Raw genomic sequence first — 57671 nt, forward strand, 5'->3', positions numbered from 1 at the left:
ACCATTTTCAACATAGCCAGCATCGCCTGTTTTATAGGCGCGCTCACCGTCAATCATAGTAAATGCTTTTTCTGTTAATTCAGGGCTTCCTAAATATCCAACGCTTACGCTAGGACCAACAATTACGATTTCACCTTTTTCACCATCAGGTGCAATCGTGCCATCTTCTTTCATAATAAGAAGGCGACAATCTGATTTACAGTAGCCAACTGGAAGTGATTTGTATTGATCAAGCACTTCTTCTGTAACGTGAATACCTGTTACAGCGACAGTAGCTTCTGTTGGACCATACGTATTCATAATTGTTGCTTTCGGGAAACGCTCAATTAATTTTCTAGCTACTTCATTTGGTAATACTTCACCGCAGAATAAGAATGTTTTCATGTTTGGTAGCATACTCTCAGAGAAAGATGCTTCCATTAAACACATCTCTGCGAAAGATGGTGTGGAAGTCCATACTTGTATATCCGATTGCTCTAAAGAAGCAAACAAGTCTTTTGGACGTGCAATCATATCTTTATCGATTGCCCAAAGTGTACCACCTGTTACTAATGATGGGTAAATATCCATGACAGATAAATCAAATGAGAAAGGTGCTTGGTTTAAGAATACTTGCCCTGTTTGTAAGTTGAAGTCTTCTACAGCCCATTGTGTAAAGCTTACAAGGCAGTTATAAGTAATCTGAACCCCTTTCGGATTACCTGTGCTTCCTGATGTGTAAATAATGTAGAAGTTCTCATCACCTTTTACCGCATGTTCAGGATTTGGAGTGTTCCCTTTATGAGTAAAGAAAATATCTTTTAAGTTGTCTTCACTTACAATGCGAACTGGTAAATCAGTTACAGTTACTGCTGCTGCTGATAAAAGTAATTTCGCACCAGAATTTTCAGCGATACGTTGTACACGATCAGCTGGGATAGATAAATCTACAGGAATATAAGCGTGTCCAGCTTTTACACATCCTAAAAAGTTAATAATCATTTCAGGTTGCATATGGCCATACACCATAATTGGTGAACGATCATCTGGATACTCAGAAGAAATCCAATGTGCTAACGCATCAGAATCTTCCTTTAATTGTTTGTACGTAATTTTCGCATCTCGCCAAACAAAAGCAGTTTGATCAGGCGTTTCAATAGCCCACTTTTCAATTTGTTCTAATAACTTCATAACATTCCCACCCTAGAATTCATTATAAATAAACGGATTTGTATTTGTATCATGAAACCCATATAACCAAAGTAATGCAAATAAAATTGCAAGATAATAAACCGTTTTTACTATCCATTGCGTCAGTGAGTGATTCCATAACTCCTTCAACTTTTTCATAACGTCTCCCTTTGTAAAAATGTTTTTTAGACTATAATCACTAATCAAACACATGGATAGATTAGTTTATAAACGATTGTCATGCCAAAAATTTAAAGGCATATGCTCTTTTTCACTATATGTTTTAAATGTATATCCCTTCTCCTTTAACTGTTTAATAACTTCCGGTAAAGCCTTGACCGATTGAGGATGTATATCATGCATTAATATAATTTCTTTATCTCTCTTTGCCTGTGACACAATATTTTCAACTATTTTAGGTACAGACTGTTCTAATGGAACTTTGTTATACTTCCAATCTAAAGAATCAATTGTCCAATCCCAAACTTTCAGCCCAGCTTCAGCAACTTGATTGCGTAAATCTTGTGTTAATCCTGGTTTAGATCCATATGGTGGTCTACAAAGTATTGGATTCTCATGTATAATTCGTTGAAGAATTTGTTGAACTTGTTTCATTTCAGATAAAAAATTTCCTTGAGTGTATAATTTTTTATAATCATGAGTCATACTATGCAGACCCACATAGTGTCCATATTGTTTTTCACTTTTTATTAAGCTTGGAAATTGTTCCGCGTGTGAGCCAATTACAAAAAATGTCGCTTTTATATTCTCTTGCTTTAAAATGTTTAATACTTCTTGCGTATACTTACTTGGCCCATCATCAAAAGTTAAATATATAACTTTTTTCTCTTGTGTCTCTTCTTCAACTTTCTTATTATTCTTCTCCTGTTTAATTTCTTTTTGCGATTCTTTTTCTTTTCTTAATTGAGCTACCTCATGTTTATTACTGGATTCATGTTTTGCTCTTACACCAGAATTAAAAAAATAGAAAAATGCCAATACACCAATTAAAAGTAATGTTAGAACCATCATGCTTTTTTTAATCATTCAAAATACCTCCATCCTCTCCACATACAGACTGATACCCTATCAATATATGAAAATCGTATTCATTATTATTTTCATTTCAAAAACCACAGATACAAGCTTAACTCTCTCCAACTATCACTTCCTTGAATGTAAGAATATACATTACATATCTGGTCAAATGATTACTAAAAAATTATATTTCAATAGACCTAAATTTTAAAATGAACACAATTGATTACACTCATCACTTTTTATGATGGCTATAATATACATGCTTCAATTCAAATTACAATTACCGATTTTATATAGCGCTTTGTCCAATTTTAAACAAATACATAAGTTTAATTCGATTAAATAAATCCATTTTCGCAGAAGAAAAGTCTCTATTTAGAGATTGGATACACGATATCGTTAAAAAATAACTTTATATACAAATTATAAAATTTTTGATTTTCTTTAAATTCCTAATTCGAAATTAAAAAATCCTATTACTTATATAATATGTAAGCAGTTCTTAATTAAATGCAAAACCTTAAAATTGTCTGTTTTATGGACAGTTTTAACATTGTTGAAATGGATGTCATTTAATTATGATAATTACATAATTAAATTACCCTTACCTATGTAGAATGCAAAAATATTTCACACACACTGGGACTTGCCATAAAGTTCACTTTATGGGGTTAGAATGCCTTCAAACTTTTATACTAATCTAAAATTAAATTGAACAGGAGGTCAAGAAATTTATTGGTTTTAACAATTTAGTTAATGAACCAATAAATATAACCCAACATGCTAATTAAACGTCAACACAACATTCTACAACACTTAGTACATGAAGATAGATGGTTTTCTATGAATGAACTTGCCAACAAGCTCAACTGTTCTGTAAAAACAATTCAAAGAGATATAGTATACTTACAAAAAAATTTACCAGAGAAATGGTTTATTAAAAACAATAAAAATAATGGTGTACGATTATACAAACCTTTTAATTCATCTATTGACAACATAAATTATTTGTATCTTCGTCACACCTTGCTCTTTAAAACACTAGAAATATTAATGGGTACTAACGTAGGATCTAATTCAGTACTAGCAGAAAAATTATATATTCAAAACAAGAAGGTAAAAAAAGTTTTTAAAGACCTAGAATTATATCTAAACAAATACCAATTATCTTTAAAAAGACGTCCTCTACGTATAGCAGGAAATAATATGAAAATTCTTCTCATGTATCACGAACTATATCTAAATGCATATAGTGATGAAGAATGGCCCTTTGAAGATATTAATCGTGAACTTTGCATAGAGTTTTTAAACGAAGTAGAAAAGTTGAAGGGAATAAAATTTTATAAAGAAGCAATAAAAGAAATTTCATTTTTTATTGCCCTATATTTAAAGAGAAAATATAGAGGTTATTCCGTAGCAATAAAACATTGGCAGATAAAAAAAATTAACAAATTAAATGAGTATACACAATTTAAAACTTTGATGGAAAATATTTTTAAAAAATATAATTTCCAACCATCAACAGTAGACATTGCTATTATACTTACAATAATTAATCGCTCAGAATACACTTATAAAAGACCAGATTATATCAAGTCCATGCATTCTGTTACAAAACCTTTGTGTCCATTTGTCCAAAAATTCATTCGAAATTTAGAAAAAAATCTAAAAGTTGAATTGTTAAATGATATAAAGTTTATACAGGCTCTAAATAAAACACTTACTTATTCTGTAAAAACAAATAATTATGTATTTAACAATTATACTAAAAATCATACTTTTATAACTCACATAAAAGAAAATCACTCTTCTATTTTTCAAACTATTAGCAAGGAATTAATAGACTTAAAAATTACATATGATAAACTTAATATTCCTCTTAATATTTCAATACATAATACTATTTTATTGACTATGTATATTGCAACAAAAAAAATGGAACTGAAAAGAAAAAATCCGCAGGTAATTTTACACACCAAGGAAGGAGAATATTGGAAACTCTATTTACAAGCCTTTTTTTCACTTACATTTAAAAAGGCTATTGATTTCTTAGATATAGAACTTGAAAATTTAACGAAATCTCATGCCGAATATTCAAATGTTTCTTGTATAATAACAGATACATTTATTGAATGTAAACATATACCTGTTATCTTTATTTCTTCAATCCCTACTCAACGTAATTTAGAAGAAATAAAGCAGTTCTTATAATATCTTTTTCTCGTTACATAACTATTTGAATCACCTAATATATAAATAGAATTTCCAAATAAGAAAACTACCTAGTTAAATAATATTTTAAATAGGTAATTTTCTTATTTGGATTTTTTAATTACTCTTTTTTATTTTACAAGAGTTACCTAAGTCATTTGAAGTTGTAGTTAACTAATAATTGCGTTATAATCCGCTTGTATATATATAAGCCTTATCCTCTTTTTAAATAATATAAAATAGATTTAAGTACTAGAAATACTTTATTAATTCGAATTACCCTTTAAAAGAGCATAGACTCTTAATAAATATATGGATACCAAACTAACAACTTAAAAAAATTATAATATAAACAAATAAAAATATTATTAACTTAATTCTAATAAATAGAAATTATCAATTATTAGGGGTGCATTTTCAATGACAATGTCTATCAAACAAGTTGCAGAAAAATTAGATATAGCTATACACACTATTCGTTATTATGACAAAATGGGCTTATTCCCATTTATAGAACGTGATAGCAATGGATATCGTTGTTTTACCGAGGATGATTTGTTTTGGATTGAATTAATTACGTGTATGAGGTCTGTAGGGATGCCTATTAAAACATTACAGTACATTGTGGACCTTCACATGGAAGGACCTGAAACACTTCCAAAAAGAAAGGAGATTTTCCTTAATCAAAAAAAGAAATTATTAGCAGATAAAGAAAAAATAGTTCAGGCAATTCATAAAGTAGATGAAAAAATGATCAAGTTAGATTCCTTAAATTAAAAATACATATTAATACTCATAAATCAATTTTATTTCTCTACAAATGTTTTACTCAACCAAAATATAGCCCCCTTTGTTGGGAGCTATATTTTTTATTTACTACTACAAAAGTTTGCAAAAGTATTAATACACATATCCAATAACTAGAACATCACTCATAAGATTTTTCCCTATCTAGAATATATGTGATAATAAATATAAATAATCGCTCGGGATTATTTAAACATAACTATATAATAATGTTCATCACTAAATATTTTTTCCCTTCTTATTATCGAAAGTAAATAACAATATAATAGCTAAAAGTCCTACTAATTAGAAGAGAATAATAACTTTAGTATGTATATAAGTCCATGCATTTAACAAACTTACCAAAAGAAAAATTATAAGAAGCATTAACTTCTTCCATACAAAATAATTCAATATTTTTTACAAATGCTTTCCCTATTTTAAAATCCCATTCTCAGAGAAACTACCCCAAATAATAGTAAACATACTTCCCTCTTAGTATCTGAACAGATTTGTTTGAAGCTGAAAATCCTTTTAGACAAAAGTTTTAGTTTAGAACCTTCCTGTAACTCACACAGTTGGAATATGAACGAATTCCCCTCACACTAAAACTTTTTACAAAAAAACAACAGTAAAAAATTTATTACAAATAAAAATCATTAAAATTGATTGAACTAATCATTTTTTGTGATTTTTATTCATCCTCAAATTTTTATATAATACATCTACAAATTAGATACTCTATATTTGTTCTTATAACATAATCCAGGAGGTGAGAATGATGCCACAACAAATTTATAATGAATGTATTGATTTGCATATTAGAAGAAAAGAAGAAATCTTAGAAATCATATCTCAAGAAGATAGATGGTATCATTTAACGGAATTAAAAAACACTCTAAATTGGTCCAGTAATACCTTAAGAAAAGATATACACATTTTACAAGATCATTTGCCTAATAGCTGGAAAATTAAGACTAAACGAGGCTATGGTATTCGATTAGAAAAACCAACAAATTCTTCAATCGAAGATATAATATATAACATTAGAAATCAATCAAGCTTCTATAAAATATTTTGTCACATACTACATCATAAGAACGTAACACTTACATCATTATCGAGTAAATTCAATTATTCTTACTATACAATTAAATATACATTAAATAAAATTGAAACATTTGTAAAACGGTACAATTTACACTTAACAAAACGTCCTCTACAAATCCAGGGCGAAGAATGGTTAATTAGAAAATGTCTTATTGATTTATATATAAATATATATGGGCAAAATTGGCCGTTCTATTATTATGAAAAAAATCGAATTCATTACTTTATCGAAATATTTGAAAAAACATGGAATATTACTTTTTTTCAAAATGATAAACATCTGTTAGCGTGTATCTTAGCAATAACCATCTCTAGAATCAAAACTAACAATCCGGTTCACATTGATTCTAAAGATTACGATATATTAAGAAATACTTCATACTATAAAACTTGTAAAAAAATCATATCTCCTCTGGAAAAGGAAACAAATATTTCATTTTCTAATGATGAAATATTATATTTTACTATACATTTAATAGGCGCGAAATATTGGGGGGAGAATCACAGCATTTCTAAAAATATTTCACACAGTCAAACCCAAAAAGAAGCGATATGTTTAGACGAAAAAATAATTCGGTTTTTATCTAATCTGGAAAACGACTTACAAATTCCATTATTGAAAAATGCAGAACTAGTTAATCATGTTACAAAGTGTATTCAAAGAGTGTTCTACCTAAGTAACATATACTCATTTAACAAATTTTCATCTTCTTTACAAAATAATTTATACGAAACAAATACTTACTATATCAAAAATAATTTTCCTAATACCTTTTCAAAAGTACAAGATCAATATACATTGTTATTTTCTCAATATAATTTTAAGATTCCAGAAGAGGAAGTAGCAATCATTAGTTTATTAATAGAGTCCGTGAGAGGATATACGGAACAACAACCACTCAAACTATTATTGTATGTTTCTACTGATTCAGGAATACTATTTTACTTAAAATCTTGGTTAAAAAAATACTTTCCTTTTCAATTTGAAATCATAATATTTACAAAATCAATCTCATCTCTAAAGGAATTTTTAAATACCAATCAAATTGCATTAATTATTACAAATACAAACCTTCCTATTCAAAAATCAATACCAGTTATAAAGATCTTTAATTTACCTACCCAGCGCGATTATAGATGTATAACAAACTTTATTGAAAACAACACATTAAGTAGTACATAAAGCTACGCTAAAAAGGTTGTATATCTTTATAGTAAAAATACAACCTTTTTGAAAATTTTTATTTATTAGGTATCACGATGATTTATTACCCTGGTAATGCTCCTTTATCTTCTTATTAAGCTGCCTCTTTTAATATTTATTTAAATCCTGTAGTTCATTATAAAAATTCTAAATAGATACTTTCTTAAAACCCACTCTTAACAGATTCTATAATTAATCATATTAATACAAAAAACAAACTCTTTTTATAAAGAGTTTGTCTTAAAAGTAGTGCAATCTTAACAATGGTTATATATTCTAGATAGTTAAGATTATGGTTTTATAATGCTCTTATAAGGGAATAAGCTTAAATCAAAAAAATCAAATTACCAATACATTCATAAATCAATTTGATTAAAATTTTTTTACTTTGGGGTACCTTTAGTTTCTAAAATAGTAATATTAATCTATTTATTAACCACTGCTCTCTAGATATGTTAGAAAATTGTTAAATGCACTACTTCTAATTTTATTTCTCATCAACCAAGTATAAAACGGTAAATTTGTCTTAAAGGCTGACAAATTTTACATTTCTTTAATATTTCATTGGAAACAACAACCCTCACAAAAATCCTTATTTTTAAGTTTCATACCTTACCTCATCGCTATTTAACAATCTATAATACTATCATTAAACTACCTACAAATTAGTAACACCTACAATCTTACTTGAGGTGGAAGTAGTACAAATTAAGGCAATAACGATAACTAAACAACAATCATTTAATCCTCTTCCCAGTATAATTGTTGGGTCTTTCGATAAATATTATCCCAATTCTCTTTAATCACTTTCATATCTGCATTGATAAAATTCATATTTATATCAGAAGTATCTTTTATATTTTGAATGAGGTTTTTCAGCTTTGCCTCTAAAACCATCCAATTTGTATTCATTGCTTCTAAATGGCTCAATACCCCCTCTGATCCCCCATTAACTCCATTAATATAATTAACACTATCTACAATACGATTTAATAAAAGATTCTCTCCTATAACAGGATAGCCTAGTTTTTCCTCTTCCATATCTATTATAACTTGTATTGAATTGCGATCATTTTGAAGTTGCCTAGAAATAGCACTAACATCATTTCTAAATATTTTAGCAATTGTTAGAAATGATGTAACTCCTTGTTTTTGTATATCAATATCAGATTGAATACTTTCTAATATTTTAAGAATTTTTTCTTTATTTTTATTCTGAATTTGCTGTTGCATGTCATTAAACTTTTGTTGAAAAGTGGCATTATAAGAAAGAATTTGCTTTCTCTTATTTTTCATCTGAGGCGCTATTTCAATATACCATTTTTTCCCTAACCCCCCCATCTCATCTACGTGTTTTGTAACTGAGGTTAAAGTATTTACAGAAATAAGTCTATGTTCTAGGCGTTCATATTGTGCTAACGTATTATAAAATCCGGAACTTAAATCTAGCAATCTGCCAACTTCTAAATTTAATATAGCACCTGGACTCTTTGTTTGTGCTAATACAGACAGTGGTGTGAAAAATAAAAGGGTTATACCAACACACAAACCTAAACGTGAAATAAGATTTTTAAAAAATAACACGCACATCACCGCTTTCTTACCTCAATAATTATCCCCCTGTACACTCTATTATGCACAAGGGGATAGACCAATTTTAATTGCTAAATATTATTTTTGAATTGTAATTTTAGAATATAATGTATCTGCATAGGATTTAATATTTACCCAACTATCTTTCGCTGTTTTCAAGTCTTCCTTAATAAACGCAAGAGAACTTGGTGAAATTTCATCAATATTATCTATTAATGACTTATATTTTGATCCCATTGTTGTCCACTGATCTTTTAATGCTTCTGCTGAATCAATCGCCACATTAATTGTATCTGCAAATGTTTTAGTTTGACCACTCGCAACTTTCAAAGCTGCCACTTGTAAGTCAGTATCTTTTAATTGCATAGTCAATTTTGCGATTTGAGCATTTGCTTCTTTTAATTTATTATTTCCTGTTACGATGAGAGTCACTCCCCCACCAATAGCTCCTGCCGCAACTGTACCTGTAATAGCTGCAAATGGTAATCCAACCCCACTTAAAGTTAATACTACTGTAAGTACTCCAAATCCTGTCCCCATAAGTGTTAAAACGCCACCAGAGGCAATCATTGCAATTGATGCACTAACTTGGGAATTATAGGCATCAATTTGTTGTTTTAGGGATGGCAATATAGCATTTTTTCCTTCTAGGTTTGTAACTATTTGATTTGTCTTACTTTGGAATTCATTCGTGTCTTTAATTAACTTATTACGAAAGTCCTTCAAATTTTCTACTAATTGATCTACTTTCTTTTTATTCTCTTGTACACTATTATATAAACGTTCAACCCCTTGTTTTGTAGTTTCTTTATCTTTTGCATCTACGGCGTCCACAATAGTTTGATAGTAATTATCAAATTTTGCTCCATAATTAACAATACCTTGGTTTACATTAATTAATTCTGGCTTTAAAACATCTACCCAATGTGTCGCATTACCCTGCGCTATTTTTTGAGTATTTATAACGGCATCTACTAGATCTTTATCTTTCTGTTCTTTAAATAAAGTTTTATCTAGTTTAATTTGAGGGGACTTTAATAAAGTTAGGGCATAAGCATCTAACACTATTACATGTGAACCTGTTTCTTCCAATGCCTTTTTTAGCCCCTCTGGTCCCAGGTATTTGTCGGGTAGATTCGGTTGTTTTTCCGTTTTCATCGTAACTTCTTTTGTTTCAGCCGCAAACGCGTAGGATGGCATAATACTTGCTGTAGATAAAGTTGCTATCAGTGCAGCACATGTCATTAATTTAACAGGTATTTTCTTCATAAATATCCCCCTTTTTAATAGTTAAATAATGTTAATAATGATTCGAAACATTCTCTATTGATAAGCAATATCCGTAATTACTTTCTCTTGTTGCTTAGCTTGAACAGCCAAACCATCTACCCTCTTTTTAATCTGCACTAAATTACTTTTTAAAACAGAACTATCTGGGTTAATTTTATTTACATTCTGTTGCAGTTCGGTAAAATTATTTTTTAATTCATACCAATTATCGTCAAATCCCTCTAGACTTTCCTTACCTTTTGTTACAGTATCTTTAAATGTATTTACTTGTCCTACTAAAAGAGTTAAAGCCGCTGCATCCGCTTTGGCATTCTCTAATTTCTGCGTAATTTCTTGTAACTCTTTACGTTTCTCCTCTAATTTTTTAGCTGCAAATCCGACTGTAACACCACCACCTATAAGTCCACCTGTTCCCCCAACAATTCCACCTAATGCAGGCGCTATACTACCTAGCGTTGGCACAACAACTGCAGCACCAACACCACCTGTTGCTACAGTTGTTGTGAATAAAACAATAGTTCCAAAAACAATAGCTCCAATTCCCGCTACCATACCAATAGTTCCGCCTACAATTACTCCGATTTGAGATGTGATATCACTATTTAATGTCTCAATTTGCTTGACTAATTGTTCTACTTCCCCATTTTTATTTGCCAAAGATGTTTTTGCTGTTTCAGCTAAACTTATAAAATTTTGTGCATCAACATTAAAGTTTTGTTGAAACTTCTGTAAACCAGATGACATTTTTTGAATTTCATTTTGATGATTATTCAAACACTCTTGTAATTTTGTAATACCAATAATAAATTCTTGCTTAGCTTGATTATCTGTTTCTACTTTGTAAGATAATTCAATTAACTTATTATAATAATTTTGAAATTTTTGCTGGAATGAAACAAATTGCTGGTTTGCAGCAATAAAACTAGGTTGAACTGTATCCAACCAATAGCGGGCATGTTGCTTCGCCTTTTCTTGATACAACCCCAAGTTTGGCATAGCCTCAATTGCTACTGTAGGTTGTTTTAATAAAGTTAATGCATATGTCTTTAATAAAACACTCTGTGTTCCTAAGTTTTGTAGTGTTGATGAAACCACAACATTACCTGTATTTACGCCTTGGTTATCCACTTGTTTTTTTTCAGCTGCACTTGCTGGTAATGGTAATACTTGACTAGCCATAATAGTTGTAATAATACAACCTGTAACTATTGGTAATCTTTTCATTCATACCTCCCCTTCCAATTCTCTAATAACTAAATTGTCACTAAGTAAGAAAAAATCATAATGGATCTCTACCTTACCTATAAATTGCCCTCGATAAAATGCTTCAAAGTAAACTATTAAAAGGCAAATTCACATTAATAAATGTACAATAAATAATGCATTTCAATTATCGATTTAATAGCTTGACAAATCCTTTTTTTGAATTTTTGCACTCCTTATACAACAGATCCGCTATTGGCAATTCGCATTAAACTATCGGCCTTATAAAAGAAAAAATCATTTAAAAAATAGGTAAAGCTTAAAACCTCGAGCTTCTTTTTACAAAACATTTCAATTTATAGGGGTAAAAAGTAAAGGGAATGAATAAAATAAACAAGAATACAAATTGTACATAGTGTACATAATGTACACTATGTACAATTTTGGGTTTTAAGTTTATACTGGAGGTGAAAGGGGAGATGATTATGCAAGCTGTTCTTAACGCTACCGATGTTCGTAAAAACTGGAGCGAATTTATTGATGGTGTAGTTCAACAAAATAAGCCTCAATTTGTTTCTAGAAACAATAAAGAACCATTTTTAAGTCTCAATATTCACCAGGCCAAAATGGTCTTTTCTACTTACACTTTCACTTTGAAATATGTATTGGAAGATGATGATTCAATCACAGCAGAATTAAAAGATTTCGATTTATTCGTTAACTCAGAATCAAAAGAAGCGGCTATTCGTGATTTAGCTATTGAATTAATTGAATATGCACAAGATTACTCTGATAACATCCAACTATACTACAATGCCCCAAACCGTCGTGAACACTTTCCGTTTATTATGAACGTTTTATTACAAGATGATTTAGACGGAGTTATACGCTTAATACATGCCGACATTTAAAGAACTAAAACGGTTTTGTGAAAAAGATGGATGGGAATGCTATAAAGACACTGATCACTATTTCTATAGAAAGATTATGCCAGACGGGACAATTAAACGTACAAAAGTTAGTAAAGGCACTGGGGAGATTAAACATCATTTATGGAGAAAAATTTTAAAACAACAACTACAAGTTTCTTTGGAATATTTCAATGACCATATTTAAAAGGAGTGTTGGAACCCCTTTATGCTATTCAACGCTCTAATATTTTATTAAAAGAAAATAATAAAATATAATAGAAATTAGAATAATAGCCCTTCACTTGATTCTTTTTGGTCAAGCGAAGGGCTATTGCTCTTTATTTTCACAAAATACTATGAGATATTCCTGCATTTGAACATAATTCAACTCTTGAGATTGAGCTTATCAATAGTCATGTTGTTCTTCCGCATCCACAAACTTCACTTTATAATTGAGCATCTTACTTTATATAATTTTACACCAATACTTGTTAATTTGTTTTTTCTTACAATAAAAAATCTTGTTAAATATACTTTTTAAAACCCAGCGAAAAATTTCACTTCTATAATTACAATTATGTGTTTTATTAATATAATTACAGAGGTGTCGAAAATGTCCGAAAAAACAAAAATGTTAAATGGAGAATTTTATACAGATGATTATGAACTTATCAGTAATCGCAATAAAGCTCGTGAGCTAACTACGAAATATAATACATCCACTCCTACAGAACTAACTTTGCGAAATAATATCCTTGAAAAATTGTTTAAGAGTTTAGGAAAAAATGCTTATATTGAACCTCCATTTATTTGTGACTATGGATCACAAATAGAATGGGGAGAAAATTCTTATGCAAATTTTAATTGTGTAATTTTGGATAGTGCATCTGTCAAGATTGGAAATAATGTTATGTTAGGACCTAACGTAAATATTTATACAGCTACCCACTCTATTTATCCTTCTTTACGAAATGATATTCAAAAAGAGGGGCTCGAATCATTAATAACTTATGCAAAACCAGTGGTAATAGAAGATGGAGTCTGGATAGGTGGAAGTAGCATAATACTACCAGGAATAAAAATAGGAGCAAATAGTGTAATTGGAGCAGGTAGTGTAGTTACAAAAGATATCCCTGCAAATGTTGTTGCAGTTGGAAATCCATGTAAAGTCATAAAATCTATAAACGAAAAACACGTGGTTATTAAATGAAAAGAGGGGCTTGGTTCGGTTTATTAGGAGGAATCACTTGGGCAATAGATACCATATTAATTGGTATTGTTTTATCATCACAACTAATGATTGAAAATACAAGCATCATATTCCTAGCTCCACTAATTAGTACATTTTTACATGATTTTTTGTCAAGTATTTGGATAATGTTATTTTTAACAGTCAAAGGAAACCTGATACTTACTTTCTCTAAAATAAAAACTAGCAGTGGTCTATTTGTTATGTTGGGAGCTATTTTGGGCGGACCTATTGGAATGACTTTTTATGTATTAGGGGTCCAATATTTAGGAGCTTCATACACAGCAGCTATTTCAGCAATTTGTCCTGCAACAGGTGCATTTTTTGCATTTGTTTTTTTGAAAGAACGTTTGAGATTTCTAAATTGGATAGGTTTAACTATCAGTATTATTTTCATTATAGTCTTAGGACTATCTAACAATAATGGAGATTCAAAAGGTAGTTTAATGGGCTTTCTTTTTGTTTGCATTTGTGTAATTTCATGGAGTTTAGAAGGGGTCATTTACGCATATGGAGTAAAAAATAATGAACTGACAGCAGAAGAAGCTCTTCTAGGGGTACGGCAACGATTTCTTCTTTTTGGAGCCACTTACAAAACTAAAATAAGAATCTGTACCAAAAAGATTTTTTTGGTACAGATTCTTATGTTGAAATATTAGTTTTTATTATTAATATAAAATGAACATACAAAAATCAATATAAAAGCACCTAAAGACATTTGAGGGATAGTTAAAAATCCCATATATACGGTCTGAATCGATGAGCAATCATTACTTGTAAAACTACAAAAAGTACTTTTTATAGCGAAATACTGTATGATACATTGATACAAAGCAATTATCATACCACAGAACGATAAAACACGAATATAATACTTGATATTATCATCCTTTTTTATCATTGCAATAATAATTAAAAATATTAATGGATACATGAATATTCTTTGATACCAACATAGGTTACAAGGAGTAAAACCCAAAATTTCACTGAAATAAAGACTTCCACAAGTAGCAATAAGAGAAATAAACAAACATAATCTAAGTATTTGAATAACCTCCCTTATATTTTTTTGTTGATATGAGTAGTTATTGTTTTGACTGTACGTAAAAATTTATTTCTAGCCTCTGTTGATTGAAGTTCATCAAATAACGTAAATGCGCCTTCCCAATCATCTATAGAACAATATAACTCTATTAACAATGCCTTAATGTGATCTTTTGATGAATCAATAAAACTATATTTGTTATTTTCGAGTTCACTCAATTTTAGCGCATCTAACAATTTTCCCGTTTTTAATCGAATATCATAAAATAAAATAAGTGACCTATAGTAATTCACATCAGAACAAAGCGGCTGTAGTTCTTCTAATAAATCAAGATATTCATTTAACTTTCGGATTTGTCTCTTTTGAAATAAAATATTACATAATAATAATATTGCTTCAGCTTGATATCTCTTATATGTACTTTGCTTATATAAATCAATTGCTTTTATTAAATTTGTTTCAATTATATGCATGTCTTCATTCGCATAGTGTAATTCTTTAGCATAAAAATATAACCATTTTGGATTAGTGGGTTCATCTTCCATCATTTGTCTTGTTAGTTTTATATTTCTATCATTTTTTTCGGACAGATTAATCACTTCAGGATCATACCCATCATGGCGAATCATGATATCCACTGTAATATTTTGTGGAATACTACCATCAGCATTTATAGGCTCTTCATGAACTTTTCCTTTGAATTGAATCCCTTTTTTTACAGAAAACATTTTTCTATTGTCAGTATATACATGGCCAATATGTTCTTTTATCATCGGACTAATTATACAATCTATAGAAAGAAATTGAATCAATTTGGCTACTCTTTTAAATTTATTCGTACTATCGACGCAATAGTTATCAGCATCTATATAATAAATCCACTCTGAACTTGTTAAACTTATAAGTTTATTTCTGTGAAAGGAAAAATCATCAATCCAAGGCTCATATACAACTTTAACCATTGGAAAATATCGGTTAATGATCTTTGTAGTATTATCTGTTGAATGAGAATCCAATACAAGAATTTCATCAAATTGATTTCCAAGGCTATCTAAACATCTTTTAATACATCTCTCTTCATTATAAGTAAGTATTCCACAAGTAATTGAAGGATACGGTGCCTTTTCATATTGAAAAACTAGTTCATTTAAATTTTGACTGTTGCTTAAACCTACCCAATTAATATAGTTATATTGTTCATTTCCTTGTATTAAACTTAAATCTTTTAATAAAGAAGAATGTGGGTGCGAATGTTCTAATCTAGTTACTAAGTCGTTTAATGTTTCCACTATATAACCCCTTTTAAATTATTTCATATATTTTTGTACAAATGTATTCAGTTCCTCTGTGGAATGGAAGCCCTCCAAGCGATCTAGCTCTTTTCCATCTTTGTAGTATAATAAGGTAGGTGATTTATTAAGTTTATTCTGTTCAAAAAAATCTCCATCCAAATTACTTGGTTCTTCAGCATTCAAAGCAAAAATCTCTGCCTTTTCCTGTTTGATTACTTTATTCATTGATGGCTTCATTTCTTGACATACACCACAAGAAGTTTTATAAACATACATAAAATAAGAGTTTTGAGAACTTATTTTTTGTTTATATTCTTTTAAACTTACATTTTTATAGTCTGGTTTTTCTAAAGTATTTGAATTGATAACGATAAATACAACGGCAGCTGTTAAAACAAGTGTAACTAAAGTGAAAATCCATTTTTTCATCCTTCATCCTCCTTAAAATACTAATTCCTATTAATTTTTATGCATCATTACTGGACATACAATAATGTCTCACTAACAGTCCCCCCTTTATAATTCCAACTTTTAAGGGGAGACTGTAAATAAAAACTTACAGTTATCATATTAAATGAAAATGTGATTTTATTAATGATCACATTTTTACTGGATACTTTATTCAACCACCATAGCACCTTTAAGATTGCTTACTTCTGTTATTTTATTATTATCTAATTTGAATTTCCTATCATACGATATAACATTTTCGGGATTGTGTGTTATGAAGATAAGCATGCAATTTATACTCATTAAATTAGACTGAATTTGCTTAAAGTTATCTATATCTACATTACTTAAAGATTCATCTAAAATAAGTATATTGGGTCTATGTAAAATGGCCCTAGCCATTGCTAACCTTTGTTTCTGGCCTGTAGATAGGTTAGCAGCATTCTCATTCAAATGAAAATCCAATTGATTTGGTAATGAATAAATAAACTCATGAACATTAGCCACTTTACAAGCTTGCATAATTTCTACATCACTAAAATCTTCTCCCATACATAAATTTTCTCTGATTGAATCTTTAAATAAAAATGGGTGTTCATTTAAATAGACAATGTTTTTTCTAATAGTATCTTCACTGATATTATTGATATCTACTCCATTAAGAAAAATTGTATTATTTTCTACTTTGTAAAGTTTAGTTAATGTTTTTGCGAATGTGCTTTTCCCTGTACCACTTTCGCCAATAATCAATATTTTTTCATTTTCATTTAATATAAGGTTCGCTCCCTCAATAATATTTCGGAAAGTGTCAAAACTAAAATTCAGATTTTGTATTTCAATATGTTTGATTTTTGATTCCTGTTCTTGTTGTTTTTCAGGATGAACAGGATATTGTAAAATATCCAAAAAACGATTTCCTGCTACAAAAGCTTTTTGCAATTGTGATTGTAATCCAATAAGTCCTTCTAAGGAACCCATTAAAAACATTAATAAGGAATTAATGAAAAGTAATTCTCCTAAAGTCATAGCATCAGACATAATTTGTTGTGCACCAACCCACAATATTAATACGGTAGAAGAACTTTGGATCATTTTTTTTAGTGCCCCATTGTTATTGGCTGCATACTGCTCTTTTAGAATTGCTTTTAATTGACTTTTAAATACGGTATTAAAGCTATTTAAAAAGTATAGTTTTTTATTTAGTGCATATATTGTAGGCATATTTTTTATAAATTGAACTAGAAATGAATTTGTATTTGCCTTTGTTTCCATTACAGTTCTATTTCGTTTACTTAAAAGGTCATAAAAAAGTACTGTTAAACATATTAGCAATAATAGTGGAATTAGAGTAGTAAGAAATAATGTAGTGTTCACTCGATATAGTACAGAACCAATTCCAATTATAATTATTAAATCTAATATTCCTGATATGACACTTGTGCTCACAATATTTCTAATATAAGATGCATCATTAAAACGAGAGATAATGTCCCCTGATTCTCTATTTTCAAAAAATCGGATGGGTAACTTAACAATATGGTTAAAGTAGTCTTTAGATATATTGTTATCGATATTATTTGCCATTTTAACAATAAATAAGGACCGGAAGTAATCAAAACATATCGATATTATAAATACCCCTAACATAGATAGCCCCCAAACAAATAGGTAATATTCTAAATGTCTAGGAAGTATCTCATCAACAAGGAATTGAATACAAAAAGAACTTGCAACTGAAAGAAATACAAATAATATAGACAAAATAAATACAATACCTAGCTGGAGAATATTTTTCTTCACAAGTTTTTTGACAAAATCTATTTTGGTATTAATTATCTGTGCAGGTTTATGAAATTCCGAACATGGTTCAATCATTAATAAAACCCCTGAAAAAGATTTTGAAAAGTGATCCATTTTAATTGCTGTAATTTGTTTATTTTTTGGGTCACTTATTATAAGCTTCCCTCGTTTCTTCTTGTAAATAACAATATAGTGCCCCTCATTATTTTCATTTACCAAAGCTATACAAGGTGTGCTTATGTTATCAAACACTATATCTAATCTGTTCTTATCTACCTCAACAGGTTTATAAGTTAAAAACTCAAAATTTCTAAGTACAGACAAAAGATCTTTTAAGTTATACCCCTTTTTAACTACTGTGAAATCTGTTAAATAATTGATACCATAGTTATATCCATAAAATTTCAAGATTGAAGATATACAAGCCAATCCACAATCATATTCGCCGTGTTGTTTTGTATGTATATATTTCATATATTTATCGCTTCCTTAGATTGTTGATTTCGTGAAAATAAAGAAAAAATCTCGTTATACAACGAAATTTTTTCTTTATTTTCTGAAGATTATTAACAGTATTTTCTTGCTAATTCACAATTATTTTGAGTTGAACCGCATCCACCATAACCACCAAGCCATTCACTACCTCCTGAATAACACAGTGCTTTAAAGTATGCACATTGAGCAGTTCCGATACCGCTACCGCGACCAGCGCCGCCACCATCATGTTGATGCATATAATTTACTCCATCATGTCCACCTTCAAAAGTCTCTAATTCTTCCAAGTTTAATTCTTTGATTAAGTCTTTCATAATTATTCCTCCATATAAATTGATTTATTGTTGTTACATTTCGAATTATATAACTATAATTAATATTCTTTCAATTGCTTTCTGTAAAAAATATACATAATATGCAAAATTGCATATTATGTATATTCGATTTAAAATTCTATGAATTTTCTGATATAATAATTGATATTAGATAATAAAGGAGTCCTACAATGCAAAATATATTAGACCAAGCCAAGACAATATTATCTTCAGATGAAAAAGTTCTAGATTTTTTACATGGATCTTTAGACGTTTTTGAATTTAGGCATCCTGTACGCCCTGGAGTATTAATTGCTACAAATAAAAGATTATTCTTTTACGGCCCTGATTTAGTTGGTGATGCATGGGTTAATGAATATTTTTATGAAAATATATCAAAGCTGAAGGAGAAAAAGAATTTATTTGGTGTACCTAGTATACTTTTTTGGAATAAAAACGAAAGAGTAGGCATCAAAAATATTCAAAGCAAAAATCTTAATGAATTTGTACAGATAATTAGAGAGAAAATAACCAATGAATAAATAGACTCTACAATTTAATCTTGTCAATAAAAATCCAATTTCTCAAAAATGTAGAAATTGGATTTTTTAATTCCTCTAAATTTTTATGTATCATAACTTTCAAGTTTTGACCCCTAATTTAAGATTCAGTAAAATAAGGGTGTTGACTAGTATCATAACTTATAGTCATAAGTGAAATGAAAAAGAGGTGCATTTTCGTGAAGTATGGTTATGCAAGAGTATCTACTTTGAATCAAGATTTAGAAAACCAAATAGCAACATTAGAGAAAGAAAATTGTGATTTTATTTATTCTGAAAAATATACTGGAACAAAAACAGATCGGCCAGAATTTCAAAAGTTATTGGCCAACTTAAAAGAGGGAGATACTTTAATTGTTACGAAATTGGATCGTTTTGCACGATCGACAGTAGACGGGATTCATACAATTAAGAATCTATTTGAAAAAGGAGTAAAGGTGCATATTTTAAATATGGGCTTAGTTGAAAATACTCCAACTGGAAGACTTATTTTTAACATTATGAGTGCATTTGCAGAATTTGAACGTGATATGATTGTCGAAAGAACGCAAGAGGGAAAAGCACTTGCTAAATTACGGGCGGACTTTAGGGAAGGGCGACCTAAAAAATATCAAAAAAAACAAATCGAACACGCCTTATCTCTTCTCAATCATCATTCTTATAAAGAAGTAGAAGAAAAGACTGGTATTTCGAAAAGTACACTTACAAGAGCTAAGCGACAATTGAAAAAAGAGCAAGATACTTAAATTAAATTATATTTTTAACAGGAAAACATTACGGACTAGAGCAGCTATCCTGTCAGTATGCTGATAAGATGTCATCTAGTTAATAAAGGAGATATGTTATGGTTAGTATGCAAGAAACAGCTTATCCCCGATTAAAGAGTTGTCCAAGTTTTACAGAATTAGAAAAACTTTTTTCACCCAGCTCAAGTGAAATTTCATGGGCAAAACAGAAAGCACGTAACTCGTTTTCGCAATTAGGTCTATTAACAATGCTAAAAACATTCCAATGTCTAAATTATTTTCTTCCAATCAGAGATACTCCACCAGTTATTATTGAACATATTGCGAGAAAAGCAAAGCTTAATCTACCAGAGCGAGAAGAATGGAGTTCTTATCATCGTTCTGGTACAGGAATCCGTCAAATCGCTATGATTCGTGAATATCGTCGAGCTAAAATGTTTAATGACCAAGCTCGTCAAGTCATGTTTAATATTATGAAAACATCTGTATTGGAAAAGGACGAAAAAAGCGATATCATTAATATTGCAATTGATGAGCTAGTCAAACACAGCTATGAGCTTCCTGCTTTTAGTACACTTACAAAAGCTGTAGACCATGTACATGCTGAAGCATATCGTACTTTATATCAATCCATTTCAGATGCATTAACAATTGAAGAAAAACAAAAGATAGATCAATTGTTTCAGAGTAGGGAAGGTTCTACTTATTCTGATTGGAATGTAGTGAAACAAGATCCTGGACGTCCCACTTTATATCAATTAAGACGCTGGATACATCGAAAAAACTGGCTCAACGAACGGTATGTAGGTTCTGATTTTTTTCAACGTCTCCACATTCCGCCTGCAAAAATTGAAAGATTAGCAGCTGAGGCTAAAACATTAGATGCATCTCGAATGAAAGAATTGGAGGCGCATAAAAGATATACATTAGCTGTCTCACTATTATCTGTCCAATTTGCAAGTACTATTGATGATATTGGAGAAATGTATATAAAGAGGATTGCTAGTTCGCATAAAAAGTCTGAAGGTTCCCTTCAAGAATTGAAAAAAAAGAAAGAAAAACAAACTGATAACTTAATTGCGATTCTACATAATACGGTACTTGCATTTCAGTCCGAAGGATCGATAGAGGAAAAGGTGCAAGAATTAGAAAATATAATTGGCGGAACCTCTGGTCAACGTGTATTAGATGATTGTGAAAATCATTTAGCTTATGCTGGAAACAATTACTTTTCATTTATATGGAAGCATTTAAAAAGCAGTAGAGCAGAGTTAATGAAAATATTAGAAACGTTAGAATTTAAATCAACAAACCAAAATAAAGGGTTAGAACAATCCATTTTATTTTTAGTGAAAAATAAAATGAAGAAATCTGAATGGATTCCTATTATGGACTTAACTAATCAAAAAAATAATGAAGCTGATTCACATACAACGTCTGTGGTTGACCTTTCCTGGATACCTGAAAAATGGTGGCGATGGATTCGTCCACATCAGAGAAGGAACGCTCCTCCTGAAAAGATTCATCGGCGCCATTTTGAAGCCTGTGTTTTTTCTCAGATTTGGTTGGAATTAAAGTCTGGAGACTTATATATAGAAGGAAGCGATAAATATGCAGATTATCGAAAACAATTAATTTCTTGGGATGAATATCAAGAAAATGTCGCTACTTTTTGCAATCAAGCAGGACTTCCTACGACTGCTCAAGAGTTTAAAATGCAAGTTTACAACAAACTAGAAAAAAGGGCTAGAAGTGTAGACGTTTCTTTCCCAAAAAACAAAGCTGTCACACTACGTAATGGTGAGCCAGTTATCACAAAACCTAAAAAGAAAAGAGTATCTCCTTTGTTAAAAGCCGTACGAAAACGTATTGATGAAAAATTGGTTCCCATTAATGTATTAGATTTATTAGGAGACACAGAATATTGGTTAAACTGGACTCGTTTTTTCGGCCCGATTTCTGGTCATGATGCAAAGTTAGAAAAGCCACCTGAACGCTATTTGACAACTGCTTTTTGTTATGGATGTAATTTAGGTCCCACCCAAACAGCACGCTCTCTAGGAAGTGTAGATCGAAAACATATATCTTGGATAAATGAAAGACATATTACAGAAGAAAACATTCAAAAAGCCATTGAGTGGATTATTAATGCCTATAATCGATTTAAATTACCTAAATATTGGGGAAATGGAACTAGTGCTTCGGCTGATGGCACAATGTGGGATTTATATGAAAAAAATTTATTATCAGAAAATCATATTCGATATGGAGGATATGGTGGAATTGGTTATTACCATGTCTCCGACACTTATATCGCTTTATTTAGCCACTTCATTCCTTGTGGTGTCTGGGAAGGTGTTTATATTTTGGATCTTCTCATGAAAAATAAATCTGATATTCAACCTGATACTCTCCATGCTGATACCCAAGGACAAAATGCACCTGTTTTTGGGTTAGCTTATTTACTGGGGATTCAACTTATGCCACGTATTCGTAATTGGAAAGATTTAAAGTTCTTGCGACCAAGTAAAGAGTCTACCTATCAACATATTGATGGATTGTTCTCACACTCAATTGATTGGAATTTGATTGGAAATCATTATAAAGATATGTTACGTGTAGTAATGTCGATTAAAATGGGACGAATTCATCCTTCCACGATTTTAAATAAGTTAAATACATATAGTAAAAAGAACAAGTTATATCAAGCTTTTCGAGAGTTAGGTAGTGCCATTCGCACTTTATTTTTGTTAAAGTATCTATCAGATGAAAAATTGAGAAGTACAATTCAAGCAGCCACAAATAAAAGTGAATCTTTTAATGGGTTTTCAAAATGGCTATTCTTTGGTGGTGAAGGAATCATTGCAGAAAATAATCGAGAGCGTCAAAGAAAAATCATTAAATACAATCATCTAATCGCTAATTGCTTAATTTTTTACAATGTATTTCACCTTACACGGATTCTTCATGAATATATACAAGAGGGAAATAAAATTGATGCGGAAGTATTGTCTGATCTGAGTCCGTATTTAACATTTCATGTAAACCGCTTTGGGAAATACCGACTAGATTCTAATCGGCGCCCTCCAAATATTGAATTTGATATACCTGTATCACCGATTCCAATTGAAGGAACTGGTTAATCTAAGCAAGAGCGGGGACAATTTATATAACTTCCCCTCTTGCTTTACGTTTGCGAGTGGCTCCAAAAAGAAGGAATCGTTGCCGTACCCCTTCTAATTCGTCAATTAACTTCTACTTTGACATATGGGATACTTATTATTCCTTTATTTAATGGTATAACCTATACATTAGAAGTAGTACATCACTTTGAATTTACTATCATTGCTCTCACCTCATTAATTGGAACTGCTTCTTATTTTTTTTATTATCAATCTATCAAAGAAATCGGTCCTATAAAAGCAATGGCTTTAAACACAACATATTCTGCATGGGCAGTTGTTTTTTCTATATTGCTACTTGGCACTCCATTTTCGTGGGAGTTAATCATGTGTTGTACTTTAATTTTATTAGGCGCTATTCTTACTATAATAAACCCTGTTACATTGATTAAACTTAGGTTTTTAATTAAATTCAAATAAATGAAATAAAGATTTTCACTACATAATTTCTGCATTTCATCACATAATTTTTTATATTGACAGGCTCAAGAAGATTAAATAAGACATACAATATTAAAAATTTACTCACAAAAAATCTGATTACAATTTAAAACCTTTCATGAAACATTCTAGATAACATTATTTTTCTAAGAGCACACTTACTTTGTGCTCTATTTACTGAAAGTTTACTAAAAAAACTCGCACCAAGTTGATCCCTATTATAAATAATAATATAACGATGTAAAAATCACACAGCAAATTATCCCCAATATAGATGTTTTAAAAAAATTTAGTATGGCTCTTTTTTTAAGGAAGAATCACACCAAATAATAGATAACTTTATATATAAACGAGTAATGCTGGCGATGAAAGTCATACGTATATAACAATAAGATTCTTCAACCTTTAAATAAAAAGGTTGAAGAATCTTATTTTCTTTAGCAATATGAAACTGCTATACATTTGGGGTTATTTATTTACCAGTTAGCGGTAAAGTAATACCACCATCATTTCCCCTTCCTTAAATATAAGCTAGTTATGTCAACAGCGTCTTTTTATAAGTCTATTCGAGCAACGTTAAATTTGTCCATATTTTGGACAAATTTAACGTTGCTCGAATAGACTTTTTTTAACTAAACTAATTAAACCTAATGGATTTAAGTACAATTCCCACCTTGCCCTAAAGTGCACTTTATACCTTAATATATTTTTGTGTCCAACATACTTAATAAAAATATACTTAATAAAAATTACTACAAAAACTATTAATCTGGAGGTGGAAGAATTTTATTGATTTTTAATATTTCTTTAAAAATCAATAAACAAAATCGGCTATGTTAATTAAACGTCAATATCATATTTTGAAACATTTAGTACAAGAGTTTAGATGGTTTTCCATAAATGAACTTGCTATTAAAATTAATTGTTCTACAAAAACAATCCAAAGAGATTTATTATATTTACAAAAAAACCTTCCTAATAAATGGTCTATCAAAATTTGCAAAAATAAAGGTGTAAAATTATACAAACCTTTCAATGCATGCAATAGAGAGATAGAATTTTTATATTGGAAACATACTCTATTTTTCAAAACATTAAATATTTTATTAGATACAAAACTATCATCTAATGCAGTATTAGCTGAAAAATTATATATCCAAAATAAAAAAGTGCAGAATATTTTGAAAGATGTTACATCTCACTTACAACAATACAATATAAGATTAAAAAGATCTCCATTAAGACTATCAGGAAACAATGTGGATATACTCCTTATGTATTATGATTTATATATTATTGCATATAGTGATCAAGAGTGGCCTTTCAAACAAATTAAGCGTGAATTACTTATAGAATACTTGACGACAGTTGAAAAAACTAAAAACATAATATTCTATAAAGACTCTATTAAAGAACTATCTTTTTTTATTTGTTTATATTTAAAAAGAAAAAACAACGGGTATTCAATTTCATTAAAACATTGGCAAATTAAACAGATACAAAAATCATTTAAATATAAGAAATTGCAAGAAATCACTAAATGTATTTTCAAAAAATACAATATTCAATTAACAAATTTAGATATTGCTATTTTTATCATGGCAATTAATTGTTCAGCGTATACATATAAAAAAGCAAATAATCCGGAACCCATTCGTTCCATAAAGGTTCCTTCATGTCCAATTTTAAAAGATTTTATATACAAACTTGAAGAAAAATTTAGAATGAACTTATTATGTGATTTTGAATTTATAAATTTATTAAACCAAATTCTGTTGCCTAAAAAACAAAGTTTCTTACAATTTAATAATCGGAGCAACTATGTAACTAATTCTCATATAAGAAAAAAACACTCAGCCATCTTCTTTTTAATCGACAAAAAATTAAGAAATTTACAAAAAATATACAAAAAGAACAATTCTAGTCTACGTACTAATATATCCGTATCTCATGTTGCTTTATTAACTATGCATATAGTAACGCGACAAATGAAACTACAACAAAAAACGCCACAAATAATTCTATACACAAAGAAAGGAGAATATTGGAAAAGATATTTAGCGGAATTCATTAACTCAACATTCAAACAAAAAATAAATTTTATAGATGTACACTATGAAGATTTAATCAGTTATAATACAGAATACTCAGGCGTATCCTGTATTATAACTGATACGCCTATTAAAGTTAATTACATTCCAGTTATCTTTATTTCTACTGTACCTACCAAGCGTAATTTGGAAGAAATAAAAAAATTCTTATGATAGAAATATATTTCCAATTAAACTCTAAAGAAAATAATATCCTTTTTGCGAATTAATATTTATAATTAGATATTTTCACGTATAATGGTTATAAAAAAATATAAATATCTGCTTAATTAATGATTCATTGTACATAGCAAAACCGAAGTCTCATTATGAACTTCGGTTTTGTTTATATAAGACAAAATTTCCTTTTTTGATAGTTTTAAATATAAGAGAATCATAACGCGTCTTAGACTTTGAAAAATTTAATAAATTAAATCATCATACTTATAAACTTATATATGGCGAACAGTAACCAATAACCTTCTAAATTTTATGGTCTTGATATCGATCCCTATTCTTTTTAATAATTTCCATTTCAGTTGAAGACCATTCTGTAATCCCCACTTTAGAAGACATTACACTATTTCTTAGCCATTTATTATCATCTGGGACGCTATAAGTATGGGATACCTCATGTTTAATTGTACTTTCTATACTACAAATCATATTATTGATAGGAACATCTTTAATAGTAACTAACGGAATGGATTCACCTTCTTCTAGACCTACCGTTTGTGGTAACATTCCTCCATAAGCACTACCATAATCCTTGTTGGCAGTAAACCCAATAACAAGACCAAAACTACTCGAAAGATTAGAATTATCCGTTATATATTTTGTGTAATCATCAGCAAAATTATACATTATATCAGACTGATTTTGTCCCTTCGAATCCCATTCGTAAAATTGAATAGGAACATATTTAATTTTATAGTATTCTTTAAAATCTTTCGTTCCACTTTCCACCAATTCTTTCGTTCGCGTCTTCCAATCAGAGTGAGCATCTCGATACTGTTTATCCGCCGCAATTAAAACAGGAAGTGTCTTTTGTGGTATATTTTTGAAATGTTCTCTTATTTCATTTTGTTTTTTTATACGTTCCTGAGAATCTTCAGGACTTTGTTCCATTGTCTTGGGATCTACTATTGGAATCACGTACTCAGCAGCAAACACAGAAACAGAACTTCCAAATGTATTTAGACCTAAAGTTATAGCTGTAACAGTAACAAATAACGATTTTTTGAAACTATTTTTCATCTGTATTCCAGCTCTATATTTCATGTTAAAATCTCCTTTAAATTATAATATGCATTTTTTAATAATCTAATCTTAATACTCTTACTTCATTACTTTTAATTTTTTATGAATTAATTCGTATTCAACCTATTGAAAAAGCTATTTAAATCCATTTTACTTTTTTCTGCGTTCCTCTTATAAAGGTATTCATTAAGTGAATCAAACCTAAACCACTAGTAAGAATATTCTTCAAAAAATTGAGTGAACCGATTAAAATTTCAACAGTTTTTATTCAACTCGAGTCTTTAATTGTTAATTTCATATACTTTCTCCTTATAATTTTTTTAGCCCTCTAAACTATCTCATGATATCAATCTATGAATTTTACTAAAAATTACTTTAGCATAACTAATTTTTGATAATATATAATAAAGAATAAAAACTAGATATCTATCTTAAAAGTGTGTATACAACTTATAATCATGTGAAGGAAAAAAATGATGTTGCTTCACTCCTGGCAGAGGGTGAAAAACATTTCTCAGAGCATACTTTCTGACATCTACTCTAGCGAATCCATATCTATAAGAATGTATAAGTGTGCATTCTTTTACTTTCTACTAAGCTAAAATATACATATCGATTATTTTTCCTAAATTAAGTTCAAGAATCCCGATACCTCATTCATCTATTGTGCCATCTTGAATAGTTTCCTTCTCTGTAACTTTGTAAAATAAAAATCACTTTCATTTTGTAGTAGACTAATTCAATAGATATGTCATTTTTTATAAGGGTTTATATTCACTACGAATACTTCTCCTAAAAAATCTATACATAAAACTTAAAATCCTTTAATCTTTTATTACTAGGATTCTTTAAATCCCCTCTTTTTTTGAGCTCCCTGTATAAACTACTAATATGACAACCCAATATCTTCGCAATAACTGGATATTCTATTCCTTTTTCATATAACCAAGTTGCATATTCACACTTTTCATCCCAAATTTTTTCTTTATCTTTCCTTTGTTTAGAGCGTTTCTTAAATCCTTTTTCATATAATTTGTTTAATTCTTGGCCTACCTCACAGTTTTGAATACAATACTGAAATTCTTTATCTCTATAATTACATTCTCCGCAATGATTTTCTTTTAAATACAGAATTCTAATTTTTCGCTCGACTGCTTTCATATTCCTTCCTTCCGTTATTATTATATTTGTGATTAGTGCTAAAGTATTATCACATTATGGTATTTCCTACATTACATAAATCACCTGATAAAATATTACGTTTATAATTTACATTTCATTCTTTCACCAATAAAGTAACGATTCTTATTACGCCCTCATGACAAGCTTTATATATCTTCATCTTACCTTCATTCTTACAATCTACAATATGCAGACTTTTTAAAACCCATAAATGTTGAGATATTGTAGATTGTGGAAGCTCTAATAAATCACATAGTTCAGTTACACTACAGTTACCTCGTTTGATTAATTGCTGCAATATACCCAAACGAACAGGATGTTCAATTTTTTTAAATATTTCTGCTTGTTGTCTATATGTATAAAAAACATTCATTTAATACTCTCCTTACTATTTCCCTTATACTTTTGTTCGATATTTCTATTTTTTATATTGTGTTTATAATCTTTAAAATAGGACTTTCAATTCATTAAACGCATAATTTCTAACAATTACTTATAGAATTTAAACCCTCAATAATTTCACCTACTTAACTTTATAACATTACCCTTTTCTATTAATTTAATATTCCTTTACTTTTTTGTAGTTTACAATAACTTTAATGTCTTTATTCTAGTCAAATAATACCTTTTAATATTGTATATCTATTTATCCGCATAAAAAATACTAGTAGCTGAAGATGCACGGGTATCCTCAAAGGAATCTATGCATGGCGGTATTTCTGTTAACGTATTCGCACCAAGACCAATTGACTTAATTTGATATCAAATTAAATTATACTATTCAATTTTTAACTTCCTAACATGTCTAATGTGCGTAATACAAGCAAAAAATCTTGTTTCACCTAGTCTTAATTCCTAAATTCCCAATTTTATAATTCTTCAAAAACATATTACAATCTAAACAACATTTAAATTTATTGCATTAACCAATAACACTTTTTATCGTGTACAACATAAATCAACAAGCCTGTAATCAAGCAGATCACTTCATTATTTGATGTGATACAAATATTCGTAAAATATGCTAGGAAGGAAGTACACGTATGAAGTATAAAAATCGAAAAGATGCGAAACGTAAATACAAACAGGCGTTTCTTGCATCAGTAGCAACCATGACATTAGGAGTCAGCACTTTGGGGAACAATACTTCGGCATTTGCCGCTGAAGAGGATAACATTTCAGTAATTTCACCACACACACTCAACGATATAGGGATACAGGTGGAGAAGATTATTTCAGATAAAACTTTAAGAGAAAAGTTTCTTAAGACATTCGCCACTAAAGACACAACGAAGGTAGGAATTAATCGAGCTTTCCAATTTATTAAAGATGCCCAAAAAGATGTTCCAAATTTTAATGACACTTTTAGATCTCTAGCAATGGCAAGCACAGATAATAGAAATGAGAAAACAAATTTTGGCTCTAATGGACCAAAAATTTGATAACGAATATGTAAATAATCTTAAAATAGATTTTAAGACACTAAATTCAAACATGCTAACACTCGAAAAATCATTGAATTCTAATTCTAATGCGGTGTATTATGCTGGAAATGATATATATACAACTCGCGGTAACTGGGCCAATCACATTCAATACTCATTCGAATCTCTTATAGAACGTGCTTCGAGTAACCATGAAGTAGCAAGTTTTCCTCTATACACTAAGCTTGCAGTTGTTCATATAACGTTTTTAAAATACATGCATGAGCAAAGCTTACAACACTTTTTTGATAAGGGTAATCTTGGGGTAATTACAAAAAAATATGCAGATCATTGTTGAACTAGATGAAAAGATTAAAAAAAGAACTAATCTATTACAGACCCCAGTTAACGGTCTTGGGAAAGAGCTCAAACTAAAAACATTGAATACAAGAATAAAAGAATTGGAAGATAAGCACCTGCAAACGAGCAAACAAAATTTCATCGACTTGACATGGGGGGATTCAACATTACAAGCGATACTACAGGGTGAGTGAAAACTAGATAATAACGCGTGGTCTTTTATTGATAAAAAAGGAGTAAAGAAAACCGATTGGATGCAACTTGGTACTAACTGGTATTATCTCAATCCTAAAAAAAGCGAAATTAAAAACTCGGCAGGCGATATATTCAAATCAGGGGAAATGGTAACTGGTAAGATTGACATTAAAGATAAAACTTATTACTTCAATCCTAAAAACAACAATAAAAACTATGACGGCAACATATTTAACGAAGGAGAAATGATGACTGGATGGGTGTATGTGAAGAACGGAATAGCAACAAATGAAAGTAATAGCGGTGGCGCATGGTATTACCTAAATGACAAACCAGAATATGGTACCATAGGGCATATGCTCCACGATATTAAAGCATCAGTTAGAAACAAAGAAGGTAAATACATTGAGCATAAGTTCGGTGAAGACGGCAAAATGAAATGGTAAATAGATTGAAATGAATATTTCTAATATTGTTTTTTAGTAACTTGTTTAAAAAGAAAGAATAAAAACATCAATTTTTATTTGCCTATTAGTAAATTCACTTACAAGATAATTTAGCAAAACTGTAATCACCACAGTGAGGCTGAGTTCCTCAAATAGTATAATTGAAAGAGCCCAGCCTACTTTTTACTTTTCTATCAATAATATTTTTTGTATCCTTCACATATGCACAAATTCCATCTGCAATAATATAAAACCTTTTCCTACAACTATTTCAAACTTCTTAATAAATCCAACTCCATATAGTGTTATAGATAAAAAAGAGATTTCCTGAGTCGACTTTATATTGTTTAAAATACTTCTTTTTTGAAAATCACCATACTATACTTGTAAAAAACACCTATATTGACGGGAGTCTAACTTGTTATGTGATTTTCACCTTAACATAATATTCCTAATACTAAGATTCAAATCAACACTCTATGGCTCTTCATACAAATTTTCATTTTGTAAAAAAACCATAAAGTTTTTATAGTGCGTTATAGTCCTTTCTAACGCAATCATTAAAGCAAAAATAAAATAAATTGCTTGGGAACCATTCATATGATTGAAGATAGATGCAAATATATAAACTATACTTACAATTAATGAACAAAGCCACAAATAGAATTTAATTTTTAACTTTTTCATTTTTTGATTAGTTGTTCTAAAAGGATGTCCATAAACTCTTATGAACAAATAAATAGATGTATGTAAAACGAAGGTTGAAAATACTAAACTTATCCCCCCATCTTTGCTATTAACCAAGTTGTAAAAATCCATACCAAATGAATCGAATATTGTTCCCATAGTAAGCAGAGATGAAATTATAATAAAAAGGGAGCCAAATACTAATTCGAATATTAATTTAAATATGAATAAAAAAGGCTTGTTTAATATAGAGTAAAAAGGATTGAGATATTTTAAAGTTTTAAAAGTTTTCTTTATCGAATCAATCATAACAATGGAGGTATTTGTTATATTCATAAAGAAAAGTAATGTCACAGGAACTAACAAAAGGATAGTAATATCCCCAGCCCTCATATTAATACCAGCAAAAAAGGAGCTAGTACCATAAATTATAAGAGCAAAAATAAAAATTGATATAGGTACAAAAATTACAAACATCAAAAATCTTATTAATATTAAATCCCTACAATATTTTTTTCTTATAAAATATTGTAAACTATCTTCTTTATGAACTTTTAATGCTTCTACTATATATCTCTCAGATAAGAGGTAAGAATATAACTTATTAAACATAAAAAAGCTCCTTTATATTATTTATTCAAAAATATATTATACTAGCCTTTTTTAATATATCACCTTACATATAAGTTAAAAATATATTTTTCAAAGTGAATATTTTACCCATGTTTTTTCATACAACTAAAGCCCTTACCAATAGCACGTAAATAACAAAACAAGAAACTCAAAATAACGCTTGCCCTAAAGCGTACTTTAAAGTTTAAACTAATAATTAATTACAATTAGGAGGTATGTTTTATGGCAAAATTTGATTCTTTAAATGGAAAAGTTGTTGTTATTACTGGAGGAGCTAAAAATTTAGGTGGCTTATTAAGTAAAATGTACGCTGCTGCAGGAGCTAAGATTCTTGTTCATTATCATAGTAAGCAATCACAAACAGATGCTGAAAACATTATCTCAGATATCACTCTAGCAGGTGGCCATGCAATATCATTTCAAGCTGATTTAACAGATATTACTAAAATTCAGGAGATGTTTCAAGTTGCAGTCGAAAAATACGGAAAAGTCGACATTGCTATTAACACAGTGGGAAAAGTATTACGTAAACCAATTTCTGAAACCTCTGTAGAAGAATTTGATGAAATGGATAAAGTGAATTCGAAAGTTGCATACTTCTTTATTAAAGAAGCTGAAAAACAAATGAATGACAACGGAAAGATTATTACACTAGCGACTTCCTTACTAGCAGCATATACAGGATACTATTCAACTTATGCAGGTGGAAAAGCACCGGTAGAAGAATATACACGAGCAGCATCAAAAGAATTTATGAACCGTGGTATTTCTGTTAATGCAGTTGCACCAGGACCAATGGATACACCTTTCTTCTACGAGCAAGAGACAGATGAAACTGTGGCATTTCATAAATCACAAACATTACATAATCAATTGACTAAAATTGAAGATATTGCACCAATCATAAAATTCTTAACTCTTGAAGGTTGGTGGATTAACGGTCAAATTATCTTTGCAAATGGTGGTTATACTACACGTTAATCGTACTTTATAAAATGAAATATATATGTCTCTGTTAAGCCATAATCTTTTAACACTTCATGTCCCAAACCTATTAAATGTGTATAATTACATCCTTCTTTCTAATCAAATTATTCACCATGGGATATTTTAAAATATAATTTGGATACACATTGCCTCTTCTTATTAAAAGCTAACAATAAGAGAAGGTTTAATATATGCAGTTTATTATCCTAGATGTACCACTTTTTCCATTTTGGAAGTAGTATGGTTATATTGGCTTGATAGTAATGGGATACCGCCAGCACTAAAAAACTCACGCTAAGCAAAAAATACAATAAGCCATCCATATGGACAGCTCATTTGATAAATCGCTATAGTACAGTTTCTTCTAATAGTAATCCCAATTTACAAATGTTTCATTAATGATTGGAATAATCCGGTCTCATATCTCGAACGGATCAGTTTCATTATAAACAGTATTGTTAATTCCTAATTATGTTTCTCCAGTTGTAAAATCAGATGAAACTTTAATGGTTAAATAATCACTGTGATACGAAATGAGAAATCCTTCATTGCTAGATTCAGTCTTAAACTGCATTATTGTTGTCTTACAGTAAAATATGAAAAGCATTCAATATTAAATAACAATGATTATTGATAGGGATAGCATCACTATTAAGTTAAGTAAAGAAATACCCCCAAAAGAAAAATATATTTTTTTCTTTTGGGGGTATTTTAAAATTTCTAATTTGATACGCTATTTAAGGTAAACGAATCTCAAATTCCCCTAAAAATCCTAAGTCTCCTTGGTAACTTAATTTCCCTTGTTGAATCAATTGATATACTCGATAAGCTAAATATGTATCTCCTATACGTTGATCACTCTCTCCCATTACATCTCCAACTACACGAGATGCATTTTGATATTCATTTGATGTATTTTCTAAAATAGATAGATCATAATAATCTTCAGGCACAGCTACTATTTTTCCTTTTAATATTATTCTTAATACGTCCTTTGTTTGGGCCCATTTCTCCCAATCATTTATTAGGCTTTCAATCGTTAGAGAGGACATACTCTTTTTCAATTGAAGAGCATCCAAAGTTAATTCTGGAGGCATTTCTCCTAGACTTTTTATCACATGCGGGATTTCCTTGTTTTGTAAATTATGCACTTTATACTCTATTTGGCGACTGTACTCCGTAACATTTACTTCTTCAAATTGAATATTATTATTTTGGAGTAAAAATGCTACAAATCTTAAACCAATCTGATCAGATGCATTGTCACCATGCCATATAATCACTTTACTATCAGTTGGAATTTCTTTTGCAATATGTGAATTTTTATTAAGGGTTATTTCAATCCAACCTAAATAATCTTTATCTAAGATTGAGCCCGTTTTTGTTAAAACTTCTTTCAGCCATTGTTTTCTTTCTTGTAGCCCCTCATTTGATTCTAATTTATAAATAGGACCTATTGAAAAATCCTCGTTAATACAAATAATTTGTTCGTTTTTGTATTCATTATTTTTACTGAAAGCACTTTTTAAATTTCCACAAGCAGAATCTCCAAAACCAATATGTATGACATTCATATTTCTTAATCTCCTTACTGAATTAATATAGATATTATCTTATATAAAGAGTAAGTATATGTTCAGCACTTATTCAGACTTTATTGTATGTGACGTGAAAAGTAATAACCATTGCATTTGATTACATATACATTACAATTTTGTAAGGTAATTATTTTTTATATAAAATCATATAAAAGTATTATTTTAAAATCTTTATATACTATAAAAATGATAACATTAAACTATTCCTTTTGCATCCATAAGAAGGATCTAAAAAGATTGGAACATCAAAGAGAAGAAAAAGCTATCAAGAAAAAGAAAAGTTTAAAATACTAATAGATAAACATAAAAGTAAAATGCCCTGGTATATCATAGAGTATGCAGAAATGAAAACAGCCCTCTCCCCTGCTACATTGTATGCTTACATTACTGAATTTGAAAAGTTTCTAAAATGGCTTATAAGTAATCGATTAGCCGTTGAAAACGGTAAGGTGGTCACTAATATATGTGATGTACCAATTACAACACTAGAAAATCTACCATTAAATGAAGCTAGAACTTTTCAAAGATATCTACAGGGAGAAGGTATTGAGACAAGAGCTATTAATAGAACTTTCTCTGCTTTAAAATCCCTATTCAAATACTTAGCTCAAAATACAGAAAATGAACAAGGGGAAAATTACATCTCACGTAATGTAATGGAGAAAATTGAACTGCATAAGGAAAAAGTAGATGCAGCAGCAAGAGCAGATGACGTTGCAAATATGATATTTAATGAAAAAGATGATGTAGCTTTTCTTCAATTTCTAGCAAATGATTATGGTGAAATGTTGAAAGATATATCACCAAAGAAATATAGTTTTTTTCAGCGTGATAAAGAAAGAGACATAGCCATCATAAGCCTCATTTTAGGTACTGGCCTTCGAGTTTCTGAGGTAGCTAGTCTTACTATATCTAGTATAAACTTCCGTCAGGGGAAAGTAAAAGTGACGCGTAAAGGTAATAAGAGATCTTCCGTATTAGCTACTCGCTCTTGCTTAGATGATATTCAGGAGTACATTAAGGTTCGTCCTAGTAAATATAACTGCCCTCAAGATGAAGACTTACTTTTCGTAACAAATTATAAGGGGAAATATACACAGTTAACTGTTAGAGCTATACAGAAGTTATGTGATAAATATTCAAGTGCATTTGATGAGAAGCGTAGCCCTCATAAACTACGACACACATATGCTACAAATCACTATAAAGAAAACAAGGATTTGGTATTGCTACGCGATCAACTTGGCCATACTTCTGTAGAGGTAACTAGTATTTATACGAATATTAATAATGAAAAGAAACGTGAAGCTATTGATCGATTAGAAAAAAGGCAGTTCGAATAAAAATGAATTGATGCCAACATAAAAAAAAGCACCTAAACAAGGTGCTTTTTACTGTTTTACCTTATTATTGAAACTTTAAAGCGTCTTTGGTACCAATATAGCGCTACAGACCTAAATTCAGGTTTTTCTTCACTAAAGTCACATGGCTATTCCAAAAATTATCGTTTATTAGAACAAAAGACACATTTCATCTCAAAGTGAATAATGGCATACGTTGTTCAATATTATGAATTGAAACCTTTGAAAAATCATTAATTATTAATGCTAATTGAATTAAGAACTTTGCTCTGTAGCGTTACCTTTATTCTTACTTTCACCTAAATCAATATCTGAGGATATATTTTGTATAAAATTTCTATATAATTCTCTTTGTTGCTTTTGAGTGAAATTCCCTTCTTTAATAATTGCCTTAAGGGTGTTCAGTTTGATCATTACATCTTTATTTAATGGCTCTCGCTTAAAAAGTATATCTAGTCTTACTAGAATAATACCTAAACAAAAAACTGAGATTGTATTAAAATTATGAATGGCACTCTTAATATTTCCTGTTGTGAATTCAGCTACAACATTTTTCACTCCAATAAGTACAACACCAAGTACGATACCGTACGCTGTTCTTTCTGGCTGTTTTAGTAACAGGATATCTATAGATTTATATAAATAAGATGTAATTTTATCAAAATCAATGTTCATTTAATAACTGCACCTTCTTCACATAGTTTGAAAAATCTACAATAGTATTGGATATTGCTTCTTCATTGAAAATCTTATTCCCATTAATTTTATCATTATTTCGGATAATAAATTCTATTAGTTCCCTTGCTTCATAATCATTTGTTCCAAACAAACCACTCTTTATTCGGTAATTAAGTAAAAATTGATAACTGCAAGTTAATATTGCAAAAAGAAAAGGAATTATATTTATGTATAAGGGAATTGAAAAATAGAACGATAATGCTAGTAATAATATACTTCCGAACCCGATAGTAAAATAAGCTTTATGTATTTTTTTCATCTTACTCTCTAAAAATAATGCAGAAATAATAAGTTTATTTCTATTTTTTCTCTTCTGTGTTTTTTTCATTGATTTTGATAGTTCACTAATAAATATAATTGCAAACATAGTTGCTATGAAGTTACTAAGACCTTTACTATTTTTTGATTTTTCCTTTTTTACATTCCTTTGATCTAGAATCTGGTTGTAGATACTAAGCATTTCTGGATCTATCTTATGGTTTTTCAGTTTTATCTGAATTAAGTTTACTACAGTTGTAGAGCACATTGTAGCTAATGCTGTCAGTGCAATTTTAGGTCCTAAATCAAAACCATTGAAAAAACTTATTAATTCTTTTAAAAAACTCATTAATTCTCTTTCTCCTCTCTTTTTATAATAAATTACTATCTAACTTTCAGATGAATTATACCACCCATTACTATTTTAAGTAATAATTAGTAAATATTATTTATAAAAAAAATCTTTTGTATTACGAGTCCAATTACCCTTTATTTTATTCTTCTAAAAGACATGAATTAATGTTTCATATTATAATAATAGTAGGTACATAAGATATTAATATGACAATTCATATTTCAACTCTTCCCGGTATACATCCCTAACTAATTTAAAGAAACCTATAAATTTCCCAAAATAATCGCTAAATCGCTTTATAAATTCTTCTCTTTCTTCTGTATGATGAGACCATATTGACATACTCCCCATTAATTCTCCTATTTCTTTTTCAATTTCTTTTAATTCATCTGGTGATATACCTTCTGGGTAATCATCAAACCACTCCAACCAATCCCCAATTAGCTCTTCCACAGAGGATTTTTTTGATTCTGAGCAGAAATTACACTGCCTTTTTCCTGTTGTAATAAATGTGTTTAAATCATCTAAAATTAAACGGATTATATATGAAGTACTCACTTTTCCGATACTATGTTTCATATTTTCTCCTCCTTATCATTTTTTTCTTCCAATGAAATGTGTTTGTTATACCATTTGTTTATCATTCCTTTGTAATACTTTTCGACTTCGTAATCCGGAATCCAAATTTCACGATCAAAGATTTTACTCATTACCCTTTCTAAAACATTCTCATGTTCTCTCGGTTTCAATCTACGGTTATGCACCTTAACCTTCTCTATATAAACCTCTCTCAGCCAATTTGATATGATTTCACGCTGGTTTTGCTTTAGGTGAGACCATTTCTTATTTGTTTGCAACAATTGCCCTTTAGGCCCTTTTGTATGGTTTTTCACTGTCTTCCCCTCGTCGCTATGGTAGATTTATACTCCTCACTTATTTTAGCCTAATATGAAGAGGAATCCAAATTGGCTACAAAACAATACATAATTTTCAGTTAATTGTTTAGAAATATTCTTTTAAACTACTAACATCTGTAATAATATGGATTTAACTGCTATGATAAAAACATATAGATATATATATACAAAGGGGGAAGCTATGTGATTGTAGCAAAAGGAAACGAAAAGATTACTAAATTAATGAACGATTGGTACAAAGCTATGCGCTCTCAAAAGTTATTGAAAGCAAAAAATCTAAGATCAGATGTTGAAAAACTTATCGACGAAATGGAACAAGATCAAACGCTTCTTATTTACTATTCGTTACTAGAGTTTAGGTATAATCTTTTGATAAATAATACATCAGGTTTAGTAAAACCTGGAGAACATATTGAAGGGTCTACCACAGACATGCTCAATTACTACTACTATCTGTTCAATGCTATACATGCAATGAAGATTGGACAATATAGTGACGCCAAACACTTCTATCACAAAGCTGAAACACTTCTATCTCTTATTCCGGATGAATTAGAACATGCGGAATTTAATTATCAGTATGCCCTTTTCAACTATTATCAGTTCCAACCACTAAATACAATAACATACAGTAATAAAGCGAAAGAAATCTATTCTAAGGAAGTTGGGTATGAAATAAATGTAGCTTCATGTAATAATATTTTGGGACTTGCAAGTACTTCCCTAAAGCAATTCGAGTTAGCTGAAGAGTATTTTCTTTCCGCTTTAGATATTGCAACCAAACAAGATCAAACACAACTTACTCATATGATTCGTCATAATATAGGACTGCTATATTCAGATCAAAATATGCCTCAACTAGCAATCAATTATCTCTCCAAGGCACTAGAAGGTAGCTGCAAAACAATGTATTTGTTAGCTAAAGAACATGAGAAACTAGGCAATGTAAATGAAGCTGCTAATTATATAGATAAAGGATTGCAAATTAGTAATGCACAAAATAATAAAGAATATTATCATCATTTAACAATTCTAAATGCAAGATTACAGAATACAACTATAGATGAATACGAAAAGATTATTGTTGAAGGAATCCATTATCTCCAAGAAGAAAATTTATGGCACTTTGTCGAAATATATGCTGATGAATTAGCAAACAAGTATTATGATGAAGGTAACCACTCAAAAGTAAGCGAATACTTCCGTGTGGGGTACAAGGCTAAAATTGAAATGGAGAAAAGGAGTGCTTTAAAATGATGAAAAAAATACTAATTAGTACGGCAGGACTTTTGTTCTCTGGTTTAATGCTAGTAGCACCAATCACTTTAAGTAACACTCACGGCGAGGCAATGCTTGCAGTACAAAAGCAGGAAATTATACAATATACTACCCATGGTGAAGGAATGTAATAACTGCAGAAATCCTCCCTGCAATTAATACACTATTATTTGCAGGGAGGATTTCTTTGTATGTTACATATACTTACTTTGTGTTAATTAGGGTGTAAGACTCTCCTTAATAAATTCATGCAGTGAATTTATTAATTTAAAAGCAATATTAAAAGGAATCCTATAATAAAAATTCACCCAAGAAAATAAGAACTAATACATAAATAAACAAAGGTCTTTACTTCATTGTAAGGGCTTTTATTTTTATAAAATAACCCTGAAAATAGTATGATTATACTATTCCTTTTACATTCACAAAAAGAGTAGAATATTTAAGGAGAGGAGGAAACTATTCATGTATACACAAGAAGGTTTTTATAAAAAATTAATAGAGGAACAAAGAGTAGTAACAATATTTCTAATAAACGGAGTAAGAGTACCTGGAATCATTATTGCTGTTGATAAATTTTCAGTATTAGTCTCCAGTAATGGAAAGCACCAATTCCTTTATAAACAGGCTATTTCAACAGTTTCTTTATAAATATTTATCTGCTTGTAATTAAGTTTTGTTAATTTATGAAGTGGTGAAAATAAAAAAGGAATCCTTGGTAAAAGGATTCACCCCAGGAAATATAGATAAATAAAAAGAATTAAGTTTATTATAATATAAAAGTAAACAAAACATATTGAGAAAAATAAGATTGAAGTTTGATAGAAAAGAATAATTTTTGCTATACTAAATGCGCACAAATATATGCAAAATCACAAATAAAATAAGGGCAGCCTGGCATAGCTGTCCTTATTTTATTTGTGATTTCATAATCCGCTATTTAATTTGAGGTATTTATAAACCTAGCACACTTACAATCTGACATGCTTTGGAATTTGCAATATGATAGTACATCTCTAATCCTTTTCTTTCCGAGCGTAGAATCTTGCCACGCATCTTAGATAAATGCTGAGATACGGTAGATTGAGGAATATCTAATAGCTCCGTTAATTGTGTTACATTACAAATCTTGCGGTGTTCTAGTTCCTTCACGATTTGTAACCTAACTGGATGGGCCATAATCTTTAATAATTCTACATCCGCCTCTGGGATTTTGTGCATTTCATTACCTGCTTGAATAGTTGTCATTTTAAATTCTCCTTTTTAATTTCTTTTTTTATTTTTAAGTTATAAGTATTTTGTGTTTGTATGAGTATATCGATTATAATCGCTGTGTTATTTGTTCTTTTGTCTCTTTATCTGGTTTAATATATAAAAGTATTATGATGGCTAAAAATCCAACAAAAGATAGCATAGGAATCGAGATGAAACCAATCAAATTCAAATAATCTTCTGTACAAGAAACGCCTACTGAACATATCTTCATTTCACTTGTTGGAAAAGCCTGAATCGTAATTTGATAGACAGATATTATTAATCCAATACATGCAAATGGAAATGCATATATGCTTACATTAGAATCTTTTCTATACATTCCTATACCCAATATTAATACTAATGGATACATGGCCATCCTTTGATACCAGCACAAATCACATGGAGGTGGCTTCATCCATTCACTAAAAATTAAACTTATAAGCATTGCACTAGTAGCTATCGTCCAAGCAATTGCAATGTGATACTTTTGAATGATCGACATCTTATTTTCGCCTCACCTGTTTTTTTAATGCAAAACACTTGCTAATATATGACTAGTTTATTTCCGTGTTTCGAATACCCTGTTTCAATAGAAAGTATCCAATCGTTGATATCTTCCCAATCGTATCCCCTCTCTTTTAATTCTAGAGGGAAAAGATTCTCAAAATCATCACGCATTTCGTACATGGTTTCTAATGCTTTTTCTAGCGGACCAAATCCATATACAATATGTGTATGTACCCTTTTATTTTTCTTTTCTGCTACAGCTAAATATACATACCGTCTTTCTTTCGCTAAAACAAACTTCAAAAATCCAGGTACTTGACTCAACATTTACACTCCTTTACGGTTTTCCTTACCAAGGTTAAAAAGATACGAGTAAGGAAAACTATTAAGTCTTAATTTACTAATTTAATAAATGTCTTGTTTTTTTGCTTTGAAAATATAAGAAAACGCTCATCATCACAATATTTATTACACCAGCTGCAGCACCAATTTTAGAGATAACATACACATATTCATTATTACTAAATGGCAATAGACTCGCGAAAATAAATAAAATTGAAATGATAAAGGATAAGAGCATATTTCTTTTGTTTTCATCCATTCAAAAAACCTCCATTTTACACAAATATTTGTATTGCAATGGATTAGGGTGCTAAGCTGCATCATTACGGTTATAATGATGTTTCTCTTCATCCACATACCCTTTTATGTTCCAAACGCCAGTCTTTGATGCTTTTGCTTCTTTTTCGCTTTCTAGCATTTGTGGTAGCAAAGTAGTGTTAGGTTTTGAAATGTAAGCTACAATACCATAGCCTGATTTGATCATTAACTCGTTTATATGTATCCCTTCACAAAATACATATGCTAATTTCCTACCGTACTTGTCTTCTTTTGGTCCTTGATCATAAACCAAGGTTACACTTTTCCCATCTAGCTCTTTCTTTAAAAAGGAAGAAGCTTCTTTCCCCATCTTTTGTGGTGGAATTTTTTGAGATACAGACTCAGGGGTATCCAATAACAGTAACCTTACCGTTTGTTTCTCCCCCTTTACATTCACGTCTATCGTATCTCCGTCCTTTATATGTATTACCTTCCCATTAACTGTCTCTAAGCCTTTTAATTTCCCCTTATAAGCTTCTGGGATATTAACAATATTTTTCCCTTCTACGTGCTGTTGCATTCCCTTTTGTACTGTTTGAGCAGGTTTTGAATCGTTCATTTGCGTCGAACTACTACATGCTGACATTTGAAATAAGAATGATGTTATACAAATAGCTTTAATCCATATTTTCATATCGAAATTTCTTCCTCCTACTTAAAATACGTAAATAGCTGCCTCTAATAAACAAACGGACTTTCCAATGTATTTACTTCTCGATAATTACAACATAGACAAAACTGTATCCATTTTGGATAATCATTATATAGTTCTTTAAATGAACGTTTCTTACAATTCGGGCATATAGACGCCATGCTTTTTTCATTCTCTTCCTGACTTTTCAATTTTTCAAAAGAAACATTAGTAGATGCTACACTAGTAGTACACAATATAAATCCCCCTTTTGAGTCTTGAAATCTTAAAAATACATAAAAAAGGACACACCTATGGCATATGTATGCGTAGGTGTGTCCTTTTGCAAGATAGTTTTAGAAGTATTTTGTTACCTTCATCATATCATAATTCTGATTAATTTTATATATGAAATTTAAGATTTTGCGATATTATTTCTTCTTCTCATTTACAAACGTAAGTCTCTTCTGTGCGGAGTCATATGTTAATTTTGCACCGAATAATTCCCCCGTTTTTTTTGATTTAAATCCTTGAATTGTATCAGTCATATTCTTTTCTAGTAATTTCTTAATTTGACTAGCTGTTATTTTTTTTTCGAGTATCATTCCTGAAATGATGAAATCGCAGTCCTTTTTGTATTGTTCACATAGATAGTTTGTTTTCCCTATTATAACCCTACTCTGGCATAATGGACATTTACCTACTGTACGATCATCTGTTGTTGGACGTTCAAAACAAATTCTAAGGTCCTCCTTTAATCGGATAGCTGCAGTGAATTCTCCGTACTCTCCTTTAAAACCATGAATAAAGTCTGTAACACGATTCTTCAATAATTTCTTAATCTGGCTATCAGATAATTTCTTCCCTTTAATTTTAGCGAATATTGCAAAATTACATCCACTTTGATAATCTGAACACCCAAAAAACGTATCACGTTTTAAAATGTGTCCATTTTGACATTTTGGACAACGTCCGAGTGATAATTCTTCAACTGTAGGCAAATTAAAGCTTACTTCACCATTTATAAATGCTAGATAAGCAGAAAACTCTTTGCCATTTGATTTAAATCCTTTTATAACATCCGTTTTATTCTCTTCAAACAGTTTTTTAACTTGTGCTGCAGGAATTGTTTTTTCCTTTATTCTTTTGGGTATTCCAACTTTACAGTTTGGATGGTTACTACACCCAAAAAATTTCCCTCTATCTAAAATTATTCCATTTCCACAAGAACATTGGCATACTTCTATTTGTTGCTTCCAGCTCTCTATTAAATTGTACGAAGCTGCGTCAGGAACTTTTATAATTTCTTGCGTTATTTTTTGTATAAATTCATTGGTTTGTGCAATGAAGTCTTTATAACTCATCTCATTCTTTTCAATGCGATAAATCATCCCTTCCATTTCAGCTGTGTATAATGGATCTTTGACTTGCGAGACAGGGAATTGCTCAATAAAGGAACGGCCAATTGGAGTCGTTGTAATTTTCCCTTTTTCAATGGCTATATAGTTCTTCTCGTGTAGAGCCGGAATAAAGGTCGCTTCGGTTGCAACGGTTCCAATTCTTTTCCCCTTCATTAATTCCTTTAAATGTTCATCGTCAATTTTCCGTCCTGCTGTTTCCATGAAAGTCAGAATTGAGCTTTCTGTGTGTAGAGCTGGTTTCTTTGTTTTGGATTCCTGTAACTCAAAATCGCAAATTTGAAGTTCCTGTCCTTTCTGCATGATAGGAATTTTAAATACTTCCACACTTTCTTCCTCTATTTCCTCTTGAAACACTTCTAGAAACCCTTTTTCTCGAAGTACACTTTCTTTTGTTTGATAGTTATTTCCCATCGCGTCAATAAGCGATACTTCTCTTACCAGGTATACTGCAGGACGCATGAAATTACCCACAAAACGTTTTACCACGAGGCTATATAGTTGTTTTTCAATCTCTGGACGACCTTCCTCTTGATATTGTTTAGTCGTCGGTATAATAGCAAAATGGCTTGATACAAGCTCATCATTGAACGTTTTATGTTTCACATCAATTGCTTCAATGTCGACGGATTGTACCAGTAAAGAATACTGACTCTTAGCTAGTGCCTGCATAACACCTTTTACACGGTCCACTTGTTCTGTAGGTAAATGCCTAGAAGATGAGCGAGGGTAGGTTATGAAACCTTCTTCATACAAAGTTTGAATGTGTTTTCTGGAAGTTTCAGCATTAATTTGTAATTGCGCATGAGCATCTTTATACAGGTCTGTTAAGTTATATAGTAATTTAGGATTCTTCTTCCTGGTTCCCTCTTTAAACTCTTCTACTACAAGATATTGTCCTTTTAAATCTTCTCCTAAACTTCTTAATGGCGATGGGTTTAACACTTGGTCTTCTGTTTTCATAACCGGTTTAAGTCCTAAATCTGTTATTAGCTGCAGATGATAATAAGATTGTTCTTTATAGTTTTCAATTGCTAATTCGCGTTGGCGTATCTCATTTAATAAACACATTTGTACACGGCCGGATGACAATAAGAACTTATTTTGTGCTAATTTTGTGGTACATCCCCTGGTTATATTCATCCCTAATAGATAATCCAGATACTGCCTTGCTTTAGCAGAATACGCGAGTCCATCGTATTTAGACGCACTTTCTAATCGATTGAGAGCTGTCTCTAATTCTGCCGCTTCAAAAGAGGATTTATATACACGAGATTGCTTTTTATTCACACCTGCAAATTCATATACTTCCCTATAAATTAACTCTCCCTCGCGGTCCGCGTCACAAATGTTCACCGCATGGTCAACATCAGGGCGTTGCAGCAGTTTAACAAGGATTTGTAATTGTTCAGCATTCTCTTGTTTCACCTTATAAGCTGGCTCATAAATTAAAGGTAAGTGTTCTAAACTAAACACTTTGTACTTTGGATCCATCTCTTCTGGATTTTTTAATTCCAGCAGATGCCCACGGCACCAACTGACAATATAATGTTCATTTTCATAATAACCATAATAAGGTTTGCTACCAATGTACTTTTGTGAGTGACGGAATCGTGGCGATTTCATAATTTCATTGGCCACTTTTGGTTTTTCGGCAATAAATAATGTTTTCCCCATAACTTTTTCCTCCTTAAGCAAAAAAAGGACACACCTACGCTATGGTTATGCGTAGGTGTGTCCTTTTGCAATATGATTTTTTCAGTATTGGATTACTTATATAATAACATTTACTCTATTTATATACAAATCGAATCAATGTTCAATGAGACTCCTAAATATCTATCAGGTTGTTTAAACTTCGCAATGATTTTGTGAAGTGCCGAGCATTTCCCCAATTTCAATACATCTATTGTTATGTTTTAACCCCGATAATAGATAGATGATTAATAACGAATATTGCGACAATCCCTTGTATATCAACAATATCCTGCTTTTTTACCAGCAAATTAATGTATTATGTAACGGTCTTTGTGTTACACCCTTCAAAGCATTCAGGATGCCTTTGTATCAATGTTTTTTAACATTCGATACTACCTTATGGAGCGTATACACCTGGTAAATTTACCGTGTATCACTTCTCCATTTATGGCGTGGAAATCCGCCGAAAATTTAATAATTCACACTCCTGCACCCAGGGTTTCTTAATGATTTGTTATCTTTTTAAATACATCTATTAGTTTGTTAAACCCTAAATAGAGGGTCCTAACCGACTTATTAATAAGTATTTCAATACATCTATTATTATGTTTTACCTACCAGGTTCCTCCTTTTATATAAAAAGAGGACGCATTTCAATACATCTATTATTATGTTTTTCCTAAGATTCCTACTCATATGGTTACTTGGCTGTCCGCATTTCAATACATCTATTGTTATGTTTTATCTCGATAATATATGGATGATTAACAATAAATATTGCGACAATCCCTTATATATCAACAATATCCTGCTTTTTTATCCGCAAATTAATGTATTATGTAACGGTCTTTGTGTTACATCCTTCAAAGCATTCAGAATGCCTATGTATCAATGTTTTTTAACATTCGATACTACCTTACGGGGCGTTGACACTTGGTAAATTTACCGTGTATCACTTCTCCATTTATGGCGTGGAAATCCGCCAAACTACTTCCTACTACATTATTTAATTAATATTTTCCATCTGCTCTATATACTGTTCTTTATATTTTGTTAAATTTAATTTTTCTTGTAACTTCAATTGTTTTTGTATTACCTTCTCAATATTGTACACAGAAATGTTTTTGGCAGCATTGTAGTCTGCATGAACTTTAAAACTACATTGCTGACATTCAAAGGTAGATTGATTTTGCCGATTATTTTTATGGATATACCCACATTCACTACATCGTTGACTTGTATAGGATGGGTCAATTTTCACCACTTTAATCCCATATTGATTTGCCAGATTCTTGATTTTTTCCTGCAAATCAAAATACGTCCAATTTTTTAGGAATGTTTGTTCTTTACTTATTCCTTGTAAATCCTCTAATTGTATAGTGCCACAATTATATTTTAAGCACTGTTGCACTATATAATTGGCATACTTATGATTCGTAGCATTTCTAAACTTGGCTATTTTATCATTTAGTACTTCAATTGGTTTAATTCGTTTTTTACGGCCTTTCCCTATCCTATTTCCACTACAATACTTACCTTGGCGTAATAAACTTATACGTCTATGCTCAATTTTTTTTCGAAAAGCCTCAATTTCTTCACCACTAATTGCCCCTCTTACCAAACCTTTATTAAACGCAAAATAGAGAACATTTATTTTCCCCATATCTATGCCCATAATTAAATCTTCATCAAATTTAAGTTCTTCTTTTATATTTGACTTATAAGTAATAGATAAATACCATTTCTTTTTATGTTTATGGAGCATGCAAGCGCCTTTGGCATATGTACTATCAATTATTCTATCTAAAATTACCTTCATACTATTTTGTTTTCTTGTCGATAATTTCACTAAAATTTTACCATTGGGTAAATCGTTTTCTTTTATAAATTTTGATGAAAAAAGAGATACGCTTGCGATATAATCACCACTCTTTTCTTTTATTATCTGAATAGAGTTTCCATGAATATCAATTGGTAAATTGTTTCGGAATGAAGGAATGGACATCTCACCACTCCAAATTTCTTTTTTTCTACTATTCCAGGTCTTAATTGTCTTCTGTAGAGTAGTGGACATATTGGCTTTATTAATATCTTGATATTCTTCTTTTAACTGATCATAAATATATCCACTTATGGTTTTTTGAGTACACCCATATAATTGTTGGGCACTTGGATATTGGCCAGTATCCTTAAAGTGCTTCAATGATTGATTATCATATTCCCACAATTTTTGTATAGTTCTATTCCCAATAGTTCTAAAATGATATGAAAGTGTACGTAAATATATTTCAAACGTCTTCCATTCTATATTTACAGGACAGACTATTTGGTATTTCATTACTTTTACAGCTATGCTCAAATATGTCACCTCACCGTTATATTAATCAATACATCAATATAACCGTTTTATTAAAAAATATACTCTGTTTAGCTTTTATCCTTATTTGTGCTGCATTAAAATATATACTAAAATGTAGTACCCTGTCCCACTCGTAACGGAACTAATGTTTTAATATTTAAAGAAAAGACGATTGTTTATCATAAATGTAAGGATATTATTCTAATTCGAAAAAAATTTGCCATATAAATATCCATTCGACAATATATTACATTTTATAAATGTATATTGTGTTATGATATCGAAGGATTTATCTACAGTAGGAGGAACGCATAAATATGTTAAAAAAATTATCAGTATTTCTTATTGGTACTTTGCTATTATTTGGTTTAGCAGCCTGTGATAGCATCAAATCGGTGGCTAGCGATGTTACAGTAGGAAAAGTAATTGAAGAATTTAAGACTGCAGGACTTGAAGCAGAACAGCCTAGTGATCTACCGGAAAAAGAATTTGGGAATACTAGAAAAGATGCGAAACGCATTCTTGTACCAGCACTAGGAGAAGATAGTGGTGGTAGAATATTTGAGTTTAAAAACAAACAAGATCTTGAACAAGCGAAAAAGTACTATGACGATTTAGGTAACGGTAATCAAATGTTATTCTCTCATACTTACGCAAAAGGTAATTTTCTTTTACAAATGAATGGTGACATGGAAGATGCCCAATTTAACAAATATAAAGAAGTAATGGACAAAATAATTAAGTAAGTTAAGGAATCCGCTTTCATTTTTCAGAAAATATGATATGATTATATTTGGATGGTAGCTCGTATAAATCTTATTAAATTTAAAGTGGTTATCAAGTCGAAGAAAAGGCACTCAAATGAGTGTCTTTTCTTATGGACAAAGTAATATAAATTATATTATAAATATATAGTAATTATAAGTAAATGGGGTGTATATCATAATTAATTTCGAGCCATTAAGTCCAGTTATGAATGACATAGCAATCAAACTTGCCATGGTACTATTTATACCGTTATTCCTAGCATTAATTGTCAAAGTTATACTTATGAAATTTATGAAAGAGTCGATTGCTGGCAGAATTGCAAGTCTATCTCTATTATTTTTCATGTACTATGTATTTATATTTGTTGCAGGATAAACAGGTATCTTAGGGTGTCTGTTCCTTTTAAAAGTTAGAATCAAAGTGATTTTATAATTTCATTGGCCATTTTTGGTTTTTCTGCAATAAATAACGTTTTCCCCATACCTTTTTCCTCCTTAAACAAAAAAGGACACACCTACGCTATGGTTATGCGTAGGTGTGTCCTTTTGCAATATGATTTTTAAGTATTGGATTACTTTATATGATAACATTCCCTCTATTTATATACAAATAGAATTAAGATTCAACGGAACTCTTTAACATCTATTGTTACGTTTAACTTCCGATAATATAAGAACAATTAGCATTAAATATTGTGAAAATTCCTTAGAAAACAACAATATCTTGCCTTCCAACCAGTAAACTAATACACCGGTCTTTAAGTTACATCCTTCAAGGCATTTTCAATACTCACATATCAATAATTTTTACACCTGACATTATCTTGTAAAAGATTAGCATCTAGTGAAATTAATTGGTGTAATTTTCCATTTATGATGTGGAAATCCACCAAACTATCCCCTACTAACTTAATATTTTATTAGATTTAATTTCTCTTGTAATAAACTATAAAATATAAATATAGCAGTTTACATTATACTTTAATATAAATGCCGTTGATTCTCTACAAATCATTAGATGACATCAAGTTTACTTGTTTATGTTAATCATACATCATTTCTACAATAATGGTTATCAGTATATCTAAGCTTTAGATGCCTATTATAATTTCTCTGTAGCTCTTTGTATCAAAAGCTCATTACTGAATCTGAAAACTTGCATTCTTGTTTATAAATCTAATTTTCTTTATCAGGTCTTCTAAATATAAAAGTTTTGTGTATCCTTGTAATTCAGTTGAAATTAGTAGCCTTGCAATAGAGCACCTATAAAAAGTATTTATAGTAACAGCAAATAGTAACAATAATACCTACTACAGCAAATAGTATACTCCCTAAACTGAATGTAGAAATTTTCATTTGAAATGTTTTGATTTCACCTATCTCTACTCCCGCATTAAAATACTTATCAGTAACTTTAGCAATATTCTCTTGATAATTAACAAAATAAGGTACTAACCAAATATAACACAAGAGGACGAGGCTTCCTATAAATAGTGCATCAATAAATGGAACACTCCAATTTAATGAAACAATAAATATTATAGTGAGCTCTATTAAAATAACAAACAATATAATTATTATATTTTTAACTTTTTTGGGAAGTGTTTTAAATAAGGTGTCATTTAGAATTTTTTCTATTTTAACCCATAAAATACTGAGTAACAAAATCAAGCCTAATAATATAAAACTTACTAAAATTTTAAATACAGCAAAGATAAAAATATACATAATCACACCTCAAAAAGTTAAACATGTTATTTTATTAAATATTTGAGTTTTTGTTCGGTATCGCTCAGAACTCATTTTTGCTTTATTTCTTTATAATTATTATTTGCTACATAGTTCAAGTTTTTTATGTTCTTAAACACTTTTTGTAAAGAAGTTATAATTTAATGCTATTAAAGAAGTTTTCAAAACTTACGTAATACTATAAATAAGAAAGTTTATGGAGCTAATCCAAAATAATCTTTATAAAACACCAGAAACCGTAAATGTTTATATTGCATATATAACTTAACAATATTTGACGTGAATTTGTACATTCGGAACCACTTTTAATTGCTAGAGTTTAGAATTAACTTGGAGGAAGTTGTTTTATTAACGATGTAAGATATTGTTTCCCAAAATTCTTTTTCTAATAAGTATATATCCTCTAAGCACTTTTGAATTTCAATTAAATTTTTTCTTTCTTTAGTTCGGCCTGTAACAAAGAATTTTCTACCAAGTAATTTGTACAACTTATTGATTTTTTGCATTTTATTAATACAGGAATACTGCTCAATTTCTTTGAAATACGAAGAAGCTTCTATTAAAAATTCTGTATATAACTTTCTAAATCCACTTCCCCCACTTCCAATTTTCTCAATCATCATATAAGTATGGAGGCAACATTCTTCCCATTCTGGTAATTCAGTCCAATAAGGTATTTCAGCTGAAAGTTTTTTAATGTTCAGAATTCCATAATTATCATTTTGATTTTGAAGCATATCATTAGCATTTTTCCACATACCTTTCAGCATGGCTTCACGAATATCTTCGATAACAAACGGATACACAGGTGCCCAAACATTTTTACGATCATATGGCACTTTCGCTTGATTAATTGCTTTTTTTAAATCTATTAGGCTTAATGAAAAATATTCACTAGATATAAAGTCAGATACAAGGAAAGTCTTCTTTCTTATATCAAAACCTAAAATAGTAAACGTATGTCCAGCGACATTTCTTCCTCCTTTAGTTCCATAAAAATCCAAATAACCAGTTTCCGAAATTACTAATATAGGGATATCATTTTCTAAAAAACTAATTATTTTATCTACGTTCAGTACTTCACCACTATACCACTTAAAATTATGATTAATAGCATTAAAAAAATTATTTTCAAAATAGGGTGTACGAGTAATTAATAACCTTGGATAGTTATTTGCAAAACTAAAATAACTAAAAAACAAACCGCTCCCAATCCCAAAAATCATAGCCTCACTTAAAGGCTGCTTATAATACATCATAATTTCTTGAATAGCAGTAGAAGAACAATGTTTTCCAACTAAAGAAGGAAAATCAGAAATTATGTGTGTGTTCACTTATACTTCCCTCCCGTACAAATTTTTCTTGTTCCAGGCTAATCACATTATCTTCTAGCGCTGGATTTGCAAAATGATCTACAACAATAATTGTTATATGTTCTTTCAAACTGTTCATTACATTTTTGATCTCGTATCTAATTTCAGAATCTAAATTGGAAAAAGCTTCATCCAGAATTAATATTTCCGGATAACTTTTCAAGACGCTAATAATAGATAATAGTTGTTTTTTTCCCCCAGATAATTCTGAAATAGTTTTACTAGGTTCTAATAAAGAAACTAGTACTTTCACATATTTATCAATTATGATTTTTTTCTCAGGGTTTATAAGCTTGTTATAATTATTTTCTTCAATTAAGTTTAATTGATCGGTAACATTTTCTGCAATAAATTCAGGCTCTTGAAATGCAACACTAATGTTTTTTCTTAACATTTCAATATCATATCTTGTTACTTCATAACTATCTATATAGATTCCACTAGATTTTATAAATTGAATTAAAGATAAAATTAGCGTTGATTTTCCAGATGCATTTCTTCCCACTAAATAATTAATTTTTCCTCTTACAATCTCACCTGTAAAATTACTAACAATATTTTTATTCCCTAGCTTTACTTGTGCATTTTTAAAAAGCACATTACCTTGCATATTTTTTTCTAACTTAACATGATTTTTTTCTTCCAAGTCCAAACATAGTAATTCATGCACTCTTTTTATAGAAATTACACTAATCTTAAAATCAATAAACAATGACATAATTCTTTGAATTGGTGAGAAAAAATTCATAGTATAAACTAAAAATGCAGACAAGGCCCCAATGCTTAAAGTGTTATTCTTCACCTCTGAAAACCCAATTATTGCAATTAAACCAATTAATAGACAAAATAGAATAGTCATTGTAATATTCATAACTGCAACTAATTTAGCATTCTTGGATTGAGTTTGAGAAATTTTAACGACCCTATCGTTATATTGTTGATCAAAACCATTTTTTCTTACATATATTTTATAATTTTTAAAATTAAGTTGAATTTTCTCTATTACATTTGATAAATAATCTCGATGTTCTATCAGTTGCATATTGATTATATTAAGTTTGCTATTAAATAGATAAAACACACCATAATATATTGGTAAAATCATCAAAATAATTAAAGTTAATTTTAGGTTAAGAGCCATTAAAATTAAGAAGGTACTTATAAATACCAAACACTGCACGATTAGGTCAAATATTATAGAATTAAGAATTCCTTGACACTGTGGAACATCATATGTAATAATCTGCGTAAGATTTTTGTTTTCAAGATTTATAAATCTAAAATAATCCGATCGTTTTAATGTTTCATTTATCTTCTTTCTTAATACTAAATTACTGTCAATTACAACTTGATTATCTAAAATTACAGCATAATATTTTATTATTAATTGAACAATTATGATAGAAATAAAGATCCAGCCATATTTTATTGCAAACCCATACAAATTACTAATTGTAACATTATCAATAATATATTTTAAAATAAGTGGGAAAGCGATTTCATTTAAAGCAAGAAAGCAGGAAAATAAGAACAATATGATAAGTTTATATTTTTGCTTCTTATACAGATTTACGAGAAACTTCCATAGCACTTTATTCTTCACTTCCTGTTTCCTCATTTTCATAATATAAATCACTATATTTAGTCCCCATTATTATTGGGGTAGGGTATTTTATTCCTCCGAAAACATGCGAAAGTAACACAAATTCGTTTTCTCCATCAATTTCTAAAAAATCATTTACTTTATTTTCATATATTCCAAAAATTGCTCTAATACCTAAGTGTTGTGCACTGCTTAATAAATAAAGATTTTGAGAAAGATGCCCCATATCTAAATGTATTAATTTATAACCCCTATCTTCATATTTACTACTTGTTTGATCAAGATTTGCAACATGAAACATAATAAAAGAAGCGGAATGAATATGTGTATTATCAACATATAGATTATTAATAACTTCTCTAAAATTTCCTTTTCTAATCATTTCTAAGGTACTTTCTTCCTTATTATAATAATATATACCTTGTTCTAAATTTTCGACGTTAAAAATCGCTATATAAATACTTATAGGATATTTCCCCCCTGCAGATGGGGTAGCATTATGCTGTTGATTAACATATCCATATGAAAAATGAAGCAAGTTTGAAAGTGTTTTAAAACCAATTCTTGTGCGGATTTCTAATTCTGCAACAGATTGCCTACTATTTAAAACTTGATAAAATTCTTGCTTAATCATAGTCTTATCTATACAAAGAGGAATGCTTTTAATACAATAATGTTGTTTTTTTATTTTTGTGGAATAGTCATATACTTTATGCTTTGAAATCCCAAATGAGCTCATGGGGGTTGCTCGAGTATTGCAATCATACATTCTGGATAATATATACTGCTTTGTATGATCTTCAAATTTATTCACAACAATTACCTCCTCTTTTTATATATTCTTTACGGGAATGGATGTGGATTCTTATTAAAAGTTTTCGCTGGAACATATCCCATATTATTGGGGGCATCTATTAATCTATTGCAACCTAACATAGGTAAAGTTATTTCCAGAAAAGCCAACTCTGGCATTAACACTCTATATACATATAAACCTAAAGAATTTATATCTTCTGTAGTTAAATCATATGAATAAAGATTTAACTCCATCTTATCGAGATTTTCTTTTAGTTCTTCAAAATTATTAACTTTCGAATAATTATTAAATGGCTTTTCAGAATTCGAAATCAAGAAATCAAAAGCTTCTTTATCGTTTCCTGCTGCATAATAAAGCATATGATCCTTGATACTCCTTATATTTTTCACGTTTTTAATATCCGAAAATTCCGCCATTTCAAGGTTAGGATCAGCTAATAAATTTAGACTTGCTAACGTTTCCATTAGAGCTCCTTTTAACGCTATAATAGGTTCATAATGTGCTTTTGCCCCTACCTGTATATAAGGGTAATTATTATAGAGATTTCTTATTAAGACAAAATATGTAGGAACTTTGATATCTGTTGTTATCTCAAAGAAGAAAACTTCAAAACCTTTTTCATTTGCAACGTTCAAATAATACTGCACAGTTTCATCTGGAATCGTCTTAGAATCTATTAATGGAACTGTCAATTGGTTCAACCATGTAATCATAATTGCGTCTCTTTCTATACATTCTAATGCTGCGTTTTCTATCGCTTGTAACCTTGTAGAACCTGTTGCTAAACCAGTAGAAATTGAATCTCTTATATGCGGAAGTAAGAACTCTTTATCAACATCAAAATACATTGTGTTAGCAGGAACTAGTATTTTTTTATTATGGATTTCATCCATTGCTTCAACCCAATAAAATATGGTTTCACCATCAATTTCTTTACAAGTATGATATGTTTGTTGATATTGTTCATTCAACGGCTGTGTAATTGATAGTGGATTCAAAGCATGAACGTTTTTTTTTACTAAAGAGTTAAATGAATCCTTTATTAAAACCTCTGAATTTAGGTAACATGAACAATAACGCTCAAGTGCCTCACCCACAGCTGATATTAATGCCGATTCAGGACAGTCATAACTATATCCTAATCCGCTATAATCCCCACGAATTTTTACTCCCTCACTAACATCAACTAATTCATTTCTAAATGCAAAATAAATGTGCATTGGAAATGGCAGTTTGAAATCCATCTTATTCTTTACATGATGTATAATTCCAGTATTTTTATTTATAATATATTCTAAAGCATTCTGCATTCCCATAATTTTTACTCCTAACTATTTAATACAAAATCTTTGATTATATTTTTATTAAAAGTTCCACATTTAGAACATCCTGGAACTTTTAATACGGGGTTTAAATTCGAATTTAAGCTAAATACATTATAGGTAAATTCTTTTCCAATTATTTCGCAAGTCATACAATTAGAGAAATATTTCATAATAAAACTTAATATTTGAAAACTAAACATCTCTATTGTCCCTGGAATTAAACTAATATGAGTTTCATTCCATTCACTATTATATCTCTTCAGATATTTATAGCTTAGGTAAGAATTTTCGCAATTCGTAATTTTCCTACTCAAAAAACAATTATAACAACTAGTTTCACTAAATATAAATATTGGACCAATACTATAATATTGCTCTTGTACTAAAGCTCTTAAAAATGGGATTCCATAAGATTTAGATAATTCATTTGCTTCACTAAATAAGTCCTCATTTTCAAAAAAGTCGACTGCTATTATTAGACTTGCATTTTGAATTTGACTCATTTCTAAAAATGAAAATTTGGTACCAAAAGCTTTCTTTAAATTCTCCTGTAATTCTCTATTTCCCATTAATACTATTTTTTTTGTATGAGTAACTTCTATATCTCCAAAAGCACTGGATACAGAACCTGTTAAATTTGAGATGAACTTTTCATATCTTTGCAAATCTTTATCCATAAATTTATATTTTTCAAGCATATCATAATTCTTTATAATGTTATTTTCATCTAGCACTTTAATTATTTCGCAAAGATATTCGATAGGTAATTCCAATTTCTTCGCTAATTGTTCTGTGCTTAATTCACCAGATAGTAACGGAATTAAATCAAGTATATCCTCAACAGAATCTCCATTAAGGGTTATATATGTATCTCTATTAAAAAAAACTATTTCTTCACCCTCTTCTTTCACAAAACAATAGCTATCTAGTATGGGTTTATAATTAAGAATTAGATGATCCATTATTCCCCTCCTATATTAGTGCTTAGGTACACGGTTTCATTAATCTAAGAGAATTTTAAAGAAAAAGGGAGGGAATCCTCCCTTTTTCTAATTGTTATCCAGAACATTTTTTCCATATGTCTTTGCCAATTGTTCCTGGTTTAGGACCCAAACAAGAAGTCGAACCACCACATCCTGCTCCTGCACAACCGGGATCATGGTTTTTTACATAATTAATTTTTCCAGACTCAGTTAATTTAATATCTAGAATTTTTTTCTGTTCCACATATATCAACTCCTTTCCTGTATAATGATAACGCCTAGGCATTTTCCAATATAGCCCAATTTTAGGGGTGAATCAACAGAAAAATAAAATTTTTTTGTTTTATATTAATATTCAGAATAATATATTGACAATGCATTAAAAAAAAAGTAATATGAAACTTCACGTTAAGTAATAAAATTCACATTAAATTTCAATAGTCTCATATTAAGGATAATTACTTTGATTACGCTAAATTAAAATTAAGTTCTTCTAAAAAAATATTTTTAAATCATTGAATTCAAAATACTCTTTATAATAAAATCAAATAAGGAGAGGACATATATGACTTCTAAAAAAAAAATCACTTGGTTACAAGTGTTTTTTATACTGATTACTTCATCTATTATAGTGATTACTACTACATTGGTAAGAAACCTAG

At 29.9% G+C, this 57671-nt stretch carries 59 protein-coding genes (1 of these 59 running past the window's edge); 24 read left to right on the forward strand and 35 right to left on the reverse strand.

Annotation, left to right across the window (positions count from 1 at the left end; translation table 11 throughout):
• From dltA to PDQ40_RS26095, 3 genes are all read right to left on the reverse strand, one after another.
• On the reverse strand, positions 1-1170 hold a 1170-nt coding region (gene dltA, locus PDQ40_RS26085; RefSeq protein WP_270691741.1), incomplete at its 3' end, for a D-alanine--poly(phosphoribitol) ligase subunit DltA.
• Positions 1171-1182: 12 nt separating this feature from the next.
• Complete coding sequence (locus PDQ40_RS26090) at positions 1183-1329, reverse strand: teichoic acid D-Ala incorporation-associated protein DltX (RefSeq protein ID WP_242227993.1); 147 nt, start codon at positions 1327-1329, stop codon at positions 1183-1185.
• Between the two features lie 66 nt (positions 1330-1395).
• Entirely contained in the window at positions 1396-2217 is an 822-nt protein-coding gene (locus PDQ40_RS26095) for a polysaccharide deacetylase family protein (protein ID WP_242227992.1), read from the reverse strand.
• Between the two features lie 774 nt (positions 2218-2991).
• Here PDQ40_RS26095 and PDQ40_RS26100 point away from each other — a divergent pair.
• The 3 genes from PDQ40_RS26100 (at position 2992) to PDQ40_RS26110 (ending at position 7501) form a co-directional block, all read left to right on the forward strand.
• A complete protein-coding gene (locus PDQ40_RS26100) occupies positions 2992-4422 on the forward strand; it encodes a helix-turn-helix domain-containing protein (protein WP_270691742.1) in 1431 nt (476 codons plus the stop codon).
• 420 nt (positions 4423-4842) lie between these two features.
• Positions 4843-5199, forward strand: coding sequence for a MerR family transcriptional regulator (locus PDQ40_RS26105; RefSeq protein WP_078438729.1), 357 nt, complete (start codon positions 4843-4845; stop codon positions 5197-5199).
• A 790-nt stretch (positions 5200-5989) separates the two neighbouring features.
• Positions 5990-7501 carry a BglG family transcription antiterminator gene (locus PDQ40_RS26110; protein ID WP_270691743.1) on the forward strand — a complete coding sequence of 504 codons (1512 nt, stop codon included), beginning with the start codon at positions 5990-5992 and terminating at the stop codon, positions 7499-7501.
• A gap of 762 nt (positions 7502-8263) precedes the next feature.
• Here PDQ40_RS26110 and PDQ40_RS26115 read toward each other — a convergent pair.
• The 3 genes from PDQ40_RS26115 to PDQ40_RS26125 all read right to left on the reverse strand — a co-directional run bounded on the left by PDQ40_RS26115 (position 8264) and on the right by PDQ40_RS26125 (position 11629).
• The gene (locus PDQ40_RS26115; protein WP_242227997.1) at positions 8264-9112 is read right to left on the reverse strand and encodes an HBL/NHE enterotoxin family protein; all 849 of its coding nucleotides are present in this window, start codon (positions 9110-9112) and stop codon (positions 8264-8266) included.
• A gap of 81 nt (positions 9113-9193) precedes the next feature.
• Positions 9194-10384 carry an HBL/NHE enterotoxin family protein gene (locus PDQ40_RS26120; RefSeq protein WP_242227989.1) on the reverse strand — a complete coding sequence of 397 codons (1191 nt, stop codon included), beginning with the start codon at positions 10382-10384 and terminating at the stop codon, positions 9194-9196.
• Between the two features lie 54 nt (positions 10385-10438).
• Positions 10439-11629, reverse strand: a complete 1191-nt coding sequence (locus tag PDQ40_RS26125; RefSeq protein ID WP_242227988.1) for an HBL/NHE enterotoxin family protein — start codon at positions 11627-11629, stop codon at positions 10439-10441.
• Positions 11630-12075: 446 nt separating this feature from the next.
• Between PDQ40_RS26125 and PDQ40_RS26130 the strand changes: the two genes are divergently transcribed.
• From PDQ40_RS26130 to PDQ40_RS26145, 4 genes are all read left to right on the forward strand, one after another.
• Positions 12076-12519 (forward strand): hypothetical protein, encoded by a 444-nt coding sequence (locus tag PDQ40_RS26130; RefSeq protein WP_198951748.1) that lies wholly within the window; start codon positions 12076-12078, stop codon positions 12517-12519.
• Positions 12506-12724 carry a hypothetical protein gene (locus tag PDQ40_RS26135; protein ID WP_086420025.1) on the forward strand — a complete coding sequence of 73 codons (219 nt, stop codon included), beginning with the start codon at positions 12506-12508 and terminating at the stop codon, positions 12722-12724. Before PDQ40_RS26130 ends, PDQ40_RS26135 begins: the two co-directional genes overlap by 14 nt.
• 408 nt (positions 12725-13132) lie before the next feature.
• Positions 13133-13729, forward strand: coding sequence for a sugar O-acetyltransferase (locus tag PDQ40_RS26140; RefSeq protein WP_242227987.1), 597 nt, complete (start codon positions 13133-13135; stop codon positions 13727-13729).
• Positions 13726-14427: a DMT family transporter gene (locus tag PDQ40_RS26145; protein WP_242227986.1), complete on the forward strand. Its 702-nt coding sequence runs from the start codon at positions 13726-13728 to the stop codon at positions 14425-14427. Before PDQ40_RS26140 ends, PDQ40_RS26145 begins: the two co-directional genes overlap by 4 nt.
• Here PDQ40_RS26145 and PDQ40_RS26150 read toward each other — a convergent pair.
• From PDQ40_RS26150 to sunA, 5 genes are all read right to left on the reverse strand, one after another.
• On the reverse strand, positions 14424-14798 hold the full coding sequence (locus PDQ40_RS26150) for a disulfide bond formation protein B (protein ID WP_225991074.1): 375 nt from the start codon (positions 14796-14798) through the stop codon (positions 14424-14426). The two genes, PDQ40_RS26145 and PDQ40_RS26150, sit on opposite strands and share 4 nt — an antisense overlap.
• A 29-nt stretch (positions 14799-14827) precedes the next feature.
• Positions 14828-16102: a SunS family peptide S-glycosyltransferase gene (locus PDQ40_RS26155; RefSeq protein WP_048533119.1), complete on the reverse strand. Its 1275-nt coding sequence runs from the start codon at positions 16100-16102 to the stop codon at positions 14828-14830.
• 18 nt (positions 16103-16120) lie between these two features.
• A complete protein-coding gene (locus PDQ40_RS26160; protein ID WP_046648572.1) occupies positions 16121-16534 on the reverse strand; it encodes a thioredoxin family protein in 414 nt (137 codons plus the stop codon).
• A gap of 189 nt (positions 16535-16723) precedes the next feature.
• Positions 16724-18829 carry a peptidase domain-containing ABC transporter gene (locus tag PDQ40_RS26165; RefSeq protein WP_046648584.1) on the reverse strand — a complete coding sequence of 702 codons (2106 nt, stop codon included), beginning with the start codon at positions 18827-18829 and terminating at the stop codon, positions 16724-16726.
• A gap of 92 nt (positions 18830-18921) precedes the next feature.
• The gene (gene sunA, locus PDQ40_RS26170) at positions 18922-19164 is read right to left on the reverse strand and encodes a sublancin family glycopeptide (RefSeq protein ID WP_046648574.1); all 243 of its coding nucleotides are present in this window, start codon (positions 19162-19164) and stop codon (positions 18922-18924) included.
• A 191-nt stretch (positions 19165-19355) separates the two neighbouring features.
• Here sunA and PDQ40_RS26175 point away from each other — a divergent pair, with 191 nt between their 5' ends.
• The 5 genes from PDQ40_RS26175 (at position 19356) to PDQ40_RS26195 (ending at position 26357) form a co-directional block, all read left to right on the forward strand.
• Positions 19356-19706 (forward strand): PH domain-containing protein, encoded by a 351-nt coding sequence (locus PDQ40_RS26175; RefSeq protein ID WP_046648576.1) that lies wholly within the window; start codon positions 19356-19358, stop codon positions 19704-19706.
• Positions 19707-19903: 197 nt separating this feature from the next.
• Positions 19904-20470, forward strand: coding sequence for a recombinase family protein (locus PDQ40_RS26180; RefSeq protein ID WP_046648578.1), 567 nt, complete (start codon positions 19904-19906; stop codon positions 20468-20470).
• A gap of 98 nt (positions 20471-20568) precedes the next feature.
• Positions 20569-23613, forward strand: coding sequence for a Tn3 family transposase (locus PDQ40_RS26185; RefSeq protein ID WP_046648580.1), 3045 nt, complete (start codon positions 20569-20571; stop codon positions 23611-23613).
• A 39-nt stretch (positions 23614-23652) separates the two neighbouring features.
• Positions 23653-24072, forward strand: a complete 420-nt coding sequence (locus tag PDQ40_RS26190) for an EamA family transporter (protein ID WP_270691744.1) — start codon at positions 23653-23655, stop codon at positions 24070-24072.
• 854 nt (positions 24073-24926) lie between these two features.
• Positions 24927-26357, forward strand: coding sequence for a helix-turn-helix domain-containing protein (locus PDQ40_RS26195; protein WP_242227985.1), 1431 nt, complete (start codon positions 24927-24929; stop codon positions 26355-26357).
• Positions 26358-26666: 309 nt separating this feature from the next.
• On the opposite strand, the gene PDQ40_RS26200 is transcribed toward PDQ40_RS26195, so the two are convergent.
• The 3 genes from PDQ40_RS26200 to PDQ40_RS26210 all read right to left on the reverse strand — a co-directional run bounded on the left by PDQ40_RS26200 (position 26667) and on the right by PDQ40_RS26210 (position 28998).
• On the reverse strand, positions 26667-27464 hold the full coding sequence (locus PDQ40_RS26200; RefSeq protein ID WP_242227984.1) for a hypothetical protein: 798 nt from the start codon (positions 27462-27464) through the stop codon (positions 26667-26669).
• 780 nt (positions 27465-28244) lie between these two features.
• On the reverse strand, positions 28245-28604 hold the full coding sequence (locus PDQ40_RS26205; RefSeq protein ID WP_098921593.1) for a hypothetical protein: 360 nt from the start codon (positions 28602-28604) through the stop codon (positions 28245-28247).
• 115 nt (positions 28605-28719) lie between these two features.
• Positions 28720-28998, reverse strand: coding sequence for an ArsR/SmtB family transcription factor (locus PDQ40_RS26210; RefSeq protein WP_242227983.1), 279 nt, complete (start codon positions 28996-28998; stop codon positions 28720-28722).
• Positions 28999-29668: 670 nt separating this feature from the next.
• Here PDQ40_RS26210 and PDQ40_RS26215 point away from each other — a divergent pair.
• Genes PDQ40_RS26215 through PDQ40_RS26230 form a run of 4 tightly spaced genes read left to right on the forward strand, consistent with a single transcriptional unit; the run spans position 29669 to position 31050 of the window.
• A complete protein-coding gene (locus tag PDQ40_RS26215; RefSeq protein ID WP_098921595.1) occupies positions 29669-30067 on the forward strand; it encodes a hypothetical protein in 399 nt (132 codons plus the stop codon).
• Positions 30027-30407, forward strand: a complete 381-nt coding sequence (locus PDQ40_RS26220; protein ID WP_270691745.1) for a hypothetical protein — start codon at positions 30027-30029, stop codon at positions 30405-30407. The genes PDQ40_RS26215 and PDQ40_RS26220 overlap by 41 nt, the downstream gene beginning before the upstream one ends.
• Positions 30391-30603 carry a hypothetical protein gene (locus PDQ40_RS26225; RefSeq protein ID WP_242227982.1) on the forward strand — a complete coding sequence of 71 codons (213 nt, stop codon included), beginning with the start codon at positions 30391-30393 and terminating at the stop codon, positions 30601-30603. The genes PDQ40_RS26220 and PDQ40_RS26225 overlap by 17 nt, the downstream gene beginning before the upstream one ends.
• A 60-nt stretch (positions 30604-30663) precedes the next feature.
• Complete coding sequence (locus tag PDQ40_RS26230) at positions 30664-31050, forward strand: hypothetical protein (RefSeq protein ID WP_242227981.1); 387 nt, start codon at positions 30664-30666, stop codon at positions 31048-31050.
• Positions 31051-31527: 477 nt separating this feature from the next.
• On the opposite strand, the gene PDQ40_RS26235 is transcribed toward PDQ40_RS26230, so the two are convergent.
• A complete protein-coding gene (locus tag PDQ40_RS26235; RefSeq protein WP_242227980.1) occupies positions 31528-32349 on the reverse strand; it encodes a hypothetical protein in 822 nt (273 codons plus the stop codon).
• Between the two features lie 243 nt (positions 32350-32592).
• Here PDQ40_RS26235 and PDQ40_RS26240 point away from each other — a divergent pair, with 243 nt between their 5' ends.
• On the forward strand, positions 32593-33351 hold the full coding sequence (locus tag PDQ40_RS26240) for an SDR family oxidoreductase (RefSeq protein ID WP_098921599.1): 759 nt from the start codon (positions 32593-32595) through the stop codon (positions 33349-33351).
• Positions 33352-34094: 743 nt separating this feature from the next.
• On the opposite strand, the gene PDQ40_RS26245 is transcribed toward PDQ40_RS26240, so the two are convergent.
• The gene (locus PDQ40_RS26245; RefSeq protein WP_098921600.1) at positions 34095-34931 is read right to left on the reverse strand and encodes a DUF1835 domain-containing protein; all 837 of its coding nucleotides are present in this window, start codon (positions 34929-34931) and stop codon (positions 34095-34097) included.
• Between the two features lie 260 nt (positions 34932-35191).
• On the opposite strand from PDQ40_RS26245, the gene xerS reads away from it, so the two are divergent.
• Complete coding sequence (gene xerS / locus PDQ40_RS26250) at positions 35192-36298, forward strand: tyrosine recombinase XerS (RefSeq protein ID WP_270691746.1); 1107 nt, start codon at positions 35192-35194, stop codon at positions 36296-36298.
• A 273-nt stretch (positions 36299-36571) separates the two neighbouring features.
• Here the strand turns inward: xerS and PDQ40_RS26255 are convergent, their stop codons facing one another.
• The 4 genes from PDQ40_RS26255 to PDQ40_RS26270 form a co-directional block, all read right to left on the reverse strand.
• Complete coding sequence (locus PDQ40_RS26255) at positions 36572-36991, reverse strand: hypothetical protein (protein ID WP_098921602.1); 420 nt, start codon at positions 36989-36991, stop codon at positions 36572-36574.
• On the reverse strand, positions 36981-37661 hold the full coding sequence (locus tag PDQ40_RS26260) for a hypothetical protein (protein WP_242227978.1): 681 nt from the start codon (positions 37659-37661) through the stop codon (positions 36981-36983). The genes PDQ40_RS26255 and PDQ40_RS26260 overlap by 11 nt, the downstream gene beginning before the upstream one ends.
• 207 nt (positions 37662-37868) lie before the next feature.
• The gene (locus PDQ40_RS26265) at positions 37869-38246 is read right to left on the reverse strand and encodes a hypothetical protein (protein ID WP_242227977.1); all 378 of its coding nucleotides are present in this window, start codon (positions 38244-38246) and stop codon (positions 37869-37871) included.
• Entirely contained in the window at positions 38243-38560 is a 318-nt protein-coding gene (locus PDQ40_RS26270) for a transposase (RefSeq protein ID WP_242227976.1), read from the reverse strand. Before PDQ40_RS26270 ends, PDQ40_RS26265 begins: the two co-directional genes overlap by 4 nt.
• A gap of 207 nt (positions 38561-38767) precedes the next feature.
• Between PDQ40_RS26270 and PDQ40_RS26275 the strand changes: the two genes are divergently transcribed.
• From PDQ40_RS26275 to hfq, 3 genes are all read left to right on the forward strand, one after another.
• Entirely contained in the window at positions 38768-39841 is a 1074-nt protein-coding gene (locus PDQ40_RS26275) for a Rap family tetratricopeptide repeat protein (RefSeq protein WP_242227975.1), read from the forward strand.
• A complete protein-coding gene (locus PDQ40_RS26280; protein WP_016082994.1) occupies positions 39838-39993 on the forward strand; it encodes a hypothetical protein in 156 nt (51 codons plus the stop codon). Before PDQ40_RS26275 ends, PDQ40_RS26280 begins: the two co-directional genes overlap by 4 nt.
• A 334-nt stretch (positions 39994-40327) precedes the next feature.
• Positions 40328-40513, forward strand: a complete 186-nt coding sequence (gene hfq, locus PDQ40_RS26285) for an RNA chaperone Hfq (protein WP_098921607.1) — start codon at positions 40328-40330, stop codon at positions 40511-40513.
• 303 nt (positions 40514-40816) lie between these two features.
• Here hfq and PDQ40_RS26290 read toward each other — a convergent pair whose 3' ends face one another.
• The 8 genes from PDQ40_RS26290 to PDQ40_RS26325 form a co-directional block, all read right to left on the reverse strand.
• Positions 40817-41110: an ArsR/SmtB family transcription factor gene (locus PDQ40_RS26290; protein ID WP_000207867.1), complete on the reverse strand. Its 294-nt coding sequence runs from the start codon at positions 41108-41110 to the stop codon at positions 40817-40819.
• Positions 41111-41183: 73 nt separating this feature from the next.
• Positions 41184-41621, reverse strand: a complete 438-nt coding sequence (locus PDQ40_RS26295) for a disulfide oxidoreductase (protein ID WP_242227974.1) — start codon at positions 41619-41621, stop codon at positions 41184-41186.
• Positions 41622-41662: 41 nt separating this feature from the next.
• The gene (locus PDQ40_RS26300; protein ID WP_000084558.1) at positions 41663-41950 is read right to left on the reverse strand and encodes a hypothetical protein; all 288 of its coding nucleotides are present in this window, start codon (positions 41948-41950) and stop codon (positions 41663-41665) included.
• A gap of 76 nt (positions 41951-42026) precedes the next feature.
• Entirely contained in the window at positions 42027-42227 is a 201-nt protein-coding gene (locus tag PDQ40_RS26305) for a hypothetical protein (protein ID WP_000344164.1), read from the reverse strand.
• A 51-nt stretch (positions 42228-42278) separates the two neighbouring features.
• Entirely contained in the window at positions 42279-42920 is a 642-nt protein-coding gene (locus tag PDQ40_RS26310) for a thermonuclease family protein (protein WP_000708127.1), read from the reverse strand.
• 44 nt (positions 42921-42964) lie between these two features.
• Positions 42965-43174 (reverse strand): hypothetical protein, encoded by a 210-nt coding sequence (locus PDQ40_RS26315; protein WP_000337715.1) that lies wholly within the window; start codon positions 43172-43174, stop codon positions 42965-42967.
• Between the two features lie 174 nt (positions 43175-43348).
• Positions 43349-46012, reverse strand: coding sequence for a type IA DNA topoisomerase (locus PDQ40_RS26320; RefSeq protein WP_242227973.1), 2664 nt, complete (start codon positions 46010-46012; stop codon positions 43349-43351).
• Between the two features lie 1027 nt (positions 46013-47039).
• Complete coding sequence (locus PDQ40_RS26325) at positions 47040-48401, reverse strand: RNA-guided endonuclease TnpB family protein (protein ID WP_080344570.1); 1362 nt, start codon at positions 48399-48401, stop codon at positions 47040-47042.
• 308 nt (positions 48402-48709) lie between these two features.
• On the opposite strand from PDQ40_RS26325, the gene PDQ40_RS26330 reads away from it, so the two are divergent.
• Complete coding sequence (locus tag PDQ40_RS26330) at positions 48710-49138, forward strand: hypothetical protein (RefSeq protein ID WP_046648649.1); 429 nt, start codon at positions 48710-48712, stop codon at positions 49136-49138.
• A 187-nt stretch (positions 49139-49325) separates the two neighbouring features.
• On the forward strand, positions 49326-49535 hold the full coding sequence (locus tag PDQ40_RS26335; RefSeq protein WP_071713415.1) for a hypothetical protein: 210 nt from the start codon (positions 49326-49328) through the stop codon (positions 49533-49535).
• Positions 49536-50422: 887 nt separating this feature from the next.
• On the opposite strand, the gene PDQ40_RS26340 is transcribed toward PDQ40_RS26335, so the two are convergent.
• The 7 genes from PDQ40_RS26340 to PDQ40_RS26370 form a co-directional block, all read right to left on the reverse strand.
• A complete protein-coding gene (locus PDQ40_RS26340; RefSeq protein ID WP_225991071.1) occupies positions 50423-50887 on the reverse strand; it encodes a hypothetical protein in 465 nt (154 codons plus the stop codon).
• A gap of 326 nt (positions 50888-51213) precedes the next feature.
• Positions 51214-52242: a BtrH N-terminal domain-containing protein gene (locus tag PDQ40_RS26345; RefSeq protein ID WP_046648648.1), complete on the reverse strand. Its 1029-nt coding sequence runs from the start codon at positions 52240-52242 to the stop codon at positions 51214-51216.
• A complete protein-coding gene (locus PDQ40_RS26350) occupies positions 52220-53884 on the reverse strand; it encodes an ABC transporter transmembrane domain-containing protein (RefSeq protein WP_046648680.1) in 1665 nt (554 codons plus the stop codon). Before PDQ40_RS26350 ends, PDQ40_RS26345 begins: the two co-directional genes overlap by 23 nt.
• Complete coding sequence (locus PDQ40_RS26355) at positions 53874-54698, reverse strand: SagB/ThcOx family dehydrogenase (protein WP_046648647.1); 825 nt, start codon at positions 54696-54698, stop codon at positions 53874-53876. Before PDQ40_RS26355 ends, PDQ40_RS26350 begins: the two co-directional genes overlap by 11 nt.
• A 29-nt stretch (positions 54699-54727) precedes the next feature.
• Positions 54728-56017, reverse strand: a complete 1290-nt coding sequence (locus PDQ40_RS26360; RefSeq protein ID WP_242227972.1) for a YcaO-like family protein — start codon at positions 56015-56017, stop codon at positions 54728-54730.
• 11 nt (positions 56018-56028) lie between these two features.
• Entirely contained in the window at positions 56029-56988 is a 960-nt protein-coding gene (locus PDQ40_RS26365; protein WP_242227971.1) for a hypothetical protein, read from the reverse strand.
• A 94-nt stretch (positions 56989-57082) separates the two neighbouring features.
• Positions 57083-57253 carry a hypothetical protein gene (locus PDQ40_RS26370; RefSeq protein ID WP_162837638.1) on the reverse strand — a complete coding sequence of 57 codons (171 nt, stop codon included), beginning with the start codon at positions 57251-57253 and terminating at the stop codon, positions 57083-57085.
• Positions 57254-57574: 321 nt separating this feature from the next.
• Here PDQ40_RS26370 and PDQ40_RS26375 point away from each other — a divergent pair, with 321 nt between their 5' ends.
• Positions 57575-57671: the beginning of a CPBP family intramembrane glutamic endopeptidase gene (locus PDQ40_RS26375; RefSeq protein WP_046648641.1), read on the forward strand. Its footprint extends 569 nt past the window's final position; the window shows 97 of its 666 coding nt (coding positions 1-97); the start codon lies at positions 57575-57577; its stop codon lies off the right edge, out of view.

Source organism: Bacillus cereus group sp. Bc061 (genome assembly GCF_027715825.1).
GTDB lineage: Bacteria > Bacillota > Bacilli > Bacillales > Bacillaceae_G > Bacillus_A > Bacillus_A paranthracis.

Coding starts and splice junctions, on each gene's coding strand:
- PDQ40_RS26090 (WP_242227993.1), bottom strand. CDS start 1,329: ATGAAAAAGTTGAAGGAGTTATGGAATCACTCACTGACGCAATGGATA.
- PDQ40_RS26095 (WP_242227992.1), bottom strand. CDS start 2,217: ATGATTAAAAAAAGCATGATGGTTCTAACATTACTTTTAATTGGTGTA.
- PDQ40_RS26100 (WP_270691742.1), top strand. CDS start 2,992: ATGCTAATTAAACGTCAACACAACATTCTACAACACTTAGTACATGAA.
- PDQ40_RS26105 (WP_078438729.1), top strand. CDS start 4,843: ATGACAATGTCTATCAAACAAGTTGCAGAAAAATTAGATATAGCTATA.
- PDQ40_RS26110 (WP_270691743.1), top strand. CDS start 5,990: ATGCCACAACAAATTTATAATGAATGTATTGATTTGCATATTAGAAGA.
- PDQ40_RS26115 (WP_242227997.1), bottom strand. CDS start 9,112: ATGTGCGTGTTATTTTTTAAAAATCTTATTTCACGTTTAGGTTTGTGT.
- PDQ40_RS26120 (WP_242227989.1), bottom strand. CDS start 10,384: ATGAAGAAAATACCTGTTAAATTAATGACATGTGCTGCACTGATAGCA.
- PDQ40_RS26125 (WP_242227988.1), bottom strand. CDS start 11,629: ATGAAAAGATTACCAATAGTTACAGGTTGTATTATTACAACTATTATG.
- PDQ40_RS26135 (WP_086420025.1), top strand. CDS start 12,506: ATGCCGACATTTAAAGAACTAAAACGGTTTTGTGAAAAAGATGGATGG.
- PDQ40_RS26140 (WP_242227987.1), top strand. CDS start 13,133: ATGTCCGAAAAAACAAAAATGTTAAATGGAGAATTTTATACAGATGAT.
- PDQ40_RS26145 (WP_242227986.1), top strand. CDS start 13,726: ATGAAAAGAGGGGCTTGGTTCGGTTTATTAGGAGGAATCACTTGGGCA.
- PDQ40_RS26160 (WP_046648572.1), bottom strand. CDS start 16,534: ATGAAAAAATGGATTTTCACTTTAGTTACACTTGTTTTAACAGCTGCC.
- PDQ40_RS26165 (WP_046648584.1), bottom strand. CDS start 18,829: ATGAAATATATACATACAAAACAACACGGCGAATATGATTGTGGATTG.
- sunA (WP_046648574.1), bottom strand. CDS start 19,164: ATGAAAGACTTAATCAAAGAATTAAACTTGGAAGAATTAGAGACTTTT.
- PDQ40_RS26175 (WP_046648576.1), top strand. CDS start 19,356: ATGCAAAATATATTAGACCAAGCCAAGACAATATTATCTTCAGATGAA.
- PDQ40_RS26185 (WP_046648580.1), top strand. CDS start 20,569: ATGGTTAGTATGCAAGAAACAGCTTATCCCCGATTAAAGAGTTGTCCA.
- PDQ40_RS26195 (WP_242227985.1), top strand. CDS start 24,927: ATGTTAATTAAACGTCAATATCATATTTTGAAACATTTAGTACAAGAG.
- PDQ40_RS26200 (WP_242227984.1), bottom strand. CDS start 27,464: ATGAAATATAGAGCTGGAATACAGATGAAAAATAGTTTCAAAAAATCG.
- PDQ40_RS26205 (WP_098921593.1), bottom strand. CDS start 28,604: ATGAAAGCAGTCGAGCGAAAAATTAGAATTCTGTATTTAAAAGAAAAT.
- PDQ40_RS26210 (WP_242227983.1), bottom strand. CDS start 28,998: ATGAATGTTTTTTATACATATAGACAACAAGCAGAAATATTTAAAAAA.
- PDQ40_RS26215 (WP_098921595.1), top strand. CDS start 29,669: ATGAAGTATAAAAATCGAAAAGATGCGAAACGTAAATACAAACAGGCG.
- PDQ40_RS26220 (WP_270691745.1), top strand. CDS start 30,027: ATGAGAAAACAAATTTTGGCTCTAATGGACCAAAAATTTGATAACGAA.
- PDQ40_RS26225 (WP_242227982.1), top strand. CDS start 30,391: ATGCAGATCATTGTTGAACTAGATGAAAAGATTAAAAAAAGAACTAAT.
- PDQ40_RS26230 (WP_242227981.1), top strand. CDS start 30,664: ATGCAACTTGGTACTAACTGGTATTATCTCAATCCTAAAAAAAGCGAA.
- PDQ40_RS26235 (WP_242227980.1), bottom strand. CDS start 32,349: ATGTTTAATAAGTTATATTCTTACCTCTTATCTGAGAGATATATAGTA.
- PDQ40_RS26240 (WP_098921599.1), top strand. CDS start 32,593: ATGGCAAAATTTGATTCTTTAAATGGAAAAGTTGTTGTTATTACTGGA.
- PDQ40_RS26245 (WP_098921600.1), bottom strand. CDS start 34,931: ATGAATGTCATACATATTGGTTTTGGAGATTCTGCTTGTGGAAATTTA.
- PDQ40_RS26255 (WP_098921602.1), bottom strand. CDS start 36,991: ATGAACATTGATTTTGATAAAATTACATCTTATTTATATAAATCTATA.
- PDQ40_RS26260 (WP_242227978.1), bottom strand. CDS start 37,661: ATGAGTTTTTTAAAAGAATTAATAAGTTTTTTCAATGGTTTTGATTTA.
- PDQ40_RS26265 (WP_242227977.1), bottom strand. CDS start 38,246: ATGAAACATAGTATCGGAAAAGTGAGTACTTCATATATAATCCGTTTA.
- PDQ40_RS26280 (WP_016082994.1), top strand. CDS start 39,838: ATGATGAAAAAAATACTAATTAGTACGGCAGGACTTTTGTTCTCTGGT.
- hfq (WP_098921607.1), top strand. CDS start 40,328: ATGTATACACAAGAAGGTTTTTATAAAAAATTAATAGAGGAACAAAGA.
- PDQ40_RS26290 (WP_000207867.1), bottom strand. CDS start 41,110: ATGACAACTATTCAAGCAGGTAATGAAATGCACAAAATCCCAGAGGCG.
- PDQ40_RS26295 (WP_242227974.1), bottom strand. CDS start 41,621: ATGTCGATCATTCAAAAGTATCACATTGCAATTGCTTGGACGATAGCT.
- PDQ40_RS26305 (WP_000344164.1), bottom strand. CDS start 42,227: ATGGATGAAAACAAAAGAAATATGCTCTTATCCTTTATCATTTCAATT.
- PDQ40_RS26310 (WP_000708127.1), bottom strand. CDS start 42,920: ATGAAAATATGGATTAAAGCTATTTGTATAACATCATTCTTATTTCAA.
- PDQ40_RS26320 (WP_242227973.1), bottom strand. CDS start 46,012: ATGGGGAAAACATTATTTATTGCCGAAAAACCAAAAGTGGCCAATGAA.
- PDQ40_RS26330 (WP_046648649.1), top strand. CDS start 48,710: ATGTTAAAAAAATTATCAGTATTTCTTATTGGTACTTTGCTATTATTT.
- PDQ40_RS26340 (WP_225991071.1), bottom strand. CDS start 50,887: ATGTATATTTTTATCTTTGCTGTATTTAAAATTTTAGTAAGTTTTATA.
- PDQ40_RS26360 (WP_242227972.1), bottom strand. CDS start 56,017: ATGGGAATGCAGAATGCTTTAGAATATATTATAAATAAAAATACTGGA.
- PDQ40_RS26365 (WP_242227971.1), bottom strand. CDS start 56,988: ATGGATCATCTAATTCTTAATTATAAACCCATACTAGATAGCTATTGT.